At 66.6% G+C, this 57,465-nt stretch carries 49 protein-coding genes and 1 pseudogene (1 of these 50 only partly in view); 30 read left to right on the top strand and 20 right to left on the bottom strand.

Annotated features, from left to right (window positions below; translation table 11 throughout):
* The 4 genes in view from B447_RS22720 to B447_RS09595 are tightly spaced (at most 56 nt apart) and all read left to right on the top strand, a layout consistent with a single transcriptional unit that may run on beyond the window.
* Positions 1–985, top strand: partial view of an acyl-CoA dehydrogenase family protein gene (locus B447_RS22720; RefSeq protein ID WP_002939111.1) — the 3' portion only. 146 nt of this gene lie to the left of the window's left edge; the window shows 985 of its 1,131 coding nt (coding positions 147–1,131); the start codon falls outside the window, past its left edge; the stop codon is at positions 983–985.
* 24 nt (positions 986–1,009) lie between these two features.
* The gene (locus B447_RS22715; protein WP_002939110.1) at positions 1,010–2,167 is read left to right on the top strand and encodes an acyl-CoA dehydrogenase family protein; all 1,158 of its coding nucleotides are present in this window, start codon (positions 1,010–1,012) and stop codon (positions 2,165–2,167) included.
* Positions 2,168–2,223: 56 nt separating this feature from the next.
* A complete protein-coding gene (locus tag B447_RS09600; RefSeq protein ID WP_002939109.1) occupies positions 2,224–3,240 on the top strand; it encodes an NAD(P)H-dependent flavin oxidoreductase in 1,017 nt (338 codons plus the stop codon).
* Positions 3,241–3,242: 2 nt separating this feature from the next.
* Complete coding sequence (locus B447_RS09595) at positions 3,243–3,914, top strand: EthD domain-containing protein (protein ID WP_002939108.1); 672 nt, start codon at positions 3,243–3,245, stop codon at positions 3,912–3,914.
* A gap of 8 nt (positions 3,915–3,922) precedes the next feature.
* Here B447_RS09595 and B447_RS09590 read toward each other — a convergent pair whose 3' ends face one another.
* From B447_RS09590 to B447_RS09560, 7 genes are all read right to left on the bottom strand, one after another.
* Positions 3,923–4,312: a type II toxin-antitoxin system RelE/ParE family toxin gene (locus tag B447_RS09590; protein ID WP_002939107.1), complete on the bottom strand. Its 390-nt coding sequence runs from the start codon at positions 4,310–4,312 to the stop codon at positions 3,923–3,925.
* Complete coding sequence (locus tag B447_RS09585; protein WP_002939106.1) at positions 4,309–4,602, bottom strand: type II toxin-antitoxin system Phd/YefM family antitoxin; 294 nt, start codon at positions 4,600–4,602, stop codon at positions 4,309–4,311. The genes B447_RS09590 and B447_RS09585 overlap by 4 nt, the downstream gene beginning before the upstream one ends.
* Before the next feature lie 62 nt (positions 4,603–4,664).
* On the bottom strand, positions 4,665–5,549 hold the full coding sequence (locus B447_RS09580; RefSeq protein WP_002939104.1) for an alpha/beta fold hydrolase: 885 nt from the start codon (positions 5,547–5,549) through the stop codon (positions 4,665–4,667).
* A 4-nt stretch (positions 5,550–5,553) separates the two neighbouring features.
* Positions 5,554–6,840: a hypothetical protein gene (locus tag B447_RS09575; RefSeq protein WP_002939102.1), complete on the bottom strand. Its 1,287-nt coding sequence runs from the start codon at positions 6,838–6,840 to the stop codon at positions 5,554–5,556.
* Positions 6,841–6,912: 72 nt separating this feature from the next.
* Positions 6,913–8,463, bottom strand: coding sequence for an arylsulfatase (locus B447_RS09570; protein WP_002939100.1), 1,551 nt, complete (start codon positions 8,461–8,463; stop codon positions 6,913–6,915).
* 10 nt (positions 8,464–8,473) lie between these two features.
* Complete coding sequence (locus B447_RS09565; protein ID WP_002939099.1) at positions 8,474–9,763, bottom strand: anaerobic sulfatase maturase; 1,290 nt, start codon at positions 9,761–9,763, stop codon at positions 8,474–8,476.
* Positions 9,760–10,929: a hypothetical protein gene (locus B447_RS09560; RefSeq protein WP_002939098.1), complete on the bottom strand. Its 1,170-nt coding sequence runs from the start codon at positions 10,927–10,929 to the stop codon at positions 9,760–9,762. The genes B447_RS09565 and B447_RS09560 overlap by 4 nt, the downstream gene beginning before the upstream one ends.
* Positions 10,930–11,121: 192 nt before the next feature.
* Here B447_RS09560 and B447_RS09555 point away from each other — a divergent pair, with 192 nt between their 5' ends.
* The 7 genes from B447_RS09555 (at position 11,122) to B447_RS09525 (ending at position 18,916) form a co-directional block, all read left to right on the top strand.
* Entirely contained in the window at positions 11,122–11,874 is a 753-nt protein-coding gene (locus B447_RS09555) for a TetR/AcrR family transcriptional regulator (protein ID WP_232431602.1), read from the top strand.
* Between the two features lie 158 nt (positions 11,875–12,032).
* Complete coding sequence (locus B447_RS09550) at positions 12,033–13,139, top strand: phosphotransferase family protein (protein ID WP_002939094.1); 1,107 nt, start codon at positions 12,033–12,035, stop codon at positions 13,137–13,139.
* A complete protein-coding gene (locus B447_RS09545) occupies positions 13,133–14,233 on the top strand; it encodes a hypothetical protein (RefSeq protein WP_002939092.1) in 1,101 nt (366 codons plus the stop codon). The genes B447_RS09550 and B447_RS09545 overlap by 7 nt, the downstream gene beginning before the upstream one ends.
* Before the next feature lie 40 nt (positions 14,234–14,273).
* Positions 14,274–15,065, top strand: a complete 792-nt coding sequence (locus B447_RS09540) for an enoyl-CoA hydratase-related protein (RefSeq protein WP_002939090.1) — start codon at positions 14,274–14,276, stop codon at positions 15,063–15,065.
* A 76-nt stretch (positions 15,066–15,141) separates the two neighbouring features.
* Complete coding sequence (locus tag B447_RS09535) at positions 15,142–15,828, top strand: nitroreductase (protein ID WP_002939088.1); 687 nt, start codon at positions 15,142–15,144, stop codon at positions 15,826–15,828.
* Between the two features lies 1 nt (position 15,829).
* Positions 15,830–17,434: a GMC family oxidoreductase gene (locus tag B447_RS09530; protein WP_002939086.1), complete on the top strand. Its 1,605-nt coding sequence runs from the start codon at positions 15,830–15,832 to the stop codon at positions 17,432–17,434.
* A 30-nt stretch (positions 17,435–17,464) separates the two neighbouring features.
* The gene (locus tag B447_RS09525) at positions 17,465–18,916 is read left to right on the top strand and encodes an aldehyde dehydrogenase family protein (RefSeq protein ID WP_002939085.1); all 1,452 of its coding nucleotides are present in this window, start codon (positions 17,465–17,467) and stop codon (positions 18,914–18,916) included.
* A 36-nt stretch (positions 18,917–18,952) separates the two neighbouring features.
* On the opposite strand, the gene B447_RS09520 is transcribed toward B447_RS09525, so the two are convergent.
* Together B447_RS09520 and B447_RS09515 are read right to left on the bottom strand one after the other, a co-directional pair.
* On the bottom strand, positions 18,953–19,240 hold the full coding sequence (locus B447_RS09520; RefSeq protein WP_002939082.1) for a hypothetical protein: 288 nt from the start codon (positions 19,238–19,240) through the stop codon (positions 18,953–18,955).
* An 84-nt stretch (positions 19,241–19,324) separates the two neighbouring features.
* A complete protein-coding gene (locus tag B447_RS09515; RefSeq protein WP_002939080.1) occupies positions 19,325–20,431 on the bottom strand; it encodes a Rieske 2Fe-2S domain-containing protein in 1,107 nt (368 codons plus the stop codon).
* Between the two features lie 253 nt (positions 20,432–20,684).
* Between B447_RS09515 and B447_RS09510 the strand changes: the two genes are divergently transcribed.
* The 9 genes and pseudogenes from B447_RS09510 to ampC all read left to right on the top strand — a co-directional run bounded on the left by B447_RS09510 (position 20,685) and on the right by ampC (position 32,178).
* A complete protein-coding gene (locus tag B447_RS09510; protein ID WP_002939078.1) occupies positions 20,685–21,758 on the top strand; it encodes an MBL fold metallo-hydrolase in 1,074 nt (357 codons plus the stop codon).
* A gap of 16 nt (positions 21,759–21,774) precedes the next feature.
* Positions 21,775–23,475 carry a class I adenylate-forming enzyme family protein gene (locus B447_RS09505; RefSeq protein ID WP_002939077.1) on the top strand — a complete coding sequence of 567 codons (1,701 nt, stop codon included), beginning with the start codon at positions 21,775–21,777 and terminating at the stop codon, positions 23,473–23,475.
* 173 nt (positions 23,476–23,648) lie between these two features.
* Positions 23,649–25,031: a DUF1329 domain-containing protein gene (locus B447_RS09500; protein WP_002939075.1), complete on the top strand. Its 1,383-nt coding sequence runs from the start codon at positions 23,649–23,651 to the stop codon at positions 25,029–25,031.
* Between the two features lie 32 nt (positions 25,032–25,063).
* The gene (locus B447_RS09495; protein ID WP_002939072.1) at positions 25,064–26,689 is read left to right on the top strand and encodes a DUF1302 domain-containing protein; all 1,626 of its coding nucleotides are present in this window, start codon (positions 25,064–25,066) and stop codon (positions 26,687–26,689) included.
* Positions 26,690–26,897: 208 nt separating this feature from the next.
* A complete protein-coding gene (locus B447_RS09490; RefSeq protein ID WP_002939069.1) occupies positions 26,898–27,236 on the top strand; it encodes a zinc ribbon domain-containing protein YjdM in 339 nt (112 codons plus the stop codon).
* A 604-nt stretch (positions 27,237–27,840) separates the two neighbouring features.
* The gene (locus B447_RS09485; RefSeq protein WP_002939066.1) at positions 27,841–28,689 is read left to right on the top strand and encodes a tyrosine-type recombinase/integrase; all 849 of its coding nucleotides are present in this window, start codon (positions 27,841–27,843) and stop codon (positions 28,687–28,689) included.
* Positions 28,690–28,745: 56 nt separating this feature from the next.
* Positions 28,746–29,636 (top strand): annotated as a pseudogene (locus B447_RS09480) (IS91 family transposase); the annotation flags it as partial.
* A 350-nt stretch (positions 29,637–29,986) separates the two neighbouring features.
* Positions 29,987–30,634, top strand: a complete 648-nt coding sequence (locus B447_RS09475; protein ID WP_002939063.1) for a hypothetical protein — start codon at positions 29,987–29,989, stop codon at positions 30,632–30,634.
* 380 nt (positions 30,635–31,014) lie between these two features.
* Positions 31,015–32,178: a class C beta-lactamase gene (ampC, locus tag B447_RS09470; protein ID WP_037982619.1), complete on the top strand. Its 1,164-nt coding sequence runs from the start codon at positions 31,015–31,017 to the stop codon at positions 32,176–32,178.
* Positions 32,179–32,388: 210 nt separating this feature from the next.
* Here the strand turns inward: ampC and B447_RS09465 are convergent, their stop codons facing one another.
* Positions 32,389–32,952, bottom strand: coding sequence for a MarR family winged helix-turn-helix transcriptional regulator (locus tag B447_RS09465; protein ID WP_002939059.1), 564 nt, complete (start codon positions 32,950–32,952; stop codon positions 32,389–32,391).
* Between the two features lie 110 nt (positions 32,953–33,062).
* On the opposite strand from B447_RS09465, the gene B447_RS09460 reads away from it, so the two are divergent.
* Together B447_RS09460 and B447_RS09455 are read left to right on the top strand one after the other, a co-directional pair.
* The gene (locus tag B447_RS09460; RefSeq protein WP_002939057.1) at positions 33,063–33,296 is read left to right on the top strand and encodes a thioredoxin family protein; all 234 of its coding nucleotides are present in this window, start codon (positions 33,063–33,065) and stop codon (positions 33,294–33,296) included.
* 12 nt (positions 33,297–33,308) lie between these two features.
* Positions 33,309–33,785, top strand: coding sequence for a cytochrome P460 family protein (locus B447_RS09455; protein WP_002939055.1), 477 nt, complete (start codon positions 33,309–33,311; stop codon positions 33,783–33,785).
* Between the two features lie 161 nt (positions 33,786–33,946).
* On the opposite strand, the gene B447_RS09450 is transcribed toward B447_RS09455, so the two are convergent.
* The 6 genes from B447_RS09450 to B447_RS09425 form a co-directional block, all read right to left on the bottom strand.
* On the bottom strand, positions 33,947–35,569 hold the full coding sequence (locus B447_RS09450) for an AMP-binding protein (RefSeq protein WP_002939054.1): 1,623 nt from the start codon (positions 35,567–35,569) through the stop codon (positions 33,947–33,949).
* Between the two features lie 70 nt (positions 35,570–35,639).
* Positions 35,640–36,812 carry a CaiB/BaiF CoA transferase family protein gene (locus B447_RS09445; RefSeq protein ID WP_002939051.1) on the bottom strand — a complete coding sequence of 391 codons (1,173 nt, stop codon included), beginning with the start codon at positions 36,810–36,812 and terminating at the stop codon, positions 35,640–35,642.
* A gap of 25 nt (positions 36,813–36,837) precedes the next feature.
* Positions 36,838–38,067, bottom strand: a complete 1,230-nt coding sequence (locus B447_RS09440) for an acyl-CoA dehydrogenase family protein (RefSeq protein WP_002939050.1) — start codon at positions 38,065–38,067, stop codon at positions 36,838–36,840.
* A gap of 15 nt (positions 38,068–38,082) precedes the next feature.
* Entirely contained in the window at positions 38,083–39,171 is a 1,089-nt protein-coding gene (locus B447_RS09435) for an acyl-CoA dehydrogenase family protein (RefSeq protein ID WP_002939049.1), read from the bottom strand.
* Positions 39,172–39,246: 75 nt separating this feature from the next.
* Positions 39,247–41,430 carry a 3-hydroxyacyl-CoA dehydrogenase NAD-binding domain-containing protein gene (locus B447_RS09430; RefSeq protein WP_002939045.1) on the bottom strand — a complete coding sequence of 728 codons (2,184 nt, stop codon included), beginning with the start codon at positions 41,428–41,430 and terminating at the stop codon, positions 39,247–39,249.
* A gap of 33 nt (positions 41,431–41,463) precedes the next feature.
* Positions 41,464–42,672, bottom strand: coding sequence for an acetyl-CoA C-acetyltransferase (locus tag B447_RS09425; RefSeq protein ID WP_002939043.1), 1,209 nt, complete (start codon positions 42,670–42,672; stop codon positions 41,464–41,466).
* A 216-nt stretch (positions 42,673–42,888) separates the two neighbouring features.
* Between B447_RS09425 and B447_RS09420 the strand changes: the two genes are divergently transcribed.
* On the top strand, positions 42,889–43,602 hold the full coding sequence (locus tag B447_RS09420; protein WP_002939041.1) for a TetR/AcrR family transcriptional regulator: 714 nt from the start codon (positions 42,889–42,891) through the stop codon (positions 43,600–43,602).
* Positions 43,603–43,648: 46 nt separating this feature from the next.
* Here the strand turns inward: B447_RS09420 and B447_RS09415 are convergent, their stop codons facing one another.
* Complete coding sequence (locus tag B447_RS09415; protein ID WP_002939039.1) at positions 43,649–44,575, bottom strand: TauD/TfdA dioxygenase family protein; 927 nt, start codon at positions 44,573–44,575, stop codon at positions 43,649–43,651.
* A gap of 28 nt (positions 44,576–44,603) precedes the next feature.
* The gene (locus B447_RS09410) at positions 44,604–45,374 is read right to left on the bottom strand and encodes a class II aldolase/adducin family protein (protein WP_002939034.1); all 771 of its coding nucleotides are present in this window, start codon (positions 45,372–45,374) and stop codon (positions 44,604–44,606) included.
* A gap of 325 nt (positions 45,375–45,699) precedes the next feature.
* Between B447_RS09410 and B447_RS09405 the strand changes: the two genes are divergently transcribed.
* Together B447_RS09405 and B447_RS09400 are read left to right on the top strand one after the other, a co-directional pair.
* Complete coding sequence (locus B447_RS09405) at positions 45,700–46,629, top strand: NAD(P)-dependent oxidoreductase (protein ID WP_157384657.1); 930 nt, start codon at positions 45,700–45,702, stop codon at positions 46,627–46,629.
* Positions 46,515–47,657 (top strand): AraC family transcriptional regulator, encoded by a 1,143-nt coding sequence (locus tag B447_RS09400; protein WP_232431601.1) that lies wholly within the window; start codon positions 46,515–46,517, stop codon positions 47,655–47,657. The genes B447_RS09405 and B447_RS09400 overlap by 115 nt, the downstream gene beginning before the upstream one ends.
* 64 nt (positions 47,658–47,721) lie before the next feature.
* On the opposite strand, the gene B447_RS09395 is transcribed toward B447_RS09400, so the two are convergent.
* Together B447_RS09395 and B447_RS09390 are read right to left on the bottom strand one after the other, a co-directional pair.
* Positions 47,722–50,148: an efflux RND transporter permease subunit gene (locus B447_RS09395; RefSeq protein WP_002925081.1), complete on the bottom strand. Its 2,427-nt coding sequence runs from the start codon at positions 50,146–50,148 to the stop codon at positions 47,722–47,724.
* On the bottom strand, positions 50,148–51,164 hold the full coding sequence (locus tag B447_RS09390) for a WD40/YVTN/BNR-like repeat-containing protein (protein ID WP_002939029.1): 1,017 nt from the start codon (positions 51,162–51,164) through the stop codon (positions 50,148–50,150). Before B447_RS09390 ends, B447_RS09395 begins: the two co-directional genes overlap by 1 nt.
* Positions 51,165–51,490: 326 nt before the next feature.
* Here B447_RS09390 and B447_RS09385 point away from each other — a divergent pair, with 326 nt between their 5' ends.
* The 5 genes from B447_RS09385 to B447_RS23015 all read left to right on the top strand — a co-directional run.
* On the top strand, positions 51,491–52,714 hold the full coding sequence (locus tag B447_RS09385) for an acyl-CoA dehydrogenase family protein (RefSeq protein ID WP_002925077.1): 1,224 nt from the start codon (positions 51,491–51,493) through the stop codon (positions 52,712–52,714).
* A gap of 30 nt (positions 52,715–52,744) precedes the next feature.
* Positions 52,745–53,788 carry a ferredoxin--NADP reductase gene (locus B447_RS09380; protein ID WP_002939028.1) on the top strand — a complete coding sequence of 348 codons (1,044 nt, stop codon included), beginning with the start codon at positions 52,745–52,747 and terminating at the stop codon, positions 53,786–53,788.
* 204 nt (positions 53,789–53,992) lie between these two features.
* On the top strand, positions 53,993–55,654 hold the full coding sequence (locus B447_RS09375; RefSeq protein WP_002939026.1) for a DUF1302 domain-containing protein: 1,662 nt from the start codon (positions 53,993–53,995) through the stop codon (positions 55,652–55,654).
* A gap of 19 nt (positions 55,655–55,673) precedes the next feature.
* On the top strand, positions 55,674–57,059 hold the full coding sequence (locus tag B447_RS09370) for a DUF1329 domain-containing protein (protein WP_002939021.1): 1,386 nt from the start codon (positions 55,674–55,676) through the stop codon (positions 57,057–57,059).
* A 108-nt stretch (positions 57,060–57,167) separates the two neighbouring features.
* A partial coding sequence (locus B447_RS23015) for an SDR family NAD(P)-dependent oxidoreductase (protein ID WP_332306962.1) occupies positions 57,168–57,465 on the top strand: 298 nt, incomplete at its 3' end.

The following is a 57,465-nucleotide window of genomic DNA, read 5'->3' as shown; positions in this document are numbered from 1 at the left end:
GGTGCCGGAAGACTTCGACGGCCTCGGCCTGGGGCCGGTCGAACTGGCGCTGCTGATGGAGGAAATGGGCCGGCGTCTGGTGCGCACCCCCTTCCTGGCCAACGTGGTGCTGGCACAGACCGCGCTGCTGCAGGCTGGCACCACCGAGGCGCAGCAGGGCGCGCTTGCCGCGCTGGCCTACGGTGAGCGTACTGCCACGCTGATCCTGGGGCCGGGGTTGGATGCCGAACCGGCCTCGTTGAGCGTGAAAGCGCGCCGCGACGGCGAGGGTTGGGTGCTGGCCGGCGAGGCGGCGCAGGTGCTCGATGATGGCCTGCTCACCCACGCCTACGTGGCGGCACGTATCGAGGAGGCGCCGGGCGTGGCGCTGTTCGAGCTCGCTGCGGATGCGGCCGGCCTGACCCGCACGCCGCTCGACGTCTTCGACCTCACCCGGCCGCAGGCGCGCTGGACCTTCGCCGAGGTCCGCGTGGGCGCTGAGGCCCGCGTCGACGATCCGGCACGAGTGCTGGCCGGCCTTGCACGCACGCGCGTGCTGGCGGCCCTGCAGCTTGCGGCCGAGCAGGTCGGCGGTGCGGCGCAGTGCCTGCAGCTGGCCGTCGATTACACCAAGGAGCGGGTGCAGTTCGGCAAGCCGGTGGCCAGCTTCCAGGCGGTCAAGCACCGCGTCGCCGAGATGATGGTGCGCATGGAAACCGCGCGTTCCACCGTACGCGGCGTGGCGGCGCAAGTGGCGCAGGGCGCGCAGGGGAACGGACTCGACGACGCCGCGCTGGCGGCCGAGGTTGCCGCGGCGCGCGTGCAGGCCACCGAGGCCTACCGCTACTGCGCGCAGGAAGCCATACAACTCCACGGCGGCGTGGGCTTCACCTGGGAGTATGACCCTCAGCTGCACTTCAAGCGCGCGCAGTGGGCCAGCCAGTGGTTCGGCCCCACCCGCGACTGGCGCGAGGCGCTCGCCGCCCATCTGCTCGACGCCGCCTGACCGCAAGAACAAGGACCGATGAGCATGAACGAACAGGAATTTCGCCAGGAAGTCGCCGACTGGATGGCGACCCACCTGACGGGCCGCTTCGCCTGCCTGAAACACCGCGGCGGCCCCGGTGACGAGGAAGCCTATCCGGCGCTGCGCAAGGAATGGGAGCAGGCGCTGGCCGCGGGCGGCTGGGTCGGCCTGGGCTGGCCGAAGGAGCACGGCGGGCGCGACCTGCCGCTGGCGCTGCAGCTCGCCTTCCATGAGGAATACGTGCGCGCCGGCGGGCCGGGCCGCATCGGCCACATCGGCGAGACGCTGATGGCGCCGACGCTGATTGCGCTCGGCACGCCTGCACAGCAGGCCCGCTTCCTGCCCGGTATCCGCGAAGGGCGTGAGTACTGGGCGCAGGGCTACTCCGAGCCGGGCGCCGGTTCAGATCTCGCCGCCATCACCACGCGCTGCTGGCAGGACGAGGACGGTCGCTGGCGGCTGCAGGGGCAGAAGGTATGGACCTCGCTCGCACACGAGTCGGACTGGGTGTTCGTCATTGCCCGCAGCACGCCCGGTTCGGTGGGGCGCGAAGGGCTGTCCTTCCTGCTCGTGCCGCTCGACCAGCCGGGCGTCGACATTCACCCGATCCGCCAGATGACCGGTGAGGCCGAGTTCAACTCGGTGTTCTTCGACGGCGCGGTGACCGAGGCCGACTGCATCGTCGGCAAGCCGGGCGAGGGCTGGAAGGTGGCGATGGCATTGCTCGGCTTCGAGCGCGGTGTATCCACGCTCGGCCAGCAGATGCACTTCATCCATGAGCTGCAGCTGGTGGTCGACGTCGCGCGCGGCAATGGCGCTGCGCGCGACCCGGCCATCCGCCAGCGCATCGCCGACGCCTGGGTGGGCCTGCAGGGCCTGCGCTACAACGGCCTGCGCATGCTGGAAGAGGACACCAGCTCGACCACGGTGAGGCCCGAGGCGCTGATCTACAAGTACGCGTGGTCGAACTGGCACCGCGAGCTTGGCCAGCTGGCGATGGATGTGATCGGCGTGGCGGGCGACGTGCGCTCGGACGACGACGCGGTACGCCGCCTGCAGCAGGTGTTCTTCTTCTCGCGTGCCGACACCATCTATGCCGGCACCAACGAGATCCAGCTCAACATCATCGCCGAGCGTGGGTTGGGCATGCCGCGCGCTTGAGCGCCTGCGCGCAAGCATGACCGCCTGCAGGACGACATTTTCCCGGAGAAGATGGGATGCCCATTCCCGACCTGTTCCGCGGGCGGCTCGCGCTGCCGCTGATCGGTTCGCCGATGTTCCTCGCCAGTGGCCAGGCGCTGGTGCTGGCACAGTGCAAGGCCGGCGTTGCCGGCAGCTTCCCGACGCTGAACGCGCGCACGCCCGAGCTGCTCGACCAGTGGCTGACACACATTGCGGCGGATCTGGCGGCCTGGGATCGCGCGCATCCTGAGCGCCCGGCTGCGCCCTATGGTGCCAACCTGATCCTGCACAGATCCAATCCGCGGCGCGACGCCGACCTTGATTGCGTGGTCAGGCACCGGGTGCCCTTCGTGATCACCTCGGTGGGCCGCCCGGATGCGGTGGTCGAGCGTGTGCACGACTACGGCGGGCTGGTGTTCCACGATGTCATCAACGTCGAGCATGCGCGCAAGGCTGCCGCCAGTGGCGTGGATGGCCTGATTCTCGTGTGTGCGGGCGCCGGTGGCCACGGCGGCACGATGTCGCCTTTTGCACTGGTGGCCGAAGTGCGTGCGTTCTGGGACGGTCCCCTGCTGCTGGCGGGCGCCTTGTCGAGCGGGCGAGCATTGCGTGCCGCCGAGGTCATGGGCGCCGACCTGGGCTACATGGGGACGCGCTTCATCGCCACCCGCGAGGCCGCGGCCGATGCCGCGCACAAGGACATGATCGTGCGCGACGGCGCGGCGGACATCGTCTACACCCCGGTGTTCAGCGGCATCTGGGCCAACTACCTGAAGAACAGCGTGCGCGCGGCGGGGATCGACCCCGACGGGCTCGATGGCCGCCAGGACGGCGGCAAGGACGACCTCTTCGCCGGGCTCGACGCCAAGCCCAAGGCGTGGAAGGAGGTGTGGTCGGCCGGACAGGGCATCGGCAGCATCCACGACGTGCCCTCGGTGGCCGAGCTGGTGGCGCGCATGAAGCGCGAATACACCGAGGCCGCCGCGCAGCCGGCCGTGTTTGCCGGATCCGCCGCGATATCGGTCGAAGCGTCGGCCGGAGCGGGGGCATAAACATGCGGTGGAAGATGATCTACCTCGCGCGGCGCAACCCCGCGCTGGCGCCCGAGGACTTTCCGCAGGCCTGGCGCGAGCACTCGGCGCTCGGCCGCGAATGCCGCAACGTGCAGGACAAGGTCAAGGCGGTGCGCCAGTGCTCGCGCGTGCTCGACCGACCGGGCGTGCCGCGCGGCGCCAGTGCCGACTACGACGGCGTCAACCTGCTGTCGCTGCGCGACCGCCAGGCTGCCGACGACATCTGGAACGACGAGGAGACGCTGCGCATCATGCGGCCCGACGAGCCGCGGGTGTTCTCGACCTACGTGCGCGACTTCACCCTGGTCGCAAGCGAGCAGGTGCTGGTCGACGGCGCGGAGACCGGCGTGTGTCTGGTGCTGTTCCTGCGCGCGCGGCGGGGGCAGCGCTTGCAGGCGCGTGGCCTCGCCGGCGCCCTCGCCGCGCCGTGGTCGGCTGGGACGCGCCTGGTATGGAACGAGGTGGTGGGCGAGCGACCGCCCGGCTACGAATACGACGCGATCGTCGAGGCCTGGTATGAATCGGTCGATGCCGTGGCCGCAGCGTTCGCCGGCCCGCCGGTGTGGCACTGGCTGCCGCCGGCCTTGGCAGACGCTGTCGATACCGCCGGGTCGGTGTGCATGTTCACCCGGATTACGCACCGGCGGCCCTGAGCGCCGTTTCAGCAGGGGCGATCGGGTTTCCCGAGATCAAAGTCGAGCTGGCGGTGATGGCGGATCGCGAGCAGATGCACGGTCTCGGGCAGTCGTGCGTAGAGGATCAGGTAGTTCGTCAGTACGTACTCGCGGATGCTGCCTGCGGCGTCCAGAGCGCTCAATGACTCGATCACCGCTTCGCGCTTGAATTGCGCTTCCATCGAGTCGGCGGAGCGGGCGAGATGGTCACGCCCGATGTCGGGATGCCGCTCAAGCATGGGGATCACGCGTTCCGACAACTCATCCAGCAGTCGATCGAAGGCCTCGGGTGCTTCGGCTCGGGTCAGAAAGGCTTCGATCTCATCCAGATTGCGCTCGAAGTTGTGCGTGATCCGCACCGCGGTCGGCCTGCTCATGCTCGCGAGCGCACCTGCTTGCGCTCCGCCAGTGCTTCCCTCGCGTCACGCGTGCGGCCGGACGCAAGGTCCTGCAGGCCCCGCTGCACTTCGTCCAGCATCACCAGATGGAGATGGGCTTGCTCCAGTCGATGGTAGTAGTCGAGCCGGTCAGCATCGACGAGCGCAACGTAGCTCTCACCGTTCTTGGTGATGATCTTCTCTGCACCGGCTTTGACCTGCTCGGCCAGTTCGGACAACTGCGCGCGCGCTGAAGTCAGCGACACGATGTCTTGGGCTGTGATCGTCATGGCAGAACCTCCATGTACAGAATTAAGTGCTGAATTCTAGAGCATCGAGCGGACGGCGAACATCACCGTTCTTCAGGCGTATCCAGGTAGCGCAGGATGTGCAAGGCCACCGCTTCGGCCTGCTCCGGCAGCAGGGCGTGGCCGGCGTTGGCGATGACATGGCGGGTCGCCCGCTCGCCGAGCTGTGTCGCAAGCTTCTCCGAGTCTGCGGGCGCGGCGGCAGTGTCGTCGGCCGGCTGCAGGATCAGCATCGGCGCCGAGCCGCCATGGCTCCAGCTCGAATAGGATTGTGCGGTGGTCGCGCGCGTCTGGTGCAGTGCCGCGAGCGGATACCAGCCCTTGACCCAGGCCGCGGGCACGGTTTCGCCCGCGAAGAAGGCGAGCGCGATCGCCGCGTCCCGCGCTGCGCCGTCGAAACCGAACACCGCCTTGCGGATCGCGGCGTTGATGTCGGGCGGGGGCGGCTTGCCGCCCCCAGCGGCCAGCAAGACGAGCTTGCGCACTCTCTCCGGATGATTGACGGCGAACACACGGGCAACCCGGTTGCCGTACGCGTGGCCGACTACCGCGTGCGCAGTGGCGACGCCCTCGGCGTCGAGCACGGCGGCGATGTCAGCGGCGTAGTCGGCCAGGCTCACATCCAGGCTGCCGAACGCCGACCCCTCTATGCCCTGCGGCTGAATGGCCAGGCTGCGATAGCCGGCATCCGCCAGCGCCTGGGCCAGCTGATTGAAGTCGGCCGCAGAGCGGGCGAAGCTGGGCAATAGCACCACTGCCTCGCCTTGACCAAGACGGTGGTAGACCAGGTCACCTGCTGGGCCGCCGATGACGATGCGCGTGCCAGCAGCAGCCTCAGCGCGTCGGTCCTGCAGGACGACAATGAGGCCGGCAATCAGCAGCAGTATCACGATCAGCGTGCAGGCCACCGAACGTTTCAGCATGGTCATGGTTCTAGTCTCCCGACGACAGATCGTTCAGGAACTGCTGGAGTGCCCGGTCGAAAGGGGCCAGCAGGGCGGGAGAGGTGACATCCGGCTGGTCGCGGGGTGTGTGGAAGTAGCGATGACTGCCGACGAAGCCAGCCACCGGATAGCCCGCATCGCGGTACAGCGTCAGCTCGCCGCCGCGGCTTTCCGGCAGATGCTCGACGGGCAACACCCTGATGGCGGTGACTTCCGCGAGTGCGCGATGCAACCGCTCCTGGAGCTGCTCGTTCGCAAATGCGTAGCTGTTCGGCTGCATTCGTTCCAGCGGTACAGCACGACCGTCGCGAATCTCCCAGTCGCGGGTGCCGATCGAGGCGCCTAGATGCAGCCACGCACGCACGGCCTCGGGGGGCGGCAGAACGCCTTCGCCGAGTAGAGTGCGGGCGCCAAGGTAGTCCAGCTCGTGCCCGCTTGCAGCGACGAACAGATAGTTCGTGCGCCCCTCCTGCGCGGCCATCGCGCGCGCGAGGCTGAGCCACAACGCGACACCGGGGCCGCGTTCGCCTGCGGCGCCGAACCAGCCACTGGTCGGGGTCGAGACGACAACCCACGGACCCGTGCCGCGCCGTACGCGGCCCAACAGATTGATGCCATGGGCCTCCTCCTGAACGCCCGTGACGCGCAAGGTGACGTCCTGGCCGAGCGCCTGCCTGATCGTTGGAGCACTGGAGGCCGGAACGATCAATACAGGCAGCGGCAGCGGCGCCTGTACATGAGGGGGCTTGGCATTCTGTTGGTAGAGCTTGCCCGAAGGGTGGTCGATCGCGAGAACGAGTCCGACGGCGCCGGCCGTGGCGGCCCGTTCAGCCCAAAGGGCGACGTCAACTTCATGCCAGACGCCGGCCGTGTCGCCATCGACCCAGGCGATCGAGTTCGTCGGGCCCTCCAGCCCGCCGTCGGCACGCAGTTGGACCAGGGGCGCCGGTGTGCCGGATGGCGGTGTGATTGCCGGGAACCAGGCCGGGAATCCCGCCACGGTGCCACCGGCGGTGATCAACTCTGCCGAGTCGGGGACGAAGCGGTTCACGCTGAAGGGGCGGCGCTCCACCGAAATGCCGGCGGCCTCGATTTCGCGGGCCATCCAAGCGCTGGTCTCAAGGTCTGCGGGTGTTCCGGTCCGGTGCGCGCCGAAGGATGCGTACTTGTTGAGATCATCAAACAGCCGGCCCCCTGGGGCGGGTTCGGCGATGGCTGCCGAGCCGATGAAGAAGCTGATCAGTGCGGCGCAGCCGAGGAGCTTTGGATCAGTCATACGAGCTCCTGAGGGCAGCATGCCCGCATGGTGTAGAGGATGCGTCCGTGGAAGGGCTTGTTGCGGTGTCGCTCATTGCGCGCCCATCCGCAGGGAGCCGCCCTTCTGCCGTGGCGGGCAGGCCTGGAGGCTGGCAAGGTGGGCGCCGACTGCGTCCGCTACCTGGCCGCCGAAAGCCACCCCCATCCGCATGGCGAGGTCGTTGCTTTTTTGCCCGCCGTGTTGCTCATAGGGATCCATGCGCAGGTTGAACACCAGCGAGCTCGGCTTGTGGCTGTCGAAGAAGCCCTCGCGCGTCTGGAAGTGGCTCTTCCAGGGACCGATGCGGATCGCGGTGTATTTGCTCTCGTCGTAGTAGTGGACCACGTTGCGCGCCGACGGGGCTTCGCCGGTCCAGTGGGCCAGGTTATCCACACCGTCGATGCAGACCTGATGGCTCTTGCGCAGGCGTTCCGCCACACCTGTCACCCCGGCGGCGGCGGCCAGCGTGGTGAACAGGTCCTCGTGCGTCTGGATGCCGTTGGATACCGAGCCGGCAGGGATCGCCGCCGGCCAGCGCACCAGCATCGGCACCCGCACGCCGCCCTCCCAGGTGGTGGCCTTCTCGCCGCGGAAGGGGGTGGTGCCGCCATCGGGCCACCAGGCCGACATGGCGCCGTTATCCGTGGTGTAGATGACGATGGTGTCGCGCGCGATGCCCAGCTTGTCGAGGTGGGCGAGCAACTGGCCGACGTGGCCGTCGTGCTCCATCATGCCGCTGCCGAATACGTCGAACTCGGACGAGATGTCATTGGCCAGGCTGCGGGATTCCTCCTTCAGGTGGGTGTAGATGTGCATGCGCGTCGGGTTGAACCAGGCGAAGAAGGGCTCACCGGCCTGGGCCGCGCGCTCCATGAAGTCCTGCGTGCGGGCGAGGAATTCCTCGTCCGCGGTTTCCATGCGTTTCGAGGTCAGCGCGCCGGTGTCCTTGCAGCGCTGCTTGCCCCAGGCGCCGAAGCGGGGGTCGGGGGCACTGTCGTCGGTGGCGCTGGCGACGCAGTCGAGCACGCCGCGCGGGCGGTAGCGGCTGTTGAAGCCGGGGTCCTGTTTCCACATCGCCAGCTCGGGCTCTTCCTCGGTATTGAGGTGGTAGAGATTGCCGAAGAACTCGTCGAAGCCGTGCACCGTAGGCAGATGCTCATTGCGGTCGCCGAGGTGGTTCTTGCCGAACTGGCCGGTACGATAGCCGGCGCTCTTGAGCACTTTCGCCAGGGTCGGATCGCGCGCGTCCAGCCCGACCGGCGAGCCGGGCAGGCCGACGGTGGTGAGGCCGGTGCGGATCGGCAGCTGGCCGGTGATGAAGGCGCCGCGCCCCGGGGTGGAGCTGGGGTGGGCGTAGTGGTCGGTAAACAGCAGGCCTTCGCGGGCGATGCGGTCGATGTTGGGCGTGGGCACCATCATGCCGTGGCTGTACGCGCCGACGTTGGTGTGGCCGACGTCGTCGCTCATGATCACCAGGATGTTGGGTGGCTTGGCCTGCGCCTTGGCGGGCGCCGTGCCGGCGAGGGCCGCGGCGAGCATGGCACCGGCGAGGGCCCGTCGGGGGTTTGTGCCGGGTGTCCGCATCGGTCGGTTCTTGTTCATGGCTGTCTCCTCAGTTTGGGATGATCGGACCCGGTGTACGCACACCGAGCCGGCGCCGGATTTCCGGCATGTCCCGCGTGACGCGGGCGTAGAAGGCGGCGAGGCCTTCGCACAGGTAGTTCAGGCCGGGCTCGCCTTCCGGTGTGCGCAGCAAGCGGTTCTTCGGGCACTCGCCCCAGCACAGCTGCAGCTGCGGGCAGCGCCGGCAGTGACCAGGCAGGCTGTCGTGCTTGGCGAGGCCGAAGCGGACCTGCTTGTCGGCGAAGGCGAGGTCGCCCTGGTGCACCTCGCGGATGTTGCCGAGGCGGTACTCCGGATAGACGAAGTGGTCGCAGGCATAGAGTTCGCCGTCGTGCTCCAGCGCCATCGCCTTGCCGCATACCGGCGCGCTGGTGCACATCTGCGCAGGCAGGCCGAGCGATTGCGCGACCGCGGTCTCGAACACATTGATGTGCAGGCGGCCGAAGTCCTGCGCCAGCCATTCCGCCCACACGGCACACAGGAAGTCGCCATAGTCGCGGGCATCGACCGACCACTCGGTGACGATGGACAGCGGGTGGTCGGGCCGTGTGCGTGGCGTGCCGAGCAGCGGCATGTCGGCCGGTCGGGCGAGACCGGGCGCGCGCAGCTTGAAGTCGCGGGTCTCGACGCAGGGCGTGAACTGGATGCGGAAGCTGCCCGGGATCGCGCGCAGGCTGCGATAGACCTCGAGCGGCGCGCGCGCGACGTCGCGATTGACCACGCACAGCAGGGAGAAGGGGACCTCGGCCACCGCCAGCCGATTGGCGGCGGCGATGACGCGATCGTAGGTGGGCTCGCCGCCCTTGGTCGGGCGGTAGCGGTCGTGCAGTTCGCGGGTGCCGTCCACGCTGAGGCCGACGACGAGGCCGTGGGCCTTCAGGAAGGCGACCCATTCGTCGTCGAGCAGCAGGCCGTTGGTCTGCAGGTCGTTCTCGATGCGCTGGCCGGGCTTGCGGTGGCGCGCCTGCAGTTCGACCACGCGGCGGAAGAAGTCCAGCCCCATCACCGTGGGTTCGCCGCCCTGCCAGGAGAACACCACCTCGTCGCCGGTCTGGGCCTCGATGTACTGGCGGATGTGGGTCTCCAGCAGCCCCGTGTCCATGCGCGCGTTGCGACCGTGCTGCAGCAGGTCGGTCTTGTGCAGGTAGAAGCAGTACGGACAGTCGAGGTTGCACAGCGCGCCGGCCGGCTTGACCATGACGTGGTAGCGGTAGTGCCGCCCCGGCGGCAGCGCGGGCAGCTTGCAGCGCGGGGCCGCGCTTGCGACGGGCGTGCTCATGCGGGCAGGCCGAGTTCGGGCAAGTCGAATTCGGGCCAGGCGCCGGACACGTAGGTCTGACAGTTGCCCCAGCCGGTGGCGCCCGTGGCGCTGTCGACGACCTCGATCATGCAGTCGCGGAACTGGTTGAGGATGGCGACCGCTTCGGGCTGCGAACAGTCGGCGAAGTGCTCGCCCTCGACGTGCAATGGGCCGCGGTAGCTGCCATGGTTCTTGCCGTCGAGTCGGTGGTAGCCACCGCCGCCAAGGTGGAAGCCGGTATCGCCCAGCGGGCGCGCGCGCAGTTCGCGGGTGCTGCCGTCGGCCATGCGCAGATGAAAGACGCCGCCGAGCAGACGGCGGTTGCGCGGGTCGAAACGCAGCGCGGGCTCGATCGCCGCGACCGGCACCCGGCGCCCGTCGGCGTATTCGAAGTGGCCTTGCACCTGCTTCTGTTCGAAGCCCTGGGCGGCGTAATGCAGGTAGTACTGGTGATAGGCGTAGGTGCTGCCGTCGGCCGCCTGGAAATAGAGCGGGTTCCAGATCGCGAGCACGCGCATGTGGGCGGAGTCCACCGGCTCGGGCGCGAGGTCGGTGAGCGGCTGGCCGACCGCCGGGCGGATGCCCCAGGAGTGGTCGCGGGTCATGATCCAGGTGTCGGGCGTCACCTCGGTGCGCCGGCCCTCGAGCTCGACCCAGCCGCGGGCATGGCCGGTCTGGTGGTAGCGGATCTGGTCCGCGGTACGGCGGTAGCCGGTGAGGCCACGGCGGTCTTCGCGCGCCTCGACGAAGCAGGGCACGATGCCTTCGAGCTCGAGGTCGAAGGCGATCGGCTGCACGTCGGTCGCGTCCAGCCTTACGCGGATGCGCCTGAGCGGCTCGATGACCTCGTAGTGGAGGGGGCCGACGCCGATGCTGTCGGGCGCGCGCGACAACGCGCGGCTGGCCTGCACCGCCCATTGCGCGACCCCGCGCGAGACGCCGCCGTAGCCATCGACCACGTTGCGGTTCACATATTTGCCGAAGCCGAAGCCCACCTGCAGCGAGCCGTCGCGCGCGGCAGCCATGCCGCACACCTTCTCCGTCCATGCGGGGTCGGTGTGCGCGACGCTGGCGAAGGTATCGACGATCTGATGGTTGAAGCCTTCGTCGGCGGCCAGCAGTGGTCCGATGCTGCCTCCGCTCATGGCGTGTCTCCGTGTGCTTTCATGTCCTGTCTCCAGCTTTGTTAGAGTTGAGATGTCCGCGGTGAAAGCGTGTGTCCGAAAGTATGGGACGTGCGCCCGCAGGTCTGGAATTCGTATTGCAGGGCGCCGCATCCGGGATGCAGGTTGCTGATTTGAATATGGAAAATGGCATTTCCCGCGACGTCTGCGGACATGCCTCGCATTCTCATGGCCAGCAAGAAGACTTTACTCATCGACGTACCCGCCCCCGGGCGCCTGCCCGCTCCCCGCAAGCTGCCCACCCAGTCGCGTTCGCGCTCGCTGGTGACGGCACTGGTCGAGGCCTGCATCCACATCCTGGAGCGCGAGGGGGCGGAGGCGCTGACGGTGAACCGGCTTGCCGAGGTCTCGGGCGTCGCCGTCGGCTCGATCTACCAGTACTTCCCTAACAAGGAGGCGGTGGTCAGCGTCGTTTTCAACCACATCCTCCATGAGGAGGTCACCGTCCATGTGCCAGCGCTGCGCGAACGCGTCACGGGCATGCCGCTGGCAGGCGCGCTGCGCGAGATCCTGGAGAACATGGTGCGAGTGGAACTGCGCCTGTACCGCTTGCACCGCGAGTTCCACCTGCGTTACCACGCGGACCTGCAGGTGGGGATGCGCCTGGGCCCCTACGAAAGCTCGCGCCAGTACATCGATGACGCCTGGGGGCCTTTCGTCGCGCTCTACGTGCCCGACATGGATCCGGTGCGGCGTGACATGAGCGCGTACATGCTGTGCATGGCGCTGAGGTCGACGATCCGCGTGGGTCTGGAGGACGCGCCCGAGCGTGTCGAATCGCCGGTGTTCCTGGACTGCCTGCTGGCCATGGCGCTTGGCGTGCTCGATCCGCGACTCCCCCCCGAGCCTGATGCGCCGGGCGTCGGCCAGAATGCGACCGGTGCACGGCCGGCACCGCCTTCTTGACATGTATCGCTTTTAAAAACAGGGCCTTGGCTTCGTTGTTCGGGTTGCGCCAATGCGAATCGCAGCCCTTTCCTGCGCTCCCTATACTGGCTTCGTCCTGACTGCTCCGCAGCTGCGGGGCGCTCGGGCGCCGAAGACGGTGACAAGGAGACTCCCGCATGAACCAGGATCCCGCCGCGATCGTCGCGGCGCTGGCAAGCTGGCTGGCCGAACGCTGGCCGCACAAGCGCAGCATCGAACTGGTGGATGTACGCCCGCCGATCCAGGGTTTTTCGAACGAAACCTGGCTGCTCGACCTGTTGTGGGAAGAGGAGGGCGTGCGCGAACGCATCCCGCTCGTGCTGCGCCTGCAACCTGCCGACATTGCACTTTTCCCGCACTACGATCTGTCGATCCAGTATCGCTGCATGGCCCGCCTGGCCGGTAGCGACGTTCCCGTGCCGCGCCTGCTTGGCGAGGCGGGCGTCCTGTCGGATGAAACCAGCCCGCTCGGGCGGCCCTTCTACCTGATGGAGCGCATGCCCGGCCGTGCGCCCACCGAGAACCCGCTCTACCACCTCGACGGCTGGCTGCACGCGCTGCCCGTTGAGCGGCGCCGTGGAGTGTGGTTGAACGGCGTAGAGATGATGGCGCGCGTCAATCGGCTCGACGTGGCGGTGCTCGGCCTCAATTTTCTCGATACGCCCACGATGGGTGAGTCGCCGCTCGATCGCCAGTTGCGCAGTCTGCGCGACTTCCTCGCCTGGGCCGAGTCGCTTGCCGAGCCGTATCCGCTGCTGCGTGCTGCGCTCGCATGGCTCGAGGCGAACCGGCCGCAGGGTGGGCCGGTGGGCCTGTGCTGGGGCGATGCCAAGCTCGGCAACTGCCTGTTCGACGAGGACGACGATCGCTGCACCGGCGTGCTCGACTGGGAGTCGGCGCACCTGGGCAACCCGGTGGACGATCTCGGCTGGTGGCTCATGCTCGATCGCTCGCTGTGCGATGGCTACGGCTATCCACGCCTCGAGGGCCTGCCTTCGCGCGACGAGACCATTGCCCACTGGGAACGCCACAGCGGCCTGAAGGCGGACAACCTGGCCTACTACGAGCTGTTCTGCGCCTTCAAGTTCGCCCTCATCATGGCGCGCATCGGCTGCCTGTTCATGGACCGCGGCTTCGTTGCGCGCGAACAGCGCATGGACCTGAACAACGGTGGCAGCAGCATCCTGCGCATCCTCGCTGCCGAGCAGGGGCTACCGTTCGTGCAGGGAGGCGAAGCATGCTGACGGCCGCCGACGATTACCCGGTCCATCAGCTGCCCGAGCCGGTGGCTTTTGCCGGCAGCGACCGCAACTTCTACGACCGTTACTACTTCCAGGGCTATGACGCCGCCGGCAAGGTGTTCTTCGGTGCGGCGCTTGGCGTCTACCCCCACCTGAACATCATCGACGCGGCCTTCATGATCCAGCGCGACGGCGTTCAGCACAGCGTCTTCGCTTCCCGCCATCTCGATCACGAACGCATGGATACCCGGGTGGGCCCGATTGCAGTCGAGGTGCGCGAGCCGCTCAAGCGCTTGCGCGTGGCGGTGGACGATGCCGCCCACAACTTCAAGGCCGTGCTGGAATTCACAGGGCTTGCCGCGCCGGTCGAGGAGCCGCGCTTCACCCATCGTGCGGGGGCGCTCACCGTGCTGGACCTGACGCGCATGACTCAGGGCGGCACCTGGGAGGGCGAAATCGCACTCGGCGACGAGTGTCTCGCGGTGCATGGCTGGCGCGGTGCGCGCGACCGCTCCTGGGGCGTGCGCCCGCTGGGCCCGCGCGACACGCGCCCCCATGCCCCTGCAGGTGAGCCGCAGTGGTACTGGCTGTGGGCGCCGCTGCATTTCGACGACTGCATGCTCTTCTTCCACACCAACGACGATGCCCAGGGGCAGGGCTGGAACCGCGCTGCGGTGCTGGTGCCGGTCGACGGTGGCGCGCCGCAGAAGCTGGCGTCGGTCAGGCATCAGGCCGCGTACCGGCCGGGCACGCGTCAGCTTGCCGGGCTGCGCATCAGCGCGACCTTGCCCGCAGGTGGCGAAATCGTGGTCGAGCTGAACTGTGGCGAGGTCGTCTACAAGCAGGGCGAGGGCTACAACCACCCTGTATGGGGGCACGGCATGTATCACGGCGTCTTTGAGACCGCGTTCCAGACCCTGGATACCCGAGTGCTCGACCCCAACGATTTCGCCCAGGTGCATCTGCACGCACTGTGCAGCGCTGAACTGCACCGACCCGGTCAGGCGCCCCGTCGCGGCCAGGGTGTGGTGGAACAGATGATCGTCGGCGCGCATGCGCCGAGCGGGTTCAAGGGGTTGCTCGACGTCGCTGCGTGAGACGTTCAGCCCGATCTGATGTGCACAGGATTGAATAACGATGAGCAAGGTTCTGACCCGAATCGACGGCCATGTATTGACCGTCACCATCAACCGGCCCGAGGCGATGAATGCGCTCGACCCGGAAACCCAGGCGCTGATGTCCGCGGCCTTCGACGCCTTCGCGGCCGATGACGAACTCTGGATCGCCGTCGTGCGTGGCGCGGGCGGGCGGGCGTTCTCGGCCGGCGGCGACATCCGTGCGATGCGCACCGCGCTCGAAGGCGGTGCCCCCTACACCATTCCCGCCACCGGCTACGGCGGCCTCACCAGCCGCTTCGATCTCGACAAGCCGGTGATCGCCGCGGTCGAGGGCATCGCCATGGGCGGCGGCTTCGAGGTCGCGATGGCCTGCGACCTCGTGCTCGCCAACCGCAGCGCCAGCTTCGCACTGCCCGAGCCGCGCATCGGCGCCGTCGCCTACGCTGGCGGCATGCACCGCCTGCCGCGCCAGATCGGCATGAAGCGGGCGATGGAACTGCTGCTGACGGCGCGCAGCATCGACGCCGAGCAGGCGGCGGAGTGGGGGCTGGTGAACGAGGTGGTGGACGACGGCGCCATGGACTTCGCCATCGCGCGCTGGTGCGCGCTGCTGTGCGCCAACGCGCCGCTGGCGCTGCGCGCGACCAAGGCCGCGGTGCGCGACGGCCTGGCGCTGCCGCTCGACGAGGCGATCCGCCGCCAGGATGCCGGGGGCTACCCGGCCATCGAGGCCATGCGCGGCAGCCGCGACGTGGTCGAGGGCATCATGGCCTTCAACCAGAAGCGCGCACCGTCATGGGAGGGGCGCTGATCCGCGACCACGCTGGCGCGCCCCTGCACTCATGCATCAGGCCGATCCTTCGGCCTCAACCCGGATGAACCTCTCCATGCAACAGACTGATACCGATCTCGCGGCGGCCTTCGCCGACATCGTCGCGCGGCGCGCGTCGACACGTGCCTTTCTCGCCGAACCGCTGCCGCGCGCCGACATCGAGCGCGCCCTCGCGCTCGCCTGCCGGGCGCCCTCGAACTGCAACACGCAGCCGTGGACCGTCGCCGTGGCGTCCGGCGCTACCCGCGACCGTCTCGCGGCAGCCATCTCCGCCGACATGATGCGCGGCCACATGGCGCCGGACCTGCCCTACGACGGCCGCTATGCCGGCGTGTACCGCGAGCGCCAGGTTGCCGCCGCCGAAGCCCTCTATGGCGCAGCCGGCATCGCGCGCGACGACAAGGCCGGGCGCCAGGCGCAGTTCATGCGCAACTACGCGTTCTTCGGCGCGCCGCATGTGGCCTTCTTCTTCCTGCCCGCAGGTTTCGGCATCCGCGAGGCTGCCGACCTGGGCATGTGCGCGCAGACCTTCATGCTGGCGCTCACGAGCATGGGGTATGCGAGCTGCCCGCAGACTGCACTCAGTTTCCATCCCGAGCGCGTGCGCGCCGAGTTCGACATCGCCCCCGGCGCCCAGCTCCTGTTCGGCGTGTCCTTCGGCCGCCCCGACCCCGCCGCGCCGGTCAATGAGGCGCGCGTCGGGCGCGACGTGGCCGCCTGCACCCTGATCCGGGAGGATTGAGATGGACAGCTTCGACTATGTCGTGGTGGGCGCAGGCAGCGCCGGCTGCGCGGTCGCTGCCCGCCTCTCGGAAGACCCTGCCTGCAGCGTGCTGCTGCTCGAGGCCGGCGGGCGCGACGACAACCTGATGATCGACATGCCCGCCGGCTGGGGCAAGACGCAGGAGCCGTCCAGCGCTTTCAACTGGGCGTTCGAGACCGAGGCCGAGCCTGGTCTTGGCGGCAGGCGCGTGCCCCTGCCGCGCGGCAAGGTGCTGGGCGGCAGTTCGGCGATCAACGGTCTGCTCTATGTCCGCGGCCAGCACGAGGACTACGACGACTGGGTCGCCGCGGGGGCGCCGGGTTGGGGTTGGGCCGAGATGGCGCCTTACTTCCGCCGCATGGAGCGCAACCTGGGCATTGTCGATGAGCACCATGGCGAGGACGGCCCGATCACGGTGTCCGACCTGGTCGACCCGACGCCGCTGGCCGAGGTGATGATCCGTGCCGCCGAGCAGGCGGGCGTTCCCCGCACCCGCGACTTCAACGGCGCGCGCCAGGAGGGCGTCGGGCCCTACCAGGCGACGATCGCGCAAGCACGCCGGTGTTCGGCGGCGCATGGCTATCTGCGCCCGGCACGCGCGCGGCAGAACCTCACGGTGCACACGGGCGCGATGGTTGCCGGCGTGGTGATCGAGGGCGGGCGGGCGACCGGGGTGCGCTACCGTCTCGGCGGGCAGGAGCGGGTCGCTGCAGCGCGCGCCGAGGTGATCCTGTGCGCCGGCGCCATCGGCTCGCCACAGATCCTGATGCTGTCGGGCATCGGCCCGGGTGCGGAGCTGGCGCGCCACGGCATCCCGGTGCGCGTCGATGCGCCCGCCGTGGGCGCTGACCTGCAGGACCACCTGGTGGTGCCGCTGATGTGGCGGCTGCGCGACGGCCAGCCGTCCATGAACCCGCGCCTGGGCGGGGCGCGCGTGCTGCTCGAAGTGCTGAACTACCTCGTGCGCAAGCGCGGGGCGATGACCATGCCGGCGGCCGAGGTCGGCATCTTCCTGCGCAGTCGGCAGGATGTCGTACGCCCGGACCTGCAGTTCCACGTGTTGCCGCTCTCGGGCGACCTGGACGGCGAAGACAAGAAGCTGCATGCCTTTCCGGGCTACACGCTGGCGCCCAACGTGTGCCGGCCGAGTTCGCGCGGCGCAGTCAGCCTCGCGTCGGCCGATCCCGCTGCGCGGCCGCGCCTGCGCATGAACTACCTGAGCACTGACCACGATGTCGAGCTCACGCTGGCGGGCATGGAATGGGCGCGGCGCATCGCCGCGGCCCCGGCGCTGGCGGCGATCACGGCGGGCGAGGTATATCCCGGGACGGCCGCGACCACGCGCGAGCAGCTGGTGGACTATGCCCGCCGTGCCGGCACCACCGGACATCATCCGGTGGGCACCTGCCGCATGGGCAATGACGCCGCCGCCGTGGTCGATACCACGCTGGCGGTGCGCGGTGTGACCGGCCTGCGCGTGGCCGACGCCTCGGTGATGCCGCGGCTGATCTCGGGCAACACCAATGCCACCGCGATCGTCATCGGCGAGCGCGCGGCCGAGCTCGCCCGCGCCGCACGATGCTGATGCCGAATGCCACCTGAAGCGAGGATCGAGATGAAGATGAACAGTGAAGAGGTGGCGCGCCTGCAGGCGGCAGACGAGACGGTGCTGCGCGCCTGCCTCGCGGCGATGAAGGCTGCGCAAACGCGTGACGGCCCGCCGGATGTGGCGCTGCGCATGGATCGCCTGACACGGCTGATGGTCCTGCTGCGCGATCGGGCGGACGATTTCTGTGCCGCCCTCGACGCCGACTTTGACGGGCGCGCGCGCGAGACCTCGCTGATGAGCGACGTCATGGCGACCTTCAACACGGTCAAGTACGCGCGTGGGCGGGTACGACGCTGGATGAAGCCCGAGCGGCGCGACGGTGTCGTCCCGTTCAACCTGTTCGGGGCCCGGGTCGATGTCCAGCGCATGCCCAAGGGGGTGGTGGGCATCCTGGGGCCGTGGAACGTGCCGCTATTCACCACCCTGGCGCCGCTGGCATTCGCGCTCGCTGCAGGCAACCGCGCGATGCTCAAGCCGTCGGAGTTCGTGCCGCGTACGTCGGCCCTGCTGCAGTCGGCAGTGCAGGATGTGTTCGCGGCAGACGAGGTGGCCGTGTTCACCGGCGATGCTGCGGTTGCCGGCGCTTTCAGCGCCTTGCCCTTCGATCACCTGGTGTTTACCGGTAGCACGACGACCGGCATCCGGGTGATGCGGGCGGCAGCCGAAAATCTTGTGCCGGTCACGCTCGAGTTGGGCGGCAAGTCGCCGGTGATCGTCGGTCGCAGCGCAGATGTGGGCCTCGCCGCGGAGCGCATCGTGACTGCGAAGGTGATGAACGGCGGGCAGGTCTGTGTCAGCCCGGACACGGTGCATGTCGCGGACGAGCTCGTCGAGCCCTTCATCGTGGCGTGCGAGGCGGTCCACCGCCGCCTGTTCCCGCCGGCGGCGGGCGATGCCGCGTTGACGTCCGTCATCGACGCGCGCCACTTCGCCCGCATCCGCGGCTACGTGGACGAGATTCGCTCGGCAGGCGGGCGTGTCGTGGACTGCGGTGGAGGCCTGGCCACAGGCGGCCGCAAGCTGGCGCTGCATCTGGTCGTCGATCCGCCAGCCGGCAGCCGGATTGCACGGGAGGAGATCTTCGGCCCCGTGCTGCAGGTGGAGCGCTATGCGGACATCGCCGCGGTCATCGACCGCATCAACGCCGCTCCGCGTCCGCTTGCGCTGTATTACTTCGGTACCGACCGTGCCGAGGAGCGCCAGGTCCTCGAGCGCACCCTGTCCGGCGGCGTGGCAATCAACGACGTGATGCTGCAGGTCGCCGCACACGATGCGCCCTTCGGCGGTGTCGGCGCCTCGGGCATGGGGGTGTATCACGGGCGCGAGGGGTTCAACGAGTTCTGCCATCCGCGCACCGTGTATCGCAGCGGCTGGTGGGACCCGCGCAAGGCTTTGGGGCTGGTGCCGCCGTATTCGAAGAAGCTATACGGGCGCTTGTCGAAAGCGCTCAGGGTGTGACGCATCGCGGCCCCGTCTCGACGGGGCCGCGCCGTTTCAGAGCAGTGCGCCGATCGCGAACGGCAGCCCGACCAGTCCGGCCCAGCCGAGCCGTCCCCAGGTGGCGAGCGCGGCCGACTGATGATTCCACAGCCCGAGCGCGCCGAACGCGCCCATCGCACCGGCGCCGTCGATCCACAAGCCAGCCAGCCCACCCAGGCCGAGCAGCCCGAGTGCGCGGATGCCCCCGCCTGCGCGTTCGCGCGCAACCGGTTTGCGCAGGCCTGCGAGTCCGGCCAGGCCGATAAGGCCGATCAGCCCCAGTAGCGGTACCACTTGCATCATGTTGCAGGTTCTCCGGGTGCGGAAGAAAAAAAGGCCTGCTTTAGAGGGCAGGCCATCAAGGCTGAAACGGACGAGGGAGGTGGGTCAGGCGACCGCTTCAGGTTCGGTGTAGGGCGCGATGCCCTTGGGTACGTAGTAGCCCTCGCACTGCTCGAGGTACTCGTTCTTCTTCGCGCGCGGGTTGTAGAACTGCTTGTACCAGATGCGCGCCTTCATGAACGGGCCGTCGCTCGGGATGAAGAGACCGTTCAGGCAGGGGCCCTTGTTGGTCCACACCTCGAAGTCCTGTGCGAAGGCGAGGCGGCTGGATTCCTGGAACTGGCGTGCGGCGATCGTGTCCGGCAGCGTTGCCACGGCATTGCCGCCGGGCGACTTGACCAGCAGTGCATGCCACACCTTGAGCGAACCGTCATCGACCGGGGTGTGCGTGATCATCAGCACCGCGTCGTACAGGCCGGTGAGGTGGGAGATCAGCACGCCGGGGCCGTGGTACACGGTGATCGTGTGCAGGACGGGGCTGACGCCGTTTTCACCCACCAGCGTGCGGTGCGGGCCGCACTGGCGCTGGATGGCGTGGTGGCCCTTGAACTCGTTCTCGTAGCGCTGCACGGTCGAGCCGTGGATCGGGCTGAGATGGCCGTAGTCGCAGATGTTGTCGATCACTTCCTGCGGATGCTGCTGGAGCATGCCGAGGTGGTCGAACTTCCAGTGCACCCAGGCCGGGTCGTTCCATTCCTTGAGGCTGGGGTGGTCCCACTCGGGTTCGCCGCCCTCGGGGTCGTACCACACCCAGATCGCGCCCAGGCTCTCGACCACCGGCCAGGACTTGACGCTTGCTGCGGCAGGGATCGGACCTTCGTGGTAGGGGATGTCGTTGCACTTGCCGTCGGCGCCGAAGCGCCAGCCGTGGTAAGGGCAGCGAATGCCGTCACCGTCGACGTTGGAGCCGCCGCCGTCCAGCACCACGTAGGAGGTGTTGTTCGGCGCGGCGAGGTGGGTCTTCATGTGCGGGCAGTAGGCATCGAGCAGCACGACCTTGCCGGTCTCGCGGCCACGGTAGAGCGCGAAGTCCTGGCCGAAGAAGCGTACCGACAAGGGCTTGTGGGTATTGAGCTCGGCCGCTTCGGCGATCATGAACCAGCCGCGCGGAAAGGTGAATTCACCAAGGCGATAGTCTTTTGTCGTGGCCATGAGGCCCTCCTCCTCGTCAATGCGTGTTTTGGATTGGTCGCTCGGTGCCCATGCCACACCCTGCGATGCGACCCGATTCTGGTCGCGCCGGCAACGGGGCACATCCTCTGTTTGGACGATGGTCAAGGCCGGGGTGGCGTTGGTGGTAGCGGACGGGCATCGTCCTTTTGGACGTGTTCCCGGCACCCGCTGCCGCATAAGGTGCGGAGCGATAAGGACTAGAACGACCACGACAGTGGCCAACGGAGGCGACATGGCTGAACCCCGGAGCGCACCACGCGCACAGACCCCCCCGGTCGACGAACAGATCGAGTTCCCGCATGAGGCGCCGACGCCCGACGGCGCCGCCGTCACGCTTGCACCCGGCGTGCTGTGGGTGCGCATGCCGATGCCGATGCAGCTCGACCACATCAACGTGTATCTGCTGCGCGACGGCGACGGCTGGTTCATCGTCGATACCGGCCTCAACACCGAGCGCACCCGTGCGCTCTGGGACGAGGTGATGGCGCGGCATTTCGACGGGCTGCCGCTAAAGGGCGTGATCTGCACGCATTTCCACTACGACCACGCCGGGCTGTCGGCGTGGCTCACCGAGCGCCACGCGGTGCCCCTCTACATGACGCATGGCGAGTACTACACCATGCGCACGCTGGCCGGGCCCCCGCCCGAGCCGCTGCCCGGTTCGCTGCTGCAGTTCTACCTGCGTGCGGGGATGCCGCGCGAGCGTGTCGACGAGATGTTCGCCAAGCTGCGCCGCGACCCCTTCATGCCGCCTCAGCCGCGCGCCTTCAGCCGTCTGCGCGAGGCACAGGTGCTGACGATCGGCGGGCGCGCGTGGCGTGTGGTGATCGGCGAGGGGCACTCGCCCGAGCATGCCTGCCTGTACTGCGAGTCCGATCGTCTGCTGATCGCCGGCGACCAGTTGTTGCCGCGCATCACCTCCAACGTTCTGGTGACCGATATCGAGCCCGAGGCCAACCCGCTGCAGCTGTGGCTGGACTCGCTGGACCGCCTTGCCTGCCTGGCGCCCGGCACCCTGGTGCTGCCCTCTCACGAGCGCGTGTTCAGCGGGCTGCACCGCCGGGTGCACGAGCTGCAGGTGCATCATCAGGGGCAGTTCGATATCGTGCGGGACCACCTGCAGGCGTCGGGCGCGTCCACCGCGTTCGAGGCCAAGGCAAGACTCTTTTCCCGTCCGCTCAGTGCCGTCGAGGACATGATGGCGCTGGGCGAGACCATTGCACACCTCTCCTGGCTGCGTTACGCCGGCCAGGTCCGACGGGTGCTGGACGATGACGGCATGTATCGCTTCAGCCTCGCGAACTGATCTTCAGGAGTGACCCATGTCCCAGCTTTCCGAACTTGCCCATAAGGTCCGCGCCCAACTGACGGCGCCCGGAGCGCCCTTCGAAGTCGTCGAAGAGGTGGTCCGTGGCCAGGCCTTCCGCGTCTATCGCAACGCCTTTCGCACGCTGCCCGAGCTGCTCGCCAGCGCGCGTGCACATGGCGACAAGCCCTTCATCGTCTATCAGGGCGAAACCTGGACCTTTGCGCGCTTCTTCGCCGAGGCCGACGCGCTCGCGGCGCAGATGCGCGAGTGGGGTCTGGGGCCGGGGGCGAGGGTCGCCATCGCCATGCGCAACCGGCCCGAATGGGGAGTGGCCTTTGTCGCTGCGGCGCTGATCGGCGCGGTACCGGCGCCGCTCAACAGCTTCGGCCTGGGAGAGGAGTTGCACGACGCGCTCGCCGATGTCGAGCCGCAGCTGTTCGTGTGCGACGTCGAGCGCCTCGAGCGCGTCGGTGGCGCTGTCCGTGTTGGCGGCTGCCGCGTGCTGTGTGTTGGCGATGGGGCCGTGCCTGCGGGCGTGGCGGCGTATGCCGAGCTGGCCGCGCGCGCCGCAACGCCTGCTGCGCTCCCCGCGCTGCAGCCCGACGACCCGGCCCTGATCCTGTTCACCTCGGGCGCCACCAGCCGCGCCAAGGGCGTGCTGTCCTCGCAGCGTGCGGTGTGCCAGGCCTTGTTCAACATCGACTTCATCGGCGCGCTGTCGGGCATGACCTCGCCCGAGGTGGTCGCCGCGCTGATGGCGCGTGGCCTGCCGCCGACCACGCTGACCGCGGTGCCGCTCTTCCACGTCAGCGGCCTGCACGCCCAGCTGCTGACTTCGTTGCGCAACGGCCGGCGCCTGGTCTTCATGCCGCGCTGGGACCCGGAGAAGGCGATCGAGTTGATCCGCGCCGAGCGCATCACCCAGTTCAATGGTGCGCCGTCGATGGTCATGCAACTGCTTGCTCAGCCCGGCTTCGACGACCCCGCCGTCACCGGCAGCCTGGGCGGGCTGGGCTTCGGCGGCGCAGGCCTGCCGCAGCGCCTGATCGACGAGGTGATGCAGCGCAAGCCGAATTCGATGTCGGGCATCGGCTTCGGGCTGACCGAGACCAATGGCGTCGCCGCAGCGACCTCGGGCAGCCTGTTCGCTTACAAGCCGCGCAGCTCGGGCCTGACCTCGCCGATCATCGAAGTGCGGGTGGTGGATGCCGCTGGGCAGCCGCTGCCACAGGGCGAGCAGGGCGAGATCTGGCTGCGCGGCGTCACCGTCATGGACGGCTACTGGCGCAATCCGGAGGCGAGTGCAGCGGCCATGAGCGAAGGCTGGTTCCGCACCGGGGACGTCGGCTACCTGGACGAGGAGGACTTCCTGTTCGTCGTCGATCGGATCAAGGACGTGATCAACCGCTGCGGCGAAAAGATCGCCGCCGCCGAGGTCGAGTCCTGCCTGCTGCATCTGCCGGATGTCCTCGAGGCCGCGGTATTCGCCGTGCCGGACGAAGACACCGGCGAAGCGGTGGCCGCGGTGCTGTCGGTGCGCGAAGACTCGGCCCTGGACGCCGAGGCCGTACGCGCGCACGTCGCTGCCCACCTGGCGGCCTACAAGGTGCCGGCGGTGGTGCAGGTGCGCAGCCAGGCGCTGCCGCGCAATCCGGCCGGAAAGCTGCTCAAGGGCCAACTGCGCGCGGCCTTCGTCGCTGCGCCCGAGCACTGAGTTATTTCCACTTCTGGACTTGATTTAGTCCCATCGGACGATGTGACGAGTGACCCAGCGGAAAAACAATGGCACCGGATGCAAAAGCAGCGCTTTGGGAAAACCGCCCTGCCTGCATCCGGTCAGCCGGATCAATCGGGACACTTAGAACGCCCACCAGGAAGGAGACGTAAATGATCAAGACCCGCATCTGGGTACCCGTCATGACGACGATCGCGTTGTCGATGACTGCGAGCAGTGCCATGGCCAAGGTCAGCGAGGCCGAAGCCGCCAAGTTGGGCAAGGAGCTGACCTGCGTGGGTGCCGAAGCCGCCGCGAATGCCGATGGCAGCATCCCCGCCTTCTCCGGCAAATGGCTGGGCAAGCCGCCGCACGTGGAATACACGCCGCACGTTGGTCAGCATCCGGTGGACGTGTACCCCGAGGACAAGCCGCTGTTCGAGATCACCGCGGCCAACTACGAGCAGTACGCCGACAAGCTGAGCGAAGGCCAGGTCGGGATGTTCAAGCGCTTCCCGGATACTTTCCGCATGCCGGTGTATCAGAGCCGTCGTGATTTCCGCTATCCGGACATCATCTGCGAGCTGGCCAAGAAGAACGCGCTCGAGGCCGAGCTCATCGATGGCGGCCTGGGCTACACCGGCTACAAGGGCCCGGTCGGCTTCCCGATCCCGAAGGAGCCGATGGAAGTCCTGGCCAACATGAACTTCCCTTACCGCGCGTTCACCGAGCACGTCGTTCGTGACATCGCGGACGTTTCCTCGAACGGCAGCATCACCTGGGGGCGCCAGGTCAACAAGAACCTCAACGTCGTCACTTCGCCGGGCGAACTGGGCAAACCGATGGAGGGCCTGATGGCCTACTCGATCTCGGGCACGCTGCTGCCCGAGCGCGACCGCGGCAGCTTCACCGCCTCGCAGGAACCGGTCAACTTTGCGCGCGCCAAGCGTCTGGCCTGGCAGTACGACCCGGGCACCCGCCGCGTGCGTCAGCTGCCGACCTACGGCTTCGACTCTCCCATGGGTGGTACCAGCGGCAAGATGACCATCGACCAGGACCGCCTGATGAACGGCGATCCCAGCCGTTACGAGTGGACCCTGCAGGGCAAGAAGGAGATGTACATCCCCGCCAACGCCTACCGCATCCATTCCAAGGACGTGAAGTACGCCGACCTGCTGACGAAGGGGCATGCCAAGCCCGACTACATGCGCTACGAGCTGCGTCGTGTCTGGGTGCTCGAAGGCAAGCTCAAGGAGGGTTTCCGCCACGCCTTTGGCAAGCGCGTGCTGTTCATCGACGAGGACAACTGGCAGGCCTCGGTGGGCGACTACTACGACCAGCGCGGCCAGCTCTGGCAGCACGCCTTCATCAACCACTTCTACGCTTTCGACCTCAACGCCTGGCAGGCCGGCACCGCCTTCTACCACGACCTCAACGCCGGAGCCTACGTTGGCTTCAACCTGATCCAGGAGCGTGACAAGGCGTGGGTGCTGAACGCCGGCGACCTGACCCCCGACATGTACACCCCCGCCGCGCTGCGTGCGATGGGCCAGTGAGCGATCCAAGCAAACGATAGGGAGCACGCAGCATGAAACTGCACAAGAAGATGAAGCCGGTCGCGCTCGCCGTGATCGGGATGGGTGTGATGGCACCGGCTTTTGCCGGCAAGGCGATCGAATTCGACAACGGCATGGTCCTTGACTGGCGGGTGAACACCACCTACACGATGTCGACCCGGCTTGAGTCGCGCGATCCCCTGCTTGCCTCGGAGGCGACCAACGCCAACGGCAATGATGGCAACAACAATTTCGGTCGTGGCGATCTGACGGCAAATCGCCTGGGTCTGCTGCTCGATGCACACCTGAAGAAGGGCAATTCGGGTTTCGTGCTGTCGGCCAGCACCTTCTACGACGATGTCTATCATCGCTCGAATGACAATTCGTCGCTGACCGCACCGAACAAGCTTTCCGGCCCTGCGGACGAATTCAGCAGCGCTACCAAGCGCTACCATGGCGGCTACAGCCGTCTGCTCGATGCCTATGGCTACACCTCTTTCGGTGTCGGCGAGCAGGGTAGGGCGACGGTCCGTCTCGGCAAGCACGTGGTGTCCTGGGGCGAGGCGCTGTTCTTCCCCGGCATCTCCCTGGCGCAAGGTCCGGCCGACGGTACCAAGACGGGCGTTCCCGGTACCGAAGTCAAGGACCAACTGCTGCCCGAGGACCAGTTCTCGATCCAGTACGAAGTCAATGACAAGTGGTCGCTGCTGGGGCATGTCCAGTACAACTGGCATGAGACCATCGCTCCGGCGGTCGGCTCGTTCCTGAGCACGAGCGACATCACTGGCCCGGGGGCTCAGTGCCTCAAGGTCAGCGGCTTCTGTGCAGTGCGCCGCGCGGCTGACGATCGACCGGGCAAGACTGGGCAGTGGGGCATCGGTACCCGCTATCGCGTGACGGATGAGACTGAGGTGGGGCTCTACTACCTCAACTATCACGACCGCACCCCGAATGTGGACACGAACTTCATCAGCGGCCCGTCCTACCAGATTCGCTACCAGGAGGACGTCAAGCTTGTCGGTGCGACCCTGAGCACCACCTTCGGGGTTGCCACGCTCGGTATGGAGGTGTCCTACAAGATGGATGCCCCGGCCCTCGTGAAGACAGCGCTTTCGGGTAACGTGATTCCCACCTCGACCACGGCCGACATTCTTCAGACCAACATCAATACCTTCATCAACCTTGGCCGTACGTGGATCGCTCCTCAGTCGCAACTGCTGGCTGAAGTGTCCTATGTTGACGTGCGCAACCCGGTTGCCCGACGCGTCCCTGGCGCGAGCGCCCTGCCCGGAGCGTTTGTCGATTTCTTGGCGCCCGAGAACAAGGACCTGTTCTTCGGCAGTCACGGCATGGCCTTCCAGGCGATGCTGATTTCGAGCTACCCGGGCATCATCGAGAACTGGGAGCTGGGCACCAACGTTGCTTATGCTCGCCAGATCCAGGGGCGGACTTTGCTCGGTGGCGTGGGCGGCGAGGGTGATCATCGGTTGAGTGTCGGCGCAACGATGACCTACAAGCGCAACTTCCAGGTCGGCCTGACCTATCTCGGCTACTTGGGCGACGCCAACCTGGGCCGTCTCGGCATCGAGAGGCCGAAGAACTTCCGCGGCCTGACCGACCGCGACCAGCTCTCGCTCACGATGAAGTATTCGTTCTGACCAGCGACTGTCGTCCTCAGTGCCCGCCGGTGCATCTTGCCCGGCGGGCATTTTTCGTTGACCCGGCGCGATGGCGGGCCATGCCACTGCTGAAAGGGCGCTGCCCGTCATGACCGGACCGTCAGGCAGTTCTCGCTCGGCGGCCATAGCAAGTACCATCCTGTCCCTTGCCAACGCTTGATATCGCATTCCTGCCTGAGACAGCTATATGAATTCCCTCCCCAAGTGCCCCCAATGCGGTTCCGAATACACCTATGAAGACGGTGAGGTGTTCGTCTGCCCCGAGTGCGCGCACGAGTGGCCCAAGGTGGCGGCTAGCGCGGCGGAGGAAGTGCGCGTCGTTCGCGATGCCGTCGGCAACATTCTCCAGGACGGCGACAGCGTCACCGTCATCAAGGATCTGAAGGTCAAGGGCTCGTCGACGGTGGTGAAGGTCGGCACCAAGGTCAAGAGCATTCGGCTCGTCGACGGCGATCACGACATCGACTGCAAGATCGACGGCATCGGCGCGATGGGGCTGAAGTCCGAGTTTGTAAAGAAGGCCTGATGGGCCTCGAACCAGCGACCGCCGTGCGCAAGGTACGGGATAGGTCGCTGGCTTCAGCGTCAGTGCGCGAGGCGGCGACGCCGACGGCAGGGACGCTGCTATCAGCAAGCGAGCTTGGTTGATCGCATTGCCCCTGTCGGCGTCGACACCGCCTCGGAAGGCTTCGGTGCAGGACCAGACTGAGGGCTCAGTTCGGTCATCAACGGCCGTTGGAGATCCGGCCAGGATTTCCCTCGCTGGACCGCCTTGGCTCGACTCGGCCAGAAGCGGCCGGTCATCAATCGATCCGGATAGCAGTCGTCGGGGCGGGAGGGTATGCTAAACGCTTCTACCCGGAGTCGATCAGATCATCCACCATGCCGGCTGCTGCTTTTCCTGCGTTGTTATCTTGCCTTGCGCGAGATTTCTTTTTCTAAACAGGCGGTTGTAGAACATGTTATCCGGCATCCTGATGTTATGCCGCAGAACTGTCGCCAGAAAACAAAGTTGAACTAAACCGCTGACGCGGTGGACGCGAACCCAAGCGCCACCGCGTTTTTCATGACGTCAGCGCCGCCGACCTACCTTGAAACCGGGGATGTCCCCGCGTTCAAGGAGAAGTGTCATGAGCCCCTTACGTCAGCAGATGATCGACGCGATGGTGCTGCGCGGATTGGCACGGCGCACGCAGCAGGCCTACCTGTCGGTGGTGGCGCAGTTGGCCGCGTACTACCACTGCAGCCCCGACCGGCTCGATGGCGCGCAAGTCAAGGCCTGGCTGCTGCACCGGATCACCGAGCGGCACCTGGCCTACACGACCGTGAACCAGGCCGTGTGCGCCCTGAAGTTCTTCTTCGACATCGTGCTGGGCCGCAGGGCCGAGGCCATCACGATTCCCTACGCACACACGCCGCAACGTCAGCCGGAGATCCTCTCGCGCGAGGAACTGGCACGCCTGTTCGAGGCGGCCGCCAATCTGCGCACGCGCACGCTGTTGATGACGGCCTACGCGGCCGGACTGCGGGTGTCCGAGGTGTGCGCACTGCGCATCGCCGACATCGACAGCGCACCGGATCGCATGTGCATCCGGGTGGTGGCAGGCAAGGGCGGCAAGGATCGCTACACGCTGCTCAGCCCGAGCCTGCTCGAAGCGCTGCGCGTCTATTGGCGCATCTGCAAACCCCGCGTCTGGCTGTTCCCTCGCGCCACCGACGCCGCCCAGCCGTTCGACATCAGCAGTGCGCAACGTGCGTACTACCGTGCCCGCGACCGGGCCGGCATCACCAAGACGGGCGGCATCCACACGCTGCGCCACGCCTTCGCCACCCATCTGCTGGAGGCCGGCGTCGATCTGGCCACGCTCGCGAAGCTCCTGGGCCACGGCCACCTGTCGACCACGCAGCGCTACCTGCATCTGGCGCGTCCGGGTTCAATCCCCCACGACAGCCCGCTCGATCTGCTGCGCCGGCTCTGAGGCCGAGCGGCCATGGACCGACCCACGCTGGCCGGCATCCTGCGTGAGCACGGCAGCCCCACGCGCTCAATCCACTGGCAATCCAGCACCCACGCTGGCTCTACGGCGCGTTGTTCGACAGTGCGGCGGCGACCTTGCTCGAGCTCGCCGCCCACCCGCGCTGGCTGGGCGCCGTGCCTGGCTTCAGCCTCGTGCTCCACACCTGGAGTCAGGACCTGCGCATGCACCTGCATGTGCACGCCCTCATCACCTGTGGCGGGCTCGACGCCGAGGGCAGATGGCGCACACCGGTGCGCGGCACGCGCTTCCTGTTTCCCGTCCAGGCCGCCTCGAAGGTGTTTCGGGGCAAGTTTCTCGCGCGGCTCGACGCGGCCCACCGCAGCGGCGAACTGGCCGACGATCCGAGCGCTGCGCCGGGTGCATGGCAAGCCCGGCGCCGTGCGCTGCTCGCGCACGACTGGGTGGTCTACGCCAAGCCGCCGCCAGGTGGGCCCGCCCAGGTGCTCGACTACCTTGCCCGCTACACGCACCGCGTGGCGCTCTCGAACGACCGCCTGCTCGGCTGCGATGCGGGCCAGGTTCGCCTTCGGGTGCGCGACAACGAAACCGGCGGTAAACGCACGGTGAGCATGCCGACCGACACCTTCATCGGACGCTTCCTGCACCACGTGCTGCCGGCAGGCTTCAAGCGTCTGCGCCACTACGGGCTGCTCGCCTGCGGCCATAAGCGGGCCCGGCTTGCCGCCGCCCGTTTGGCACTCCAGACACCGGCAGCACAAGCAGTCGCTATCGAAGCGGCCGAGGACTTCCTCGCCCGCGTCAGTGGGGAAGATCCGCGATGCTGCCCGCACTGCAGGGTCGGGCGTTGGCACACGGTCGAGATCGTCATGGCTCGCCGGTACGATCCGCCTGCGCCGGCGCCGCGCTGTCGGGATGGGCCGCCATGAACACTCACGCGCCCCCATCTCAATCCTCGCTGATGCGGCGCTCGCACCGGCAGGCCGTGGCACGTTCCCGGACTGGCGAACGCGACCGACATCACCCGCCCGACGCACGGTCGGCACTCGACTGCGGCCGATTACGGCGATGGCCGCGAGCGCTGAGCCGGGAGCAGCGACCCGCTGATGCCAGGGCCCTGTCGCGCTCTATCCAATGTGGATGAGCCGCGCGTAGAATCCCCAGTATCACCGCCAGAGCGGCGGTTCAGTTCAACAAGGCTTATCCCTCGCGGCAGGCGCCCGCGCACTGAACGGCGCTTGCGGCGCGAGGGATAAACCCTATTCGTTAGGCTCTACGAATGCAATCCGCCGCCGAATACCTACTCCGCACAGAGAGCGCCGTACGCATACTGTTTTCGGGTATTGACTCCTATCTCAGCATCCTCCGAAAGGTGACGGGAATCACTTTCGTCACGAGCGAGCCCTATGGCCCAAAGCAGGACGTCGAATTCGCAGTCTGGCAAACTGAGAATGCTGATCGCTTGGCAACCGCAAGAGCCGCTGAACAAGAGTTCATGGCAGAGTCGTTTGCTCTGGACACCCTTTGCGGCTCAGTTCTACAAGTAGCCGAGAAAGCATTGGAACTCTATGGCTCCAACGATGAGGTGCCTTCAGGCCTTCCGCCTACTGTGAAGACCCAGCATGCCAAGTTCTGCATTGGCAGAGTGGTCAGAACTGTTCCACTTGGTCTAATCATCTACGCAGCACGGAATCAACATGCACACTTCAATGATGACGCGCTGCGCGAACCGAGCTCATCGGTGTTCCGTCTTTTGGCAACGGCGCATGGCTACAGCAAAGGCGAAGTAATCATCGACCCGGCGTTTGACTTAAGCAATCAAGGCCTACTGAGCTTTGCAAGCAACGTTACGTCATTGATCGGATGGCGATCCTATGAGCAGTACGCCAGTGATATGCACGCAATGCTTCAATCCGAGTTCACATAGAAAGTACACAGCCATGCAGCGAGCCAACACTCAATCATCTGCCACCAGCCTAACTAATTGGTCAAGCCGACGCCCACAAGCTCTGCTTGTGGGTGCCCTCCGTGCTTCGCACTCCGGCGCGGCTTACCGCGAGCGTTAAACGACAGCTCTAAGAAAAGCTCTCTGGCGGCTTTGGATCGGGTCGAGACGCTCGGGGGTGGTGGGCCGGGTCGCATCACTGGTGAAGGTCTCAGCCCGGCCAGAAGCAGTCACTCATCGCTCCGCGATGCCGAGCCAATTTGCTATCAGATTCTTTAGAATCCCTAGCTCGTAGCGCTACAGCACTCAATTGCATCGCAACTGCCAGCGTTGGCTTTCCTCCTTCAATCGTAAGGTAAAAATTGAAAAACCGTCTGTTTACTGTCCTTCTGACAGCCGCTGTCTTTGGTCTTGGCTCGGCTGTCAATGCTGCTGAGATTTCCCGTGCTGAAGCAATGAAAGCCATCTCTGCAGTCGTGCTGCCTGCCATGGAAAAGAACCAGATTCCTGGTATGGCGGTGGCATTGGTCTTGGGGGAGAAGACGTATGTCTTTAACTATGGCGTGTCAGATGTTGAGAAACAAACACCAGTAACTGACGAGACGATTTTTGAGATTGGCTCTATCAGCAAGACCTTCACAGCCACACTGGCGATGCACGCAGAAGCCACTGGGAAGCTGAAGCTGACCGATACCGCAGCAAGATACTTACCGGAGTTGGCTGGCACGGACTTCGGCAACTTGCAGCTTTTCCATCTTGGAACGCACACCCTTGGCGGCATTCCTCTGCAGGTGCCTGATGAGGTCCAAACTCGGGAGCAGCTTCTGGAATACTTCCGCACCTGGAAGCCTGCATTCAGAGCCGGCACGATGCGTACTTATGCAAACCCGAGCATCGGTGCTCTAGGGTGGATCACGGCGAAAAGTCTGGGTCAAGATTTCAGCACCGCCATGACTCAAGCCATTTTCCAGCCCCTTGGTCTCACGAGCACTTATCTGAGCGTCCCTGCACAGAAGATGTCCAGCTACGCTTGGGGCTACAACAAGGATAAGAAGCCTGTGCGTGTCAATCCAGGTATGTTGGACAGTGAAGCCTACGGCATCAAAACCACGGCTTCCGACCTGAGTGCCTTTTTGAAGGCCAACATGGGCATGTTGCCCTTGGATAGCATGCTGCAAGCGGCTTTAAACAATACCCGCAAGCGCTATTTCAGCGTAGGCCAGATGACTCAAGGCCTCATCTGGGAGGAATATGCAATGCCTGTTGACTTGCCTACGCTGCAAGAAGGCAATGCTCCCAAGATTATCCTGAATCCGACCCCAGTAAGCGCCAAGGTTCCTGCAGCCACACCTGACAGCAATGTGTGGGTTAACAAGACTGGTGCCACCAACGGCTTCGGTGCTTACGTTGCGTTTGTGCCTGAAGAGCGCTTTGGGGTTGTGTTGCTGGCCAATAAGAACTACCCCAATGCCGAAAGGGTAGAAATTGCTCACAAGATCTATAGCAATCTAACCGGAAAGCAATGACAGCCCAGGTCCGCAGGACTCGTTGGCGAGCGGCAGTTTGCGGGAAGCGAACCTCAAACGGCGGCTTTCCTCCGACGAGTCGGGTGAGGTGTCGGTCGCAACCCGACCCACAAGGGACAGATGACCTGTTCATCACCATTGGCGGCTGAGCAATTGGAAACCTGCTGCGCGAGATCTTAGGGTAGCTGTTGAGCTGGGACAGCCATGTAATCAAACGCACTTCGGTGTTGCTGCTGTCCATTCACGACAGATGCGAATGGTCTGCTCGGTGGCGAGCGGCTCGCGAGTGAGTCCGCAGCGTGCGCCACCTTCCTCTTTCAGAAAGTGAGCGCATTGATGGCATAGGCCGAAGGCACGCTGTCCATTCACGCGCTGCATGGCTGAAAGCAGTTTGCGCAGCGTGCTCTCGAGTGCATCGGCCTCACCCGTTCGTTCGCAGAGCAACTGCTCCACACGCTCTACCCAACTATCCCTCAAGACAGACTCGCTTGCGGGGGTCAATTTCAGGTGCACGCGCTTGCCGTGTCGCGCGTCCGGCTCCTTGGTCAGCAATCCCTTGCGTTCAAGCACCGCGAGCGTCTGCGAGACCGTCCCGCGGGTGATGCCGAAATACTCCGCAATGGCGATGGGCAGGTCGCTGTAGCGGTTGGCCAGCCTGAGGTAGTGCAAGACCTGAATGTGGATCGGCAGCAGGCCGTGGCGCGTCGCTTCGTCGCGGACGGACTGCTGCACGAGTGCCCCCAGGCGCTCGAGCAGGAGAGAGGTCTGATTCATGCTTGTAATGTATCGCCTCGACGCATTTCTTGACAAGCAGGATGTGGTCACTCTAATCTGCATTATGCATCGCCTCGATGCATGTGACCGATAGCCCTGAGGAGTCAATCATGAGCGAAGCCGTGTTCTTCCATGCTGGTTGTCCAGTGTGTGTATCCGCCGAGCAGCACTTCATTCAGGCGCTCGATCCGGCGCGATACGCGGTAGAGGTCGTTGATCTGGGCAAGCAGAAGAATCGTATTGCTCAGGCCGAGCGCTACGGCGTGGTGTCGGTGCCCGCGCTGGTCATCGATGGGCAGCCGTTCCACATCAACTTTGGCGCTGCGCTGGCCGATCTGAAATAGGAGGTATTCAAGATGAAACGCATCCTGAGCTTTCTATCTTCGATGGCGCTCGTTCTGCCGGCTATCTCGGCCGAACCGCTCGTGCCATACCCGGAGGAGTATCGCGGCTGGCATCACGTCAAGACGATGGTCATCGACGAAGGCCATCCGCTCTATGAGGCCTTCGGCGGCATCCATCACATTTACGCGAACCCGAAAGCCGTGGCCGGCTACCAGTCCGGGACGTTCCCGGATGGTGCCGTCATCGTGTTCGATCTTCTGGAAGCGATACCAGCCGACAATGCCGTCACGGAGGGGACGCGAAAGGTCGTCGGTGTGATGCACCGGGACGCGAGGAACTATGCGGCGACAGGCGGTTGGGGGTTCGAGGGTTTTGGCGGTGGCGACCGAGCAAATCGGGTCGTGGGGGGCAATGCAGCCAGCGCCTGCTTCGCTTGCCATGAGCCGCAGAAGGACCACGACTACGTGTTCAGTCGCCTACGGGATTGAAATCCCATGTAGATGAAGGCTCCGATGGCGCCCCGGTGTCTGGCAGAGGTCTGGCGCGTACCGCACGGCCAGCGCGACATTCCCGCTGGATGCAGGGCCCTGACGCTTTCGCTGAAGCAATCTCCCGGCAGGCCCGCGCGCTGCCTGCCGGGAGTACGGCGTCAGGCGGTGGCGGGGGTGTCGAGCGCGCGCTGGGCGACTTCCTTGGCCCAGACGTAGTTCGCCTTGCCTGCGGCCGAGCGCATCACCTCGGGCACGGTCACGATCTCCTTGGGCACCTTGTAGCCGGCCAGGTGGGCGTGGCACAGGACCTTCAGCGCATCCAGGTCGAGCGACATTCCGGGCCGCACCGACACCACCGCGGTCACCTTCTGGCCCCAGCGCGGGTCGGGCAGGCCGACGACGACGGCGTCGAGGATCTGCGGGCTCATGCGCAGCGTCTCCTCCACCTCCTCCGGAAAGACTTTCTCGCCGCCGGTGTTGATGCAGTTGTTGCCGCGCCCGAAGACGATGATCGCACCGTCGTCGGCGAGCTTGGCGGCGTCGCCGGTGATCGCGTAGCGGGTGCCGTCGATGGTGACGAAGGTCTCGGCAGTCTTGACCGGGTCGCGGTAGTAGCCCAGGGGTAGGTAGCCGCTGCGGGCGAGGATGCCGGACTCGCCCGTAGCGGCGATGCGCTTGCCGTCGACGACGACCTTGAGGTCGGGGCGGGCGGCGATCTTGATCATGCCGCCCTCGATCGGCTTGGCGCCCATGCCGAGCTGGCCGCCCTCGGACGAGCCGATGCCGTCGCTGAAGTACACGTTGGCGGGCAGGAAGGGCTTGAGCGCCTCCTTGATGTGGGCCGACATTACGGCGCCGCCGTTGCCGAACAGGAACAGGGTGGACAGGTCCCAGCGCCCGGGGTGGGCCTTGAGGGCGTCGAGGATGGGCAGCGCCATGGCGTCGCCGACGAGGGTGATGCCGTTGAGCTTTTGTGTTGCGGCGATGTCGAGCACGTGCTCTGCATTGAAGTGGTGCTGGTCGTTGAGCACCACGGTATGGCCGGCGAACAGTGACACCATGGTTGCCCAGTGCGCAGCGCCGTGCATCAGCGGGGCGACCGGCATGAAGCGCATCGGATGCGCCTTGCGGATGCGGTCGGCGAGCTCTTCGGGGGTCTTGACCGGGCCGTCGGCGGGGGCGTAGAAGCCGCCGCCACCCAGGCTGCCGAAGAAGAGATCCTTGTGCGGCCACATCACGCCCTTGGGCTTGCCGGTGGTGCCGCCGGTGTAGAGCAGCGAGAGGTCGTCGTCGCTGCAGCGGATGCCCTGCAAGGCGCGGGTGTCTTCGAGCAGCGCGTTCTCGTAGGCGACGGCGCCGGCGAGCGCCGGCGTGCCGCCGCCGGTGCGCACCTTCACGGTCAGGCCCGGTGCGGCGTCGAGCACCTCGGTCACGGCGGGTTCGAGCTCGGCGCTGTAGAACAAGGCCTTGATGCCGGCGTTGTCGTAGATGTAGCGCAGCTCGTCGGCGACGTAGCGGTAGTTGATGTTGGCCGGTACTGCGCGCACACGGCAGGCGGCGAGGAAGGCCTCGAGGTACTCCGGCGAGTTGTACATCTGCAGGCCGACGACGTCGCCCTGGCCGATGCCCTGGGCGTGCAGCCAGGCGGCGAGCTGGTCAACGCGTTCGGCCATCTCGCGGTAGCTGTGGCGGTTGTCGCCGATGATGAGCGCGTCGCGCTCGGGTACGGTCTCGGCGGTGATCGCGAACAGGTCCGCGAGGCTGAAGCTGCGTGGATTCATGATGTCTCCGTCGTGTGGTTGTCGTGTGATCGTCCCGACTGGCATGACCATGCGCGGGACGGCGGCGGGTTCAGATCGCGCCGGCGGCCCTGAGCGCCGCGATGGCGTCCTCGCCGTGACCGAGCTCGCGCAGCACCGTCTCGTTGTGTTCGCCGACCGCGGGCGGCGGGCGGTCGAGCGAGAAGGCGTAATCGCTCATCTTCACCGGGAAGGCGAAGTAGGGTGCGCTGCCGCCGTCGGGCAGCGGCGTGTCCACCGTCATGGCGCGCGCGGCGGTGAGGGGGTGGGCGAGCACCTCGTCGATGCGCAGCACCGGGCTCACGCAGGCGTCCACGCCGGCCAGCGCTGCGGTCCATTCCGCCAGGGTGCGCGCCTTGATGATCTGTGCGACCTGGGTTTTCACCGCTGCGCCGGATTTGCCTGCCGCCCAGCCGCTCTTGCTCAGCTCCGGGCAACCGGCGGCGGCGCAGAAGGCCTGCCAGAATTTCGGTTCGAGCGCGCCGACCGCGAGATGACGGCCATCGGCGGTCTCGTAGGTGCCGTAGCAGGGCAGGCCGCCGGACAAGGTGTCGTGGCCGGCGGGAACCGGCTGCTTCCAGGTGTGCAGGCTGGCCAGCGGCTGGACGTTGAGCGCCATCGCGCAGTCGGTCATCGACACGTCGATGAAGCGGCCCTGGCCGCTGCGCTGGGCGTCGAAGAGGGCGGCGAGGACTGCCATCGCCGCCGACAGCGCGCCGCCGGCAAGGTCGGCGATCGGGAAGTTGCCCGGATGCGGCTTGCCGCTCGGTGCGGCGCTCTGTTCCAGGATGCCGGCGTAGCTCTGGTAGTTAATGTCGTGGCCGCCGAGCTCGGCGAGCGGGCCGTCCTGGCCGTAGCCGCTGATCGCGCAGTACACCAGCCTCGGGTTGATCGCCTTGAGGTCGTCATAGCCGATGCCGAGCCGGCGCATCACGCCGGGGCGGAAGCCCTCGACCACGACGTCGGCGTCCTTGGCCAACGAATGGATGATCTCGCGCGCGCCGTCGGCGCGCAGGTTGATCGCCAGCGAGCGCTTGTTGCGGTTCACCGCCAGGAAGAAGTGCGAGATCGGCGTGCCGGCCGGGCCACGCCCGGCTTCGCCGCCGGGCGGCTCGATCTTGATCACGTCGGCGCCCATGTCGGCCAGGTGCAGGGTGCACATCGGCCCGGGCAGGAGCTGGGTGAAGTCGAGCACCTTCACGCCGCTGAGGGGTTTGCTTGCCATCGTACGGTCTCCTCCGTGCGGCGCTTCAGGCGCTTTCCAGGTCGCGGAACGGGAGCTTGCGGTCGCTGCGGATCTCGCCGGGCAGGCCGAGCACGCGTTCTGCGATCACGTTCTTCAGGATCTCGTCGGTGCCGCCGGCGATGCGCGCACCGGGCGCGCCCAGCCACAGGCGCTGCATGTAGCGCCAATCCCCGCCGAGGGCCTCGAAGCCGAGCAGCCCCTCGGGGCCGGCGAGCTCGATCGCGAAGGCGGCGATGTCCTGCATCGCCTTGGCGGCGACCAGCTTGGTGATGGCCATTTCGGGGCCGGGCGCCTTGCCCTTCGAGATCGCGGTGAGGCCGCGGGCGATGACCAGCTCCACGCCTTTCTGCTGCAGGTAGGCGTCGGCAATGCGGGCGCGCACGCGGTCGTCCTCGATCGCCGGGCGCTCGTCCCATGCGCACTGCTGCGCCAGCGCTACGAGGTGGGCGTGGAGGTCGGTGGGCAGGTTGCCGCCGACCGACAGGCGCTCCTGCATCAGCGTGCTCAGCATCACCTTCCAGCCGCCGCATTCGGGGCCGAGGCGGTAGCTGTCGGGGATGCGCACGTCGGTGAAGAAGACCTCGTTGAACTCCGCGTCGCCCGACATCTGGTGGATGGGGCGCACTTCGACGCCGGGGGCCTTCATGTCGACGATGAACATGGTCAGGCCCTCCTGCTTGGGCTTGTCCCAGTCGGTACGGGTGAGCAGGATGCCGTAGTCGCAGAAGTGCGCGCCCGAGGTCCACACCTTCTGGCCGTTGATGATCCAGTCGTCGCCGTCGCGCACTGCGCGCGTGCGCACGCCGCCGGTGTCGGAGCCGGCGCCGGGCTCGGAGAAGAGCTGGCACCAGATCTCCTCGCCGGCGAGACCGGGACGCAGGAAGCGGGCCTTGAGCTCGGGTGCGGCCCAGGTCATCACCGTGGGCAGGCCCATGCCGATGCTGACCTCGAAGATCATGCCGGGCACTAGGTAGGCAGCTTCTTCCTGCTGGTAGATGACCTGCTGCATGGCCGTGCCGCCGCGGCCGCCGGCCGCCTTCGGCCAGGTGATCGCGGCATAGCCGGCGGCGGCCTTCTTCGCCTGCCAGGCCTTGGCGGCGGCGAGCTTGGCCGCATCGTCCAGGCCTTCGCCGAAGACCTCGTCGGGGCGGGTTCGCTTCTGGCCGTTGGCTTCCAGCCAGGCGCGCACTTCAGCGCGGAAGGCGGCTTCTTCGGGGGTGTCTCTGAAGTCCATGTGGGCGTGTTCCGCTTACGCGGCCTCCTTGATGAGTTCGTCGGCCAGGCGTGCACGCCAGGCGTGTTCGCTGCCGATGATCTGACCGAGATGACGGGCGCGGCGATAGTGGAGGTGGCAGTCCATCTCCCAGGTGAAGCCGATGCCGCCGTGCAGCTCGATGCCTTCCTCCGCGGCGACGGTGTAGGCGCGGGTGGCGGCCACGCGCGCGGCTGCGGCCGCCTTGGGCAGCTCGGGGGCGTCCGAGGACAGTGCCCAGGCGCCGTAGTAGGCGTGCACCCGGGCCAGCTCGATGGCGGTGTAGATCTCGGCCATCTTGTGCTTCATGGCCTGGAAGCTGCCGATCTGGCGGCCGAAGGCCTTGCGCTCGAGCGAGTAGTCGCGTGTCGCCTCGAGGATGCAGGTGGCGCCGCCGACCTGCTCGAAGGCGAGCAGCACCGCAGCGCCGTCGAGCACGCGGCTGGCGACGGCTGCGCCATTGGCGCCCGCCAGGCGTTCGGCCGGGGTGCGATCGAAACGGAGTTCGGCGAGCGGGCGGGTGGGGTCGAGCGAGGGCAGCGGGTTACGGCTGACGCCGGTTCCCGCGAGCTCGACCAGCACCAGCTCATCGCCGACGCGCAGCACCGCCAGCCCGGCGATGCCGCCGTCGACCAGCGCCGGGCTGGTGCCAGTGAGCGTTTGTCCGTCGAAGGCGAGCGGGGCGGCGGGGCGGTAGCGTTCGCGGCTGCCCAGTGCGGCGGTGGCGACCACGTCGCCGCTGGCGATCTTCGGCAGCCAGTGCTGCTTTTGCGCCTCGCTGCCGGCGCGTTGGATCGCTTCGGCGGCGAGGTAGACGCTCGAGGCCAGGGGGACGGCGGCGAGGTGGCGGCCGGCTTCCTCGGCGACCAGGCATAGCGCCAGGTAGCCGAGCCCGGCGCCGCCGTACTGCTCGGGGATCGCGGCGGCGGCCGCGCCCATTTCGATCAGGTTATGCCATACGGCCTCGGCATGGCTGGCCCGGCCCTCCAGTACCTCGCGTACCGCTTGCGAGGTGCTGGTCTCGGCCAGCATGGTGCGCACTGCGTCCTGCAGCAGGCGCTGGTCGTCGGAAAAGTCGAAATTCACGCAGAGACTCCTTGGGACTGCGCCGCCAGCTCCGGAGGAGGTGGCGGCGGGGTTCGTGGCGGTGAGGCGGGCGGGTCAGCGCACGGCTGCGGGCGGTGTGACGCGACGGGCGCCGTAGAAGGTCCTGCCCTCGGCCGCCATGTCGCGCAGCAGCTGCGGCGCCGCGTACTGCGCGCCGTAGCGCGCGGCGAGGCGGTCGCATTCGGCGACGACCTTGTCGATGCCGATCGTGTCCATCATCGAGAACGGGCCGCCGAGGTAGGCCGGGAAGCCGACGCCGAGGATGGAGCCGACGTCGCCGTCGGCGGGATCGATCAGCACGCCCTCTGCCATCGCCTTGGCGGCATCGACGAGCTGGGCATAGAGCATGCGTGCCTTCACCTCATCGACGGTCGGCTGCTCGGCGAGCGGCGGGAACAGTTCGGCGAGGCCCGGCCACAGCTTCTTGCTGCCGTCCGCGGCGTACTCGAAGAAGCCCTTGCCGTTCTTGCGCCCGTGGCGGCCGAGTTCGCCGACCAGCTTCTCGACCAGGCGGAAGGTGGGCGTCGGCTTGAAGGCGTCGCCCTCGTCCTTCTTGCGCTGCTGGCTGGCGTGGTAGGCGGTGTCCAGGCCGATCTCGTCGGAGACGGTGAGCGGGCCGACCGGGATGCCGGCCATCTTCGCCGCGTTCTCGATCAGCGCCGGATTCACGCCTTCGGTGACCATCGCCAGGCTCTCGTTGATGTAGGCGCCGATGAAGCGGCTGGTGAAGAAGCCCGGGCCGTCGTTGACCACGATCGGCGTCTTCTTCATCGCCTGCACGAGGTCGAGCGCGCGCGCCAGGGTCTCGGGCGAGGTCTTGCGGCCGCGGATGATCTCGACCAGCGGCATGCGCTCGACCGGTGAGAAGAAGTGCATGCCGATGAAGTTCTCCGGGTGGGCGCCGGCCTCGGCCAGCTCGCTGATCGGCAGCGCCGAGGTGTTGGAGGCGATCACCGCATGCGCCGGCAGTACGGCGTCGAGCTTGCGCGTGATCTCGGCCTTGATGCCGCGATCCTCGAACACCGCCTCCACCACCAGCTCCACGTCGGCCATCCCGGCGTAGTCGGTGGTGGGGTGGATGCGGGCGAGGATGGCGTCGGCCTTGTCCTGCGTCATGCGGCCCTTGGCGATGTCCTTCTCCAGGCGCTTGCTGGAGTAGGCCTTGCCCTTGTCGGCAGCGGCCTGGTCGCGGTCGATCAGCACCGTCTCGATGCCGAGCTTGGCGCAGTGGTAGGCGATGCCCGCGCCCATCAGGCCGGCGCCGACCACGCCGATCTTGCGGAAGGTCGTCTTCGGCACGCCTTCGGGGCGATGCATCAGCTTGTCCGCCTTGCCCTTGTTGATGAACAGGGTGCGGATCATGTTGCGTGACACCGGGTCGAGCTGGAGCAGGGTGAAGTACTTGGCCTCGACGTCCAGCGCCTTGTCCATCGGCAGCTGCGGGCCTTCGTACAGGCAGGACAGGATGGCCTTGGGGGCGGGCAGGTTGTGGAAGGTCTTGGCCTGCAGCATGGCGTTGCTCACCACCAGCATCTGCGCCACGGCGGGCGAGGAGGGGCCGGCGCCGCCGGGGATCCTGAAGCCCTTCTTGTCCCACGGCTGCACCGGGTCGCCTTCCTCGACGAGCCAGCGCTTCGCCTCGGCGAGCAGCTGGTCGGCGGGCACGACCTTATGCACCAGCCCCATCTTCAGTGCCTTCTCGGCCGACAGCGCCTGGCCTTCCATGACCACCGGCATCGCCGCCTGGATGCCGACCAGGCGCGAAACGCGCTGGGTGCCGCCGCCGCCGGGCAGCAGGCCGACCTGCACTTCGGGCAGGCCGAGCTGGATGCCCCTGGCGTCCGACACCACGCGGTAGTGACAGGCGAGCGCGATTTCGGTGCCGCCGCCCAGTGCCGTGCCGTTGATGGCGCAGGCCACCGGCTTGCCGCAGGTTTCCATGCGGCGCAGCAGCTTCGACAGCGAGGCGTTCATCTTCAGGCGCTCGGCCACTGGGGTGTCGTCCACCTTGTCCAGGTTGGCTTCCATGACCTTGAGGTCGGCGCCGGCGGCGAACACCGGTTTGCCCGAGGTGAAGATGGCGCCCTTGATGCTGTCGTCGGTGGCGAGGCGCTCGATCGCGGCGGCGATCTCGTCCATGAACTTCATGTCCATGGTGTTCATGTTGCTGTCGGTACGGTCGAAGAGCAGGGTGGCGATGCCGTCGGCGTCCACCGAGATGTGGATGACTTCAGTCATGACTGTCGATTCCTTGATGTGGTCCGGTGGCGCTCAGACGAGCTCGATGATGGTGGCCGTGCCCATGCCGGCGGCCTCGCACAGCGTGACCAGGCCGGTGCCGACCTGGCGGCGCTCCATCTCGTCGAGCAGGGTGCCGAGGATCATGGCGCCGGTGGCGCCCAGCGGATGGCCCATGGCAATGGCGCCGCCATTGACGTTGATGCGGTCGTGCGGCACGTTGAGCCGCTCCATCAGGCACAGCACGACCGAGGAGAAGGCTTCGTTCAGCTCCCACAGGCCGATGTCGGAGGCGGTCATGCCGGCCTTCTTCAGTGCCTTCTGCGCGGCATAGCTCGGGGCGTCGAGCATCAGCGTGGGCTCCGAGCCGACGGTGGCGACCGAGCGGATGCGCGCGCGCGGCTTGAGGCCGGCGCGCTTGCCTGCGTCGGCATTGCCCACCAGCACGGCGGCGGCGCCATCGACGATGCCCGAGCTGTTGCCGGCGTGGTGCATGTGGTCGATGGCCTCCAACTGCGGGTACTTGAGCAGCGCGACGCCGTCGAAGCCGTACTGGGTGCCCATCTCGAGGAAGGAGGGTTTGAGCGCGGCGAGCGATTCCAGCGTGGTCTCGGGGCGGATCGCCTCGTCCTTCGCCAGCACCGGCAGGCCGAGCACGTCCTTCACCGCGACCACCGAGCGCTCGAACCAGCCATTGGCCCAGGCCTGCGCTGCGCGGCGCTGGCTTTCCACCGCATAGGCGTCGCACTGTTCGCGGGTGAAGCCGTGCAGGGAGGCGAGCAGGTCGGCGCTGACCCCCTGCATGGTGAAATACATCCTGAAGGCGACCTGCGGGTCGAGCGCCATGGCGCCGCCGTCGCTGCCCATCGGCACGCGCGACATGCTCTCCACGCCACCGCCGATCGCCATGTCCACCTGCCCCGAGCCCACCTTGGCGGCGGCGAAGTTCACCGCCTCCAGGCCCGAGCCGCAGTAGCGGTTGATCTGCATGCCGGGCACGCCATGGTCGAAGCCGGCCACCAGCGCAGCGACGCGGGCGATGTTGCCGCCCTGTTCGCCCACCGGCACCACGCAGCCGAGAAGCACGTCCTCGATCAGCGTACTGTCGAGGCTGTTGCGGTCGCGTACGGCCTGCAGCATCTGCGCGGCCAGTTGCACCGGGGTGATCTCGGCGAGCGCGCCGTCGGCCTTGCCTTTGCCGCGCGGGCTGCGCACATGGTCGTAAATGAAGACGTCGGTCATGACTATCCCTCTGTTTCGGTTCAGGTGTTCGGGGGCTCGGGCCGTGCCCTTGTGCGCTTCCGATCCATCCTTCGGGCGGCGTGCGTGGGCGACGGGCGGACGAGCTGTCGATGCAATCCTATGGCGCGGGACGGCCTTGACTTAAAATCCGAGCAAGAACTCGAACAGTTCGCTTGCTGTGTGTGCAAGTAACTGTTTTAAAAGTGGAATGCTGCGATGCAAAAAACCGAACAAAAGAGGGTGCGGCGTGAAGCGGCGCTCAGGCATGTGCCCGTGCAGGTGCGCGCGAGCTTCACCCTGGAGGCGATCATCGATGCGGCCAGCGAGATCCTGCAGACGCAGGGCGTCGATGCGGTGACGACGCGCAAGGTGGCGGCGCGGGCCGGGGTTTCGGTGGGGGCGGTGTACCAGTACTTCCCCGACAAGGAGGCGATCCTGATGCAGATCAGCGAGCGGATCATGGACGAGGCCTCGATCGACGCCTCGCCGGAGCTGTTCCGTCTCAATCGTCAGTCGCTCGACGAGTTGCTGCAGGCCTTGTTCCAGCGCACCGTGCGCACCGAGATGCGTCTGCTCGGGCTGGGCAAGGACTTCTACCGGCGCTACGCCCGCCAGATGCAGTTCGGCCGTGCACAGGGGCTGGGGCGCGGCGAGGTCAGCTCGGCGCAGCTGGTCGCGAACATGGAACAACTGCTGCGGGTGCATGCCGAGGAGGTCGGCGAGGCGGATGGCGAGCTGGCGGCGTTCATGCTGGTGCGGGGCATGCGCATGCTGCTGGCGACCCTGGTCGAGGAGCGCCCCGAGCTGCTGGAGTCGCCATCGCTGGTGCCGATGCTGGTGCGCATCTCGCGTGCGATGACCGATGCCCGGCTGGAGGAGGGCGAAAAGGAGGCGTCGGGGCAAGACGGCGAGGTGGCCGCCCGCCCCTGATGGTCGTTAGCGCGCGCCAGACGGTGTCGAGCGCGCTGGAGCAGGATCACGCTGCCGTGAGCGCACGCCCCAGCGGGTGCTTGCCCTCGATCGTGGTGCGGTTGATCACGCGGCGCACGCCGGGTTTGGTGCCCGTCGCACAGTGCATCGCCCGCCAGTTGTCCCAGAGCACCATGTCTCCCTGACGCCACTGGTGGTAGTAGAGGAACTCCGGCTTCTTCGTGTGCGCCACCAGCCGTTCCAGCAGTTCGATGGACTCGTCGTTCGAGATGCCGAAGCGCTGTGGCGTGATGACGCGATCCAGGAACTGCTCGACGATGTTCAGGACCTTGCGGCCGCTCACTGGATGGGTGAGCACCGCGGGGTACACCGCGTCCGGGAAGTCGGGGAACTTCATGTCCGACGGCTTCCTTGGGCTGAACGGCCCCGGCTCGTAGCCCTCGAGGTCCACGAAGCGCATATGGCGGCGCTGCATGCTGAAGCTGTAGGCGACCTCGAGCTTGGCGAGCAGGGCCTTCGTGTCGTCGTCCAGTGCATCGTAGGCCTTGGCGAGATCGCCGAATCCAGTCAGCCCGTCTTCCTTGGCGACCTCGACGGCGGTGAGCACGGCGCCGTGATTGGGACAGCCGGTGTAGTGGAGGTCGATATGCCAGTCGAGGCGGCCGACGATCGTCTCACCCTTGTAGCTCGCGGTGACGTACTTGTCCTTGTCGCTGTTGTTGATGAGCTCGAACAGTTCGGGGTGCTTCTCCGAACGCGTCGCCTTGAGCGGATGCAGCGCCAGCGTGCCGAAGATTCGGCTGAAACGGATCTGGCTGTCGGGCGTGATGTCCTGGCCGCGGAACAGCAGGATGCCGTGTTCGTACCACAGCGATTTGAGCTCTTCCTGGAGCTCGGGGCTGAAAGGTTCATTGATGTCGAAGCCGGAAACTTCGACGCCAACGTTTTCGAGGGGTCTTGTGATCAGTGCCATGGGCTTGCCTGTGCGGATTCGTGGGCTGTCATTCCAGAATGGACGGGTCGGCGCGGAGCTCGCGGCGCGCCATGGCTTCCCAGCAGAACGGAAAACCGTTTGCATCGGTGATGCTCAGGCGTTCGACGACTTCGTCCGGCAAGGCGGGGGCACCGCCGGCCAGCTTCACCTCGTAGGCGCGCTTGCAGCGCCACTCGAGCGTGATCACCCTCAGATGCGCCTGCCTCAGATCCTTGCCCACCACCAGAGCGCCGTGGTTCGCGAGCAGCGCCCACTTCGCGTTGCCCAGTGCCATGGCGGCCGATCGGCTCAGGTCGGTCTTCTCGAAGGTGCCCGCATATTCGTTGTACAGCGGCAGATCCACGCCGCAGTAGGCGCCAGCCTGGTCATGCACAGGGGGGACCTGCTGCAGGTTCGCCCATATTCCGCTCCAGTGAGCATGGTTGTGGATGACGACGTTGATCTCGGGACGGAGCTTGTGGAGCTGCAGGTGCAGGCCGATGGCCGGCGTCGTGTTCCACTGGCTGTCGAGGACCTTGCCGTCCTCGTCGATCGTCACGATGTCGCTGGCGCGCAGCTCGTCCCAGGCGAGCTCCCAAGGATTCGTGAGCACGGAGCCGTCGGGCTGGCGCACGGTGATGTGCCCGGCGATATGTTCGTTCCAGCCCTCGCGGCTGAGCATGCGGCACATCAGCGCAACCTGCGCCTTCGGGCTCAATGGCGGCAGCAGTGGGCGCTCGCCCGGGTTGACTGCGAATTTTTCGAATAACTGGCGGTTCACACCATCGGTTTTCAGCATTCGGACTCTCCTTGTGGGGCTGTTTGGCCTCACTCAATGTTAAGGAGACAGTGTCCGGTTGCTTTGGCCGATGCGGACGAAAAGCTGTCCGAAACGGCCATGATGGGCCTGCGTGGCTATACTTTCGCCACACCGTGAATGGCGGCGGACATCCACATCGGATGATTCGGCCGATACGCGCAGGCAGTGGCGTGGGTGGCGTTGATGCAGGCAGTCCTTGGCCTGATCGGACAGGGATTGGCCTGTCGTGTTCTGTTGTCCGCATGGGACTGGCCACATCATGCGTGTTCCCGTGGCCAAGGCGGCCACTCACGAGTTGATGATCATGCGATTAGCCTTGAATTTCGATGCGCCGGGGATCGTCCAGCTGCTGCGGGAGAATGCGCCCGAGCTGGAGATCGTTCATTCCAGCGCGCCGAGTGCGGTGCTGCAGGACGTCGAGGTTCTGCTGACCCCGGCCGCAGGCGCCTCGAACCTGTCCGAGTTGCTCGCGGCATGCACCCGCCTCAAATGGATCCACGTGCTGGGCACGGGCGTAGACGATTTTCCGCTCGAGCTCGTGGGCGATCAGCGCGTCACATGTTCGCGCGGGGCGACGGCTTCACCCATCGCCGAGTGGGTGATGGCCATGATCCTGTGCTTTGAAAAGAAGTTGCCGGACAGCTGGATCGTCGAGCCGCCGCAGAGCTGGTACGTGGCGAACCTGGGCGGTCTGGAGGGCAAGACGCTGGGGCTGCTCGGATTCGGCGCCATCGGACAGGCCGTTGCGCGTCGCGCGCTGGCCTTCGACATGCGCGTCCTCGCCAAGGTGCGCCAGCATCGGGAGAGCCCGGTGGAGGGGGTGGAGTTTGTGGAGAGCCTCGAACAGCTCCTTCCACAAGTCGATCACCTGGTGCTCGCCTTGCCTGCCACGGCAGAAAACCGAGGCCTGATCGGCGCTGCCCAACTGCAGCAGACCAAACCAGGCATCCATTTGATCAACGTGGCGAGAGCCGCCTTGCTTGACCAGGCCTCGCTGCTGCCTTTCCTGGATAGCGGGCATGTTGCCGCCGCATCGCTCGACGTGGTCGAACCCGAGCCGTTACCTGCCGGCCATTGGCTGTACGGACACCCGCGAGTGCGCCTGAGTCCGCATATCTCGTGGAGTTCGGTCGGCATCGTGAGCAGGATGCTGGGGGTCTTTCTGAAGAACGTCAGGGCCTATCGGGTGGGTGCGCCGCTCGAAGGTCTCGTGAATCGCAGCGCAGGGTACTAGCGCGTTTCACCCCGGAGGCCGTCGTGATATCGATGAGTTACTTGGCGTGGGTTTGCGAGTTCATGAAGTCCTATGAGGTGGACAGGCGGCGACTTCTGCTCGGAACAGGTCTTGAGGACAGCGACCCCTGTGATCTCGCCGGCGAGATGACCGAGGCGCAGCACCTGCTGCTCATTCGCAATGCCATGCAGCTCAGCGGCGACCCGAGCCTGGGGTTGGCGATGGGTTTCAATCGTCACATCTCCACCTTGCAGAGCTACGGGTTTGCAATCATGTGTTGCGAGACCTATGGCGAGGCAATACGGGTGGGCTGTGAATATCAAGGCACGCTAGGCCGCTTCAGCGGGCGCTTTCTCCAGCTGTCGATGCATCAGGAGGGGAGCGAAGCGGTCATGGACATCGAGACTCGACCAGGTCTGGGCGAAATGACGACCTTTGCCGTTGAAGAGATGCTGGGCAGCATCGTGGCGAGCACCCGCTGGGTGACCGGCAAGACGCTCCCGCTGCGCGAGATCCGGTGTGCATATCCACCGCCGCCTCATCAGGCTGCCTACGCAAGGTATTTCTCCTGTCCGATTCTATTCGGTGCTCTGCGTACGCAGGTGCGCTTCGATGCTGCCTTCCTGCATACGCGCCTGCCCATGGCGAATGCGAGTGCGGCGCGTGTTCACCTGGAGCACTGCAAGCGGCGGGCAGATGACGTCGATAGCATTCAGGATGAACTGCTGGCCAGGGTTCGCACACAGATCGTAGGCGCTGTTGCGACAGGGCTTGGCCTGGAGGCGTGTGCGAGCAGCCTGGCAATCAGCCCCAGGACCTTGCGGCGCAAGCTGCAGCAGCGCGGGCTTACGTACCAGGCGCTGGTCAATGACGTTCGCCTTGGGCTCGCATGCAGCTATCTGGAGAAGACCGATCTCCCTGTGGAGGTGATCGCGGAGCGCGTAGGCTTCAAGGAGCCGACCAGCTTCTCGCGCGCGTTCAAGCGAAGCTTTGGTTGTTCGCCGCGGAGCTTCAGGCAGAACAGATAGCAGAAAGGGCGCAGGGGTGGCACAAGGGAGCGCTCCCTTGTGCCACCCCTGCGCTTGGGCGCTGTCAGCTTGCCTGCGGCGCGCTGCGCGGCCCCAGGGCCTGGCTGCCGCCGGCCGCGTCGGTCTTGCCGCGGCGGCCGATGTCGAGCCAGCATGCCAGCGCGGGCAGCAGGAACATCGCGCCCAGCGCGTTGACCAGGAACATGAAGGCGAGCAGCACGCCCATGTCGGCCTGGAACTTGAGCGCCGAGAACATCCAGGTACCCACGCCCACCGACATCGTCAGCGCCACGAAGATGGCCGCGGTGCCGCGTTGGCGCATGGCTTCGTAGAAGGCGTCGCGCAGCGTGGGGGCGCCGTTGTCGAGTTCGTACTTGAGGCGCTCGTAGATGTAGATGCCGTAGTCCACCCCGGCGCCCACGCCCAGCGTGATCACCGGCAGCGTCGCCACCTTGAGGCCGATGCCGAGGGTCGCCATCAGCGCGTTGCACAGGATGCTCACCAGCAGCAGCGGCACGATGATGCACAGCACCGCGCGGATCGAGCGGAAGGTGAGCAGACAGATCAGGATGATGGCGCCGTAGATCGAGGCCAGCATCTGCACCTGGGCGCGGTCGACCGCCTCGTTGGTGGCAACAGCCACGCCGGCATTGCCCCCGGCGAGGCGGAAGCGCAGGTTGGGCGTGCTGTCCTCGGCGATGAAGCGGAGCACCTCGTCGGTGACGGTGCGCAGCGTCACGGCTTCATGGTCGGTCAGGTAAACCACCAGATGGATGGTCTGGCAACCGGCCGTGTTGAGGCCTTGCTCGGGGCTGGCGGCACGGGCGCCGGTGCGCAGCGCCGCTTCCGAGCGCTGCAGTGCGGCCCAGCGCGGGTTGGCCTCGTTGTTGCCGGAGGCAAAGATCTTGGCGCGGCGGGCAACCGTTTCCACCGACTGCACGCCCTCGACGCCGCGCATGCGCAGGTCGAAGCGCTCGACGGCATTCATGACCTCCCAGTTGAGGCAGGCCTCTTCGAAGCCTTCGGTTTCGACGAACACCGACAGTACATCCATGCCGATGGAGTAGCTCGAGAGGATCTGCGCGTTGTCCAGGTTGTAGCGCGAGTCCTCATGGAGCTCGGGCACGCCGGCGCCGATATCGCCGGTCTGCACCTGGCGAGCCAGGTGCGTGCCGCCCGCCAGCAGCACCAGCATCACCGCAAAGCTGGCCAGTGCGGGGCGCGGCTGGGCCAGTGCCGACAGCGTCCACCAGAACTTGTGGCGGCTGTGGTCGCTGTGGGTATCGGCGATCGGGTGCGCCAGCGCGAAGCGTTCGAGCTTGAGGTGGGAGAGGACGATGGGCAGGAAGATCAGGTTGGTCAGCAGCATCAGGACCACGCCCAGGCAGGCGGTAACCCCGAGCTCGTGCAGGATGGGGATGTCGATCAGCATCATCACCATGAAGCCGAGCGCGGTGGTGACCAGCGCCATCGAGCCGGGAATCACCAGCTTGCGGAAAGCGTGTTCCGCCGCCTCGGACGAGTTGTGCCCCTTGAGCAGTTCCTGCTCCCAGCCGTTGGTCATCTGGATGGCGTGCGAGACCGCGATCGAGAAGATCAGGAAGGGCACCAGCACCGACATCGGGTCGATGCCGTAGCCCAGCGGCGGCAGCAGGCCGAGCAGCCACACCACCGGCATCAGCGCGATCACCAGCACGGTCACGACGAGCTTGGCCGAGCGCGAGTAGGCGCCGAGCAGGAAGGCGGTGATCAGGAAGGCGATGCCGAAGAAGGCGAGCACGGTGAACAGGCCGTCCATGACGTCGCCGATGACCTTGGCGAAGCCGACGATGTTGAGCTCGATGTCGGGGTTGGCGCTCTCGAAGCGGGCGCGGATCGCCTCCAGCTTGGCGGCGACGTCGGCGTAGTCGAGGCGCTCGCCGGTCTCGGGGCTGAACTCGAGCAGGTCGGCGCGGACCAGCGCGGCGCGCAGGTCGTTGGCGACCAGGCGGCCGATCTCGCCGGACTTGGCGACGTTGTTGCGCACCTGGGCGAGGCTGGCCGCGTCGGCTTCGAAGCGGGCGGGGATGACCACGTCGCCGGTGAAGCCTTCCTCGGTGACCTCGATGTAGCGCACGTTGGGCGTAAACAGCGAGCGCACGCTGGCGCGGTTGACGCCCGGCGTGAAGAAGACCTCGTCGGTCACCTCGCGCAGGGTCTTCATGAACTCGGCGTTGTAGATGTCGCCCTCGCCCTTCCAGCGCACGCTGACCATGATGCGGTTGGCGCCGGAGAAGGTGTCCGAATACTGCAGGAAGGCGGACATGAACTCGTGCTTGTGCGGGATCAGCTTGTTGAAGCCGGGGTCCAGACGCAGGTTGGTCGCCGAATAGGCCAGCGCCAGGGTGAGGCCGATGAAGAGTAGCCCCAGCGCCTTGCGCCAGCGGATGATCATGAGGGCGGCGACGTCGATCATCCCGTCGAGTCGGCTGCGGGTTGCGGTGTCGCTCATCAGGATTCTCCGCTTTCGGTCTTGCTGAGGTTGAGGTTGGAGCCGGGCGCCGGGGTCGAGGCGGTGAGCTGGCGGATCTCCAGGCCTTCGTCGCTGGTCATGACGGCCTGGCCGTCGGGCAGCAATGCGATGTCGGTGAGGTTGCCCTGCGGGATACGGTAGTTGACGCTGAAATTGCGCCCCTGGTCGGTGCTGGCCAGCACCAGACCGCCCTGGCCGACCAGCAGCAGGGTGCCATCGGCGGTAAGCGCATGGCTGTAGACCGAGATCGGTGCGGGCAGCCGGGCTTCCTGCCAGGTTGCGCCGTCGTCCTCGCTGTGGAAGACGTGGCCGCGCATGCCGTAGCTCACCCAGGTGCTGCCGCCCAGGTGCAGGGCGCCGTAGAGCGAGCCGTTGTAGAAGGGCTCGACGACCTCCCAGCTCCGTGCGCCGTCGAGCGAGCGCAGCAGGGTGCCGGCCTCGCCCACGATCAGCCATTTGCCTGCGTCTGCGGAGGAGACGATGGTGTTGAGATGCCAGTCGGTGAGGCCGTCGATGACTTCCTCTGCCCAGCTGTCGCCGCCGTCGGTCGAGCGCAGCACGCGGCCGAAGGCGCCAACCACCAGCCAGTCTCCGGAAGGCAGGCGGGCGGCGTTCATCAGCGGCTCACCATTGCTGGCGTCGAAGTTGACTTCGGTCCAGGTCCGGCCGCCGTCGCGGGTGCGCAGGATCCAGCCCTCGTGGCCGAGCGCGAGGCCTTCGTCCGCGCTGGCAAAGCTCAGGCGCGTGATCAGGGCCTGGCGGTTGACCGAGCGCTGGGCCGGCTGCCAGCTCTGCCCTTGATCGGTGGACAGCAGGATGTGGCCGAGCTCGCCGGCGACGACGAGGCCCGCCGAGGTCTGCTGGACACTGGTGAGCTGCATGTTGCCGACCGGTGTTGCGATGGCGGGCGGGGTGACGGCGGTGCGTGGCGAGAATGCATGGAAGCCCGCGGCGGCGACGATCAGGACCATGGCGAAGCCAACGGGTGCTCGCATGTAGGTGTCTCCTCTTCGATTCAGGGTGCGTCACCCGTAGTGGATGGCGCAGTGTGGGCAATGTTCGGCCCGCCCGGGTGCGGGGGCATCGTCCAAAAGGGTTATCGCGGAATACTGCGGGTGCAGCGCCTGGCGCCGCTTCGGCCTATCGCGGCGCAACATGGCGGAAACCCGCTTGCGGCGCGGCCTTGGTCTTTGCGCTCAGTCATTTACGTTAGTCCGTCCGGACGATGATGGGGCTTGCCGGCTATGGAAAATTCCGTCCATCGCAACACGTGACGCACCTTGAACCACCAGCCTGGTGGTCGATCTCGGAGGATACGAAGATGGGCGCAGTTGGCAAGGATCACATTCTCGGCATTCTGGCCGAAGACTACATGACGCCGGAAGCGGTCGAGCTGGTGGAGCGTGCGCGCGCCATGGCGCCGCGGCTGGCCGAGCGCGCCCGTGCCGCCGAGGCGGAGGGCATGGTGCCGGTCGAGACCGTGCAGGAGATGAAGGAGGCGGGCCTCTTCCGCGTCCTGCAGCCGCGGCGCTTCGGCGGCTACGAGCTCGACCCGCGGGTGTTCTACCGCGTGCAGATGGCGCTCGCCGAGGGCTGCATGTCCACCGCCTGGATCTACGGCGTGATCGGCGTGCATAACTGGCAGCTGCCGCTCTTCCCCGAGCAGGCGCAGCAGGACGTGTGGGCGAAGGACACCGGCGTGCTGATCGCGTCGACCTACATGCCCACCGGCAAGGCCGAGGCGGTCGACGGTGGCTACCGTTTCTCGGGACGCTGGGGCTTTTCGAGCGGCGTGGAGCACTGCGAATGGATCTTCCTCGGCGGCCTGCTGCCGAAGAAGGACGGTTCCGGCGCGCTGGAGCACGCTACCTTCCTGCTGCCGAAGGCCGATTTCCGCGTCGAGAAGAACTGGGACGTACTCGGTCTGCGCGCGACCGGCAGTCACGACATCGTGGTCGATGGCTGCTTCGTGCCCGAGCACCGCACGCACCGCACCAACGACCATAGCGACGCCGGCTGCCCCGGGCGTCAGACCAACCCTGGCTGGATCTACAAGATCCCCTTCACCCAGGTCTTCCAGCGTGCGGTGTCGTCGGCCTGCATCGGCGCGCTCGACGGTGCGATCGCGAGTTTCCGCGAGCGGGCTGCGGCTCACGTGGGCAAGCACGGCGCGAAGACCGCCGAGGACGTCAATGCCCAGCAGGCGGTGTCGGAGGCGATGATGACCACCGATCAGCTCAAGCTGGTGCTGTTCCGCAACTACGCGCGCATCGTCGAATGCGCCAAGACCGGCGAGCGCATGCCGGTGGAGGAGCGCCTGATGCAGCGCGCCCAGGCCTCGCAGGTGCCCAAGCAGTGCGCCGCGGCGGCCAGCGAGCTGATGCGTGCGTGTGCGGCCTCCGGGACCTACAAGAGCAACCCGATCGAGCGCGTGTTCCGCGACATCCACCAGGCGCGCGGCCACATCGCCAACAACACCGACACCTATGCGCGTGCGCACGGTGCGGTGATGCTGGGTCTGCCCAACGCCGACCCCTACATCTGACGGTCCGCCGCGCACGGAAAAGGACGCAAGATGACAGCCCAGCGCTACCACCCCCTCAAGGTCCAGGTGGTTGTCGAGGAGACGCACGACGCGAAGTCGATCGTCTTCGCGGTGCCGCCCGAGCTGGCCGAGACCTTCAGGTACCGGCCCGGCCAGTTCCTGACCTTGCGCCTGCCGGTGCTGGGCCGTCATCTGCCGCGTTGCTACTCGATGTCGAGCGCGCCCACGCTGGACGAGACCTTGCGCGTGACGGTCAAGCGCGTGCACGGCGGGCGCGGCTCGAACTGGGTGTGCGATCGCGTGCGACCGGGCGACACGCTCGAGGTGATGGCGCCGGCCGGCGTGTTCACGCCGGCCTCCCTGCAGGGCGATTTCCTGCTCTGCGCCGGCGGTAGCGGCATCACGCCGGTGTTCTCCATCCTGCGCTCGGCGCTGGCGCACGGCCAGGGCCGCATCGGCCTGCTCTATGCCAACCGCGACGAGCGCTCGGTGATCTTCCGCGAAGAACTCAACGCGCTTGCCGCCGCGCACCCGGCGCGGCTGCAGGTCGTGCACTGGCTCGATTCGGTGCAGGGCGTGCCGTCGGTGGCGCAGCTGGCCGAGCTGGCGCGGCCGTGGTCCCAGGGCGAGGCCTTCATCTGCGGCCCGGGCCTGTTCATGGACGCCATGGTGTCGGCGCTCGACAAGGCCGGCATGGCGGCCGAGCGCGTGCACGTCGAGCGCTTCGTGTCGCTGCCCGACGAAGAGGATGTCGCCGCCATCAATGCGGCGGCACCCGCACCGGCCGCGGCGGTCGAGCGCGCAACGGTCGAGCTCGAGCTCGATGGCGAGGTGCATGTGCTGGACGTGGCCGGCACCGAGACCCTGCTCGACGCCGCGCTCAAGGCCGGCATCAACGCGCCGCATTCCTGCCAGGCCGGCATGTGTGCATCGTGCATGTGCCAGGTGGTCGAGGGCGAGGTGCACCTGCGCCACAACGAGGTGCTCGATGCCAAGGATCTCGCCAAGCGCTGGACCCTGAGCTGCCAGGCGCTGCCCACCACCGAGCGACTGCGCGTGCGATTCCCGGGCTGAATCAGCAGCGTCGCCCGCTGCACGCCGCCCCGGCTTACCCGATTCAACGGCTTCCGGGCCGGACGGTCGCCGTCTCCATCGGCTCGCTAGTCCGAATGGGTGATGCCTCGGGCATGACCCGCGGGCAGCCTTTGGCCTGCCCGGCGCGCTGCGTCGCGGCTTGCCTATCCACACGAAATAAAACTCGAAGAAAGGAGCAAGGGTATGAGACTTTCGGCACCTGCCCGCAAGGGTGCAGGGTCGCTGCGTGGCTTGGCGTTTCGGACGCTGCCGCTCGCGATCGCCTTCATCGGCAGCGGCGCCCATGCGGCGCAGACCATCTATCTGGGCGACGAGACCACGCTCGATTCGTCGCTGACGCTGTCCTACACGGCTTCAGCGCGAACCTCGCGTCCGGCCGCGGAGTACCTGAACGATCTCAACAGCGACGACGCCACGCGCAACTTCAAGCGTGGTGCGCTGGTGAACAACCGTGCCAGCGCCCTGGGCGAACTCCGCCTCAGGCATGACAACGTCGGCGCCATGTTGCGTGGCAACATCTTCTACGATGGCGTCTACCGCAGCAGCAACGACAATGACTCGCCGGACACGGTCAACAAGATCGGCCCTGCCAACCAGTTCGTGCGCAAGACGCGCGAACGCAGCGGCCAGGACGCGCAGCTGCTCGATGCCTTTGTTTACGGCAACTGGGTGGTCGGCAACGACCAGTACCTGTCGGTCAAGCTCGGCCGCCACGTCGTGGCCTGGGGCGAGAGCCTGTTCTGGCCCAACATCAGCCAGGGCCAGCTGCCGGTCGATGCGACCAAGTTCAACGTGCCGGGCACGGAGGCCAAGGAGTCCTACCTGCCGGTCGGCCAGCTGTCGGCGAGCCTGACGCTGACCGATGCGCTCAGCCTGACCGGCTATTACCAGTACAAGTGGGAAGAGACCCGCCTCAACCCGGTCGGGGATTTCTTCGGCAGTGATGTCTTCGGGCCTGGGGCGGAGTTCCTGCGCCTTGCGCCAGGTGTGATCTCGAGCCTGCCCGACAACAGCTTTGCGGTGGCGAATTTCGCCGGCGAGATCAAGCCCAAGGATTCCGGACAGTGGGGCGTGGGCCTGCGTTACCAGCTCAGCGATGCGCTCGAGGTGGGGGTGTTCCACTACCGCTACCACGACCGCATTGGCGCGATGCTGTTCGACTTCACCGGCGATACGCAGTACTCGTCGTTCTCGCGTTTCGGTCGCGAGGCTTCGCCGGGCAGCACGCCCTACTACAAGCTGGCCTATTTCGACGACATCAGGCTGACCGGCATCAGCGTCAGCAGCAAGATCGGCGACTCGGTCCAGTTCGGTGGCGACCTGAGCTACCGCGACGGCGCACCGGTCTATCTGGAGAACGGCTCGCCCGCACGCGGCAGCTACCTGCAGGGCAACGCCAACGCGATCTACATCCTCGGGCCGAGCAAGCTCGCGCACCAGACCACGCTGATGGGCGAGATCGTGCATCAGCGCATCACCGGCGTCGATGCACTGACCATCAGCATGGGGGGCGTCGCGGTCGATACCTCGTCGAAGTACGTCTACGACGGCCAGACCCGCGGTTCGACCCTGGTCGGCCTGGGCGCCATCTTCGACTACCCGAGCATCTTCAGCGGCTGGGACCTGAGCACGCGCGCGATCTGGACGCAGAACGTGCAAGGCAGCGCCTATTCGGGCATGGGGCGTGACGAGAAGCGCCTGACCCTGGGTGCGGACTTCAAGTACCTCGGCAACCTCGCGCTCGGCATCACCTGGGTGAACTACCTCGGCTCGCCCAGCGTGAAGCAGCAGCGCACGATGGCCGACCGCGACTACGTGTCCTTCAACGCGAAGTACACCTTCTGAACATCAGAGGCTCACGACAATGAACGTAACGATCAAGGGACTCCTCTTTACCGTCGCTGCGACCGCGCTGCTGCAGGCGCCCGAGCTTCAGGCGCGCGCCACGGCGGAGGAAATCGCCCGCCTTGGCAAGGACCTGACCTGCGTCGGCGCCGAGCGTGCGGGGAATGCCGACGGCAGCATCCCCGAGTGGAGCGGAAAGTGGCTGGGTGTGCCGCCGCATGTGGATTTCAAGGGCACGGGCAGCCATCCGATCGACCCCTATGCGGACGACAAGCCGCTCTTCGTCATCACCGCGGAGAACATGGCGCAGTACGCCGACCGCCTGTCGGACGGCCAGAAGGCGCTGTTCCAGAAATACCCGCAGACCTTCCGCATGCCGGTGTACCAGAGCCGGCGCGACTTCCGCTTCCCGGACGCTGTGTGCGACGTCACGCGCGAGAACGCCGCCAACGCGGAACTGGTGGATGGCGGGGAGGGCGTGATCGCGACCACCGGCGGCATCCTGTTCCCCTTCCCCAAGACGGGGCTCGAGCTGCTGTGGACCTCGTCGATCTTCACCTATCGGCCCTTTACCGAAGAGCTGATCTCCGACAACGCCTACGTGCTCGCCGACGGCAAGGTTAACTGGGGGCGGGTGAAGTCGCGCAACCTTGCGCCGCACCTGGAGCCGGGCAAGCGCACCAGCACCGCCGAGGGCCGGCAATCGTCCTACTACATGAACGAGACCCTGCTGCCCGAGCGCGACAAGGGCGAGATCAACACCGGCATGGAGTTCTGGAACCACAAGGCCGCGCCGCGCCAGAGCTGGCGCTACGACCCGGGCACCCGCCGTGTCCGCCAGTCGCCCGGCTATGGCTTCGACATGTCCTTCCCGGGCACGGGTGGCTCGATCACGGTGGATGAGGTGCGCCTCTTCAACGGCACGCCCGAGCGCTACGACTGGAAGATCGTCGGCAAGCGCGAGCTCTATATTCCCTACAACACCTACCGGCTGCATTCGCCGGATGTGAAGTACGCGGATTTGCTCAAGCCCGGCCACATCAACCCCGACTACATGCGCTACGAGCTGCATCGCGTGTGGGTGCTGGAGGGGACGCTCAAGGAAGGCTATCGCCACCTCTACGGCAAGCGCGTCATGTATGTCGACGAGGACAGCTGGCTGATGAAAATGGCCGAGAACTACGACGCCCGCGGCGGGCTGTGGCGTACTTCGATGATGAACTACTTCTACGCCTATGAAGCCAACACCTGGCAGGCAGGCGTGGGCCTGTACCACGATCTGCAGACCGGGACCTACCTGGCGTTCAACCTCGTCAACGAGCAGCGCAGCGGCTACACGCTGAACACCGGCAAGCTCAGCGAGCGCGATTTCGGGCCGGAGGCCGCGCGGCGCGCAGGTCTCTGATCACGCGGGTGCAGCAGTGAGGGGCGGCGGGCGTTTTGCTCGCCGCCCCTCGTTCGTCAACGCAAGCCTCCGGCCTCTCTCGTCCATTGTCGCTAGTCTCATCGGACGATGGCGCGGCGGGGGGCTTTTCCTACCCTTGGGCAAGAGGTGGACGAAACGCGAGCCCGCCGATCGTCCGCAAGGGTCAAGCAGGTGCGCCGCAGCCGACGTGCGGCATCAGTGAGGAGAGATGACATGGCAGCTCGTATGCAGGGCAAGGTGGCGTTCGTGACCGGCGGCGGCAGCGGGATTGGCGCGGCGACGGCGTCGAGGCTTGCGCAGGAGGGCGCGACGGTGGTGGTGTGCGGCCGCCGCCGCGAGCCACTGGACGAGGTCGTGGCGGGGATCGTCGCAGCCGGCGGCAAGG

This window comes from Thauera sp. 27 (genome assembly GCF_000310125.2).
Lineage (GTDB): Bacteria > Pseudomonadota > Gammaproteobacteria > Burkholderiales > Rhodocyclaceae > Thauera > Thauera mechernichensis.
The sequence above is the reverse complement of the archived record's forward strand: the minus strand, read 5'-3'. Positions and strand labels throughout refer to the sequence as shown.

Bases quoted from the DNA above. Each gene is read 5' to 3' on its own strand.
- B447_RS22715 (WP_002939110.1), top strand. From the start codon at position 1,010: ATGAACGAACAGGAATTTCGCCAGGAAGTCGCCGACTGGATGGCGACC.
- B447_RS09600 (WP_002939109.1), top strand. From the start codon at position 2,224: ATGCCCATTCCCGACCTGTTCCGCGGGCGGCTCGCGCTGCCGCTGATC.
- B447_RS09595 (WP_002939108.1), top strand. From the start codon at position 3,243: ATGCGGTGGAAGATGATCTACCTCGCGCGGCGCAACCCCGCGCTGGCG.
- B447_RS09590 (WP_002939107.1), bottom strand. From the start codon at position 4,312: ATGAGCAGGCCGACCGCGGTGCGGATCACGCACAACTTCGAGCGCAAT.
- B447_RS09585 (WP_002939106.1), bottom strand. From the start codon at position 4,602: ATGACGATCACAGCCCAAGACATCGTGTCGCTGACTTCAGCGCGCGCG.
- B447_RS09580 (WP_002939104.1), bottom strand. From the start codon at position 5,549: ATGACCATGCTGAAACGTTCGGTGGCCTGCACGCTGATCGTGATACTG.
- B447_RS09575 (WP_002939102.1), bottom strand. From the start codon at position 6,840: ATGACTGATCCAAAGCTCCTCGGCTGCGCCGCACTGATCAGCTTCTTC.
- B447_RS09570 (WP_002939100.1), bottom strand. From the start codon at position 8,463: ATGAACAAGAACCGACCGATGCGGACACCCGGCACAAACCCCCGACGG.
- B447_RS09565 (WP_002939099.1), bottom strand. From the start codon at position 9,763: ATGAGCACGCCCGTCGCAAGCGCGGCCCCGCGCTGCAAGCTGCCCGCG.
- B447_RS09560 (WP_002939098.1), bottom strand. From the start codon at position 10,929: ATGAGCGGAGGCAGCATCGGACCACTGCTGGCCGCCGACGAAGGCTTC.
- B447_RS09555 (WP_232431602.1), top strand. From the start codon at position 11,122: ATGCCTCGCATTCTCATGGCCAGCAAGAAGACTTTACTCATCGACGTA.
- B447_RS09550 (WP_002939094.1), top strand. From the start codon at position 12,033: ATGAACCAGGATCCCGCCGCGATCGTCGCGGCGCTGGCAAGCTGGCTG.
- B447_RS09545 (WP_002939092.1), top strand. From the start codon at position 13,133: ATGCTGACGGCCGCCGACGATTACCCGGTCCATCAGCTGCCCGAGCCG.
- B447_RS09540 (WP_002939090.1), top strand. From the start codon at position 14,274: ATGAGCAAGGTTCTGACCCGAATCGACGGCCATGTATTGACCGTCACC.
- B447_RS09535 (WP_002939088.1), top strand. From the start codon at position 15,142: ATGCAACAGACTGATACCGATCTCGCGGCGGCCTTCGCCGACATCGTC.
- B447_RS09530 (WP_002939086.1), top strand. From the start codon at position 15,830: ATGGACAGCTTCGACTATGTCGTGGTGGGCGCAGGCAGCGCCGGCTGC.
- B447_RS09525 (WP_002939085.1), top strand. From the start codon at position 17,465: ATGAAGATGAACAGTGAAGAGGTGGCGCGCCTGCAGGCGGCAGACGAG.
- B447_RS09520 (WP_002939082.1), bottom strand. From the start codon at position 19,240: ATGATGCAAGTGGTACCGCTACTGGGGCTGATCGGCCTTATCGGCCTG.
- B447_RS09515 (WP_002939080.1), bottom strand. From the start codon at position 20,431: ATGGCCACGACAAAAGACTATCGCCTTGGTGAATTCACCTTTCCGCGC.
- B447_RS09510 (WP_002939078.1), top strand. From the start codon at position 20,685: ATGGCTGAACCCCGGAGCGCACCACGCGCACAGACCCCCCCGGTCGAC.
- B447_RS09505 (WP_002939077.1), top strand. From the start codon at position 21,775: ATGTCCCAGCTTTCCGAACTTGCCCATAAGGTCCGCGCCCAACTGACG.
- B447_RS09500 (WP_002939075.1), top strand. From the start codon at position 23,649: ATGATCAAGACCCGCATCTGGGTACCCGTCATGACGACGATCGCGTTG.
- B447_RS09495 (WP_002939072.1), top strand. From the start codon at position 25,064: ATGAAACTGCACAAGAAGATGAAGCCGGTCGCGCTCGCCGTGATCGGG.
- B447_RS09490 (WP_002939069.1), top strand. From the start codon at position 26,898: ATGAATTCCCTCCCCAAGTGCCCCCAATGCGGTTCCGAATACACCTAT.
- B447_RS09485 (WP_002939066.1), top strand. From the start codon at position 27,841: ATGAGCCCCTTACGTCAGCAGATGATCGACGCGATGGTGCTGCGCGGA.
- B447_RS09475 (WP_002939063.1), top strand. From the start codon at position 29,987: ATGCAATCCGCCGCCGAATACCTACTCCGCACAGAGAGCGCCGTACGC.
- B447_RS09465 (WP_002939059.1), bottom strand. From the start codon at position 32,952: ATGAATCAGACCTCTCTCCTGCTCGAGCGCCTGGGGGCACTCGTGCAG.
- B447_RS09460 (WP_002939057.1), top strand. From the start codon at position 33,063: ATGAGCGAAGCCGTGTTCTTCCATGCTGGTTGTCCAGTGTGTGTATCC.
- B447_RS09455 (WP_002939055.1), top strand. From the start codon at position 33,309: ATGAAACGCATCCTGAGCTTTCTATCTTCGATGGCGCTCGTTCTGCCG.
- B447_RS09450 (WP_002939054.1), bottom strand. From the start codon at position 35,569: ATGAATCCACGCAGCTTCAGCCTCGCGGACCTGTTCGCGATCACCGCC.
- B447_RS09445 (WP_002939051.1), bottom strand. From the start codon at position 36,812: ATGGCAAGCAAACCCCTCAGCGGCGTGAAGGTGCTCGACTTCACCCAG.
- B447_RS09440 (WP_002939050.1), bottom strand. From the start codon at position 38,067: ATGGACTTCAGAGACACCCCCGAAGAAGCCGCCTTCCGCGCTGAAGTG.
- B447_RS09430 (WP_002939045.1), bottom strand. From the start codon at position 41,430: ATGACTGAAGTCATCCACATCTCGGTGGACGCCGACGGCATCGCCACC.
- B447_RS09425 (WP_002939043.1), bottom strand. From the start codon at position 42,672: ATGACCGACGTCTTCATTTACGACCATGTGCGCAGCCCGCGCGGCAAA.
- B447_RS09420 (WP_002939041.1), top strand. From the start codon at position 42,889: ATGCAAAAAACCGAACAAAAGAGGGTGCGGCGTGAAGCGGCGCTCAGG.
- B447_RS09415 (WP_002939039.1), bottom strand. From the start codon at position 44,575: ATGGCACTGATCACAAGACCCCTCGAAAACGTTGGCGTCGAAGTTTCC.
- B447_RS09410 (WP_002939034.1), bottom strand. From the start codon at position 45,374: ATGCTGAAAACCGATGGTGTGAACCGCCAGTTATTCGAAAAATTCGCA.
- B447_RS09405 (WP_157384657.1), top strand. From the start codon at position 45,700: ATGCGATTAGCCTTGAATTTCGATGCGCCGGGGATCGTCCAGCTGCTG.
- B447_RS09395 (WP_002925081.1), bottom strand. From the start codon at position 50,148: ATGAGCGACACCGCAACCCGCAGCCGACTCGACGGGATGATCGACGTC.
- B447_RS09390 (WP_002939029.1), bottom strand. From the start codon at position 51,164: ATGCGAGCACCCGTTGGCTTCGCCATGGTCCTGATCGTCGCCGCCGCG.
- B447_RS09385 (WP_002925077.1), top strand. From the start codon at position 51,491: ATGGGCGCAGTTGGCAAGGATCACATTCTCGGCATTCTGGCCGAAGAC.
- B447_RS09380 (WP_002939028.1), top strand. From the start codon at position 52,745: ATGACAGCCCAGCGCTACCACCCCCTCAAGGTCCAGGTGGTTGTCGAG.
- B447_RS09375 (WP_002939026.1), top strand. From the start codon at position 53,993: ATGAGACTTTCGGCACCTGCCCGCAAGGGTGCAGGGTCGCTGCGTGGC.
- B447_RS09370 (WP_002939021.1), top strand. From the start codon at position 55,674: ATGAACGTAACGATCAAGGGACTCCTCTTTACCGTCGCTGCGACCGCG.